This window comes from Vibrio ostreicida (assembly GCF_013074385.2).
GTDB lineage: Bacteria > Pseudomonadota > Gammaproteobacteria > Enterobacterales > Vibrionaceae > Vibrio > Vibrio ostreicida.
Map to the genome: position 1 here is coordinate 559264 of NZ_JABEYA020000002.1, position 57671 is coordinate 616934.

Here is a 57671-nt window from a genome sequence, read left to right on the forward strand (position 1 = left end):
GTATTCAACGGCGTTAAATCTAGGTAAAGCAACGTTAGGGACTTTACCTTTTGTTTATATCGGTGCGCAGTGGTTTGGTGCGTTGGGTGTTCTTTATGGGCAGGCATTGGGTTCGATTGTTTTTGGGGTGCTTGCCACTGTCGTATTGCGCAAGCATATTGGAGACTTAATCGAGGGTGAGCCAGCAGAGCATACGACTAAGGACCCGTCGATTACCAGTATTAATGCTGCGCCATTTTGTAGCCACGATGCGGTACTCATTGATGATGTGGCGAGCCAAAACGAAAAGTTGAAAGAGTAGGTGAAAAAGGGGTTGACATTGGAGTTGACTCTAAGGTTTAAGATAAAGGTGTACATTCAATGGAGATAAGATTATGTGTACCAAACATAAAGCAAACGCATGCTGTTCAAACAATGCCATGACTCAATCAGCACACACTGGATCTTGTGTCAATTCGTCTCAATCAAAGGTTAATCTCTCTAGTTCAGAGAGTTCTGACTGTTGCGCGTCAGACGGTTGCGGTGGCGCTATAGAGGCGCCCAGCGATGATAGCGACCCCAGTTCATCTGCCACTCAAAGTTGGAAAGTGGGTGGAATGGATTGCCCGTCCTGCGCACAAAAAATTGAAACGGCAGTGCGAAAAGTGGCCGGTGTTTCAGATGCTAAGGTGCTGTTTGCGACAGAAAAGCTGGTCGTGAAATTTGACGGAGTCGGGGGCGCTACTTTGGTTGAAAAGGCGATTCTAGACGCGGGCTTTAGTGTTCAAAGCGCCGATTCAGCACACCGTAAAGAGACGATGTCAGGTTGGCGGTCTGTCATCACACAAAATGCGTCCATTCTGGCGATCGCGTCGGCAATGGCCATCGCGGCAATGATCAAACCCAGTTTTCCACTCATTAGTGAATGGATGTTCATTTTGACCTGTTTGGCGGGCTTGTATCCCATTGGCAAAAAAGCCATCGCCTTGGCAAAATCGGGAACACCTTTTGCTATTGAAACCCTGATGAGTGTCGCGGCTTTGGGGGCATTATATCTCGGTGAAACCATCGAAGCGGCTATGGTCTTACTGTTATTTTTGATTGGTGAAAGACTGGAAGCCTTTGCGGCATCACGAGCACGCAGTGGTGTTCAAGCTTTGATGGAACTTGTGCCGGAAACCGCAACGAAAATCATTAATGGTGAGCGAGTCGACGTTTCTGCCAGCGAACTCGTTCCTAATGACACCATTGAAGTTTCACCCGGCGCCAGATTACCTGCGGATGGACGGCTCATCGATAATGCGGCCAGTTTCGATGAGAGTGCCCTGACGGGAGAGTCTATCCCTGTCGAGCGCTATCAGAATGAATCGGTTATGGCTGGAGCGGTGGTGGTAGACAAGGTCGTTCGTTTGACCATTACGTCTCGACAAGGCGAAAACGCAATTGACCGCATTCTCCATTTAATTGAGGAGGCAGAGTCACGCAAAGCACCATTGGAACGTTTTCTCGACAAATTTAGTCGTTGGTACACACCACTAATGATGTTGGTTTCTTTGATAGTGATTATTGTGCCGCCCGTGTTCTTTGCACAGTCATGGGACACATGGGTATATCGGGGCCTCGCTATGTTATTGATTGCGTGCCCTTGTGCTTTGGTTATTTCCACCCCTGCAGCGATCACTTCAGGTCTTGCTGCTGCTGCTCGGCGTGGTTCTTTAATAAAAGGCGGCGCGGCACTCGAACAGCTGGGTAAGGTTGAAACGGTGGCGTTTGATAAAACAGGTACCCTCACTTTAGGGAAACCAGAAGTGACGGACATTATTGCATTGGGCGATATGCAGGTATCAGATTTGATGGCTAACATTGCTGCAATTGAAACTGGATCCAGCCATCCTTTAGCAGTTTCTTTTGTTAACAAAGCCAAAGCGGCTGACGTGACGATACCAGACTGTACCGATAAACGCGCCCTGATCGGAAGTGGTGTTCAGGGGATAATCGATGGTGCGGTGTATCAAGTCGTATCGCCAAGTCGACTAAAATTGACGACGGACGCGACGATTCAAGTCCAGATTCAGCAGATGGAAGAGCAAGGAAAAACGGTGGTTGTTGCGCTGCGAGATGAAGAGACCATCATTGGACTCATTGCTTGGCAGGATACGTTACGTGAGGACGCCCAACGAGCGATTAAATCATTGAAAAAAATGGGTATTGGCTCAATGATGTTGACGGGCGATAACCCAAGAAGCGCTCAGGCGATTAGCTCAATGATTGATATCGACTTTAAGGCGAGCTTATTACCAGAAGATAAAGTCAGCACCATCGAACAGCTGTCTTCTCGTTCACAGGTTGCAATGGTGGGTGATGGAATCAACGATGCACCTGCAATGAAGGCATCGAGTATTGGTATTGCAATGGGAGGTGGGACAGACGTCGCTTTGGAAACGGCCGACGCTGCGATTACCCATAACCGCTTGGTTGAATTGCCCACGATGATCGAATTGTCACGCTCGACCATGGGCATTATTCGTCAGAATATCGCGTTGGCGCTTGGCTTAAAAGGGGTGTTCTTAGTGACCAGTTTAATGGGCTTTACGGGCCTTTGGGTCGCGGTTTTGGCGGACAGCGGTGCGACGGCTATTGTTACTTTAAATGCGCTTCGTTTGCTCAAGTTTAAACCTCAGCAGGATTGAACCTTGTTCATCGCGACGAATCACGTCTCTCTTCTTTTAGGATAGGGGCGTTTTTGTGCAAAATACGTGTTTGTTTCTTAATATTTGTGATACCAAACGTTTTTATGTGCAATAAAGATATCTATTGCGGCATTTGTTGTGATGATAATCACTCTTTAAATCGGGCGAGTCAGCTAGAGTATGCCGATACTAAATCAAAGATTGACGACAAAGTATTCATTCGGTGAATGCTATTTCGTCAACATAAGGAGCCCCCTATGTCTCAAGCCGTCTTTCACCTTGGTGTAACAGAAACTGATCTCGCTGGTGCGACGTTGGCCATTATTCCGGGTGATCCAGCTCGCGTGCAGAAAATTGCTGAAGAAATGGAGAACCCAGTCTTTCTGGCCAGTCACCGCGAATATACGCTGTATCGTGCTGAGTTAAATGGCAAACCTGTTGTGGTTTGTTCTACAGGGATTGGTGGGCCTTCGACGTCAATTGCGGTTGAAGAATTGGCACAACTGGGTGTTCGCACTTTCCTTCGAGTGGGGACAACAGGGGCTATCCAGCCAAATGTGAACGTCGGAGATATGATTGTCTCGACAGGTTCGGTTCGTCTTGATGGCGCCAGTTTACACTTTGCTCCTATGGAGTTTCCTGCTGTGGCTGACTTTGATGTTGCCACTGCTATGAAAGCGGCCGTTGAAGAGTCGGGATCAAAGGTACATATGGGCGTGACTGCGTCCAGTGATACTTTCTATCCGGGACAGGAGCGTTACGACACCTTCTCTGGTCGAGTGGTAAAGCGTTTTCAAGGTTCGATGAAAGAATGGCAGGACATGGGTGTTCTCAATTTTGAGATGGAATCAGCAACCTTGCTGACTATGTGCGCAAGCTCAGGCCTTCGAGCTGGCTGTGTAGCTGGGGTTATCATCAATCGTACCCAAAAAGAAACGCCAGACCATGCCACGCTAAAAGAAACAGAAGCACGCTCGATCAAAGTAGTGGTAGAAGCGGCACGCAAGATGGTTTAACACCAAATATCAGCGTAGATAGCATTATCATCCCCTCCAGCGATTGCTGGAGGGGATTTTTTATATTTGGTTGGCGGTGACTTGGGGTAGAGGAAGATAGAGGCTTTCCGTGACATCAGATAATATCTGGTCATAAACCTGAGCAATGATTAACGATATATCTGTGGTCAGTTGGTAAAGCTGTTCCAGAGTCAGTTCTAGTTCTTTGCATGAATTGATTTCGGTAAGAGTTAGCATAGCACCGGAGCATAATGGTGAAGCAATCGACATCGGACAAATAAGGGATAATTGATTGAGTTTTCGCCGAGTTTTATCACAGTAATATTTCACCATAAGCATCCCTTCCGGGTAATGTGAATCTTGGATGGACACTCTCAACTGCGTCAATGTTTCCATACAATCCAGTACTTGCTGCCAATGGGTATGATAGTTGTCGCTGAGATCTTCTCGACCAGAGTCAATCAGCCAAGCAATCGCTACTTCGTCCATCAAGAACAAACAATGGCGTATTGTTTGCCCGTGTATCACTTGGCTTCTGGCGATAGAACGCTGTCGCCATTCAGTGTGAAGTCCCTTTAATTTGAGCAGCATGATCCGATACATGGGCTTGTTTTCAAATGGGGACAAAGCAATGAGCTCGTTGGACTTTTCAACCATCAAATGGTAAATGGCGTTGAGCTCGTTGGGTTCGGGTTCATGAGTACCGGAGAGGGCGTAGTGCGTGATTGCCCTGTGTTGTCGGCTGAGCAGTAACACTTGCCGGAGCAAGATCAGAGTTTGATACTTTCTTTGTAGTGAAGAGGTTCGCTGCCTTGAAACCTTATAGAGTATCGCCAATACGCCCGTGGATAGGGCAACTGAAATAAGAACAAGCATAACACGCTCCTGGTTGTTGAGCTTTTGTTATGGTCTAAAGCAGAATGAATGCCGAAAATTAAATTGTTAAAATACAATTAGTTATGATTTATGCGTACTTGATTTTGTCTTCTGATAGTGCAATAACGCCCTAAAATAGATCAAAAGCTTTGGAGGCCACGTCGTTTAACGTGAGGCCTCCTTATCCTCTTAAGCGCTAGGAAATTAAGGCACGCTTTTTAATGAGTACTATCGTGGCGAGTGCTGCGATGGCGGATAATCCCATGATAAGTGTGGTTTCATTGGGCTGGATTTGCGAGCTGAGTAAGCTGAGTAGGCTCCAGAAACCAATACAGATGCAGCCCTGTAACGCGGCAGCGTAACCCGAGTAATAGTCGGCGAATATCCTTAAAGAGCTGGCCATGGCGTTGATAAAAAACAACCCACAGAAAATCGCCATAAGGCAGAGATAAACACCAATATCCCATACTGACTGAGGGAGTATCCATTGTTTGATGACAAAACTCACGGCTAAAATGGCATTGGCCCACACGGAAAAAGAGATAATACTGGCTTCAGAATAGAACTTTAATAAGACCAAATTGCTGATGGCGGCGACAGCATAAAAACCGCCCATGGCCAAGGCAAATAAGCCATATTCATAGGTAGAATAGTTGAAATCATTTTGAAAAATGTAAGGGGAGAGAAGATGCGCGATGACCATTTCCCCCCAAAACAAGGCCATTAGAACAGTCAATACTGTGAACTTTTTATTCTTTATCATACGCCTGAATATCACTAATCGGCGTTTTTTGTTTATCCGCTTTTTGTCTGCCGTGTGTTTGTTGAGCTTGAGTGTCAACAATAAAATGACCACCTGATAGACAAACAAAATTTGGAATATATGTTGCCACGAGTATTGAGAGCTAATCGTGGCACCAATGTAAGGTGCAATGATGGGGGTGACCGAATAGAAAAACTCGAAACATAAAAAACCGTACGTCAGCTGTTTCCCTTTGTAATTATCCATCAAAACAGGAGTCGCTAATATGGAAGCACTTAAACCTACGCCTTGGAGTGTACGGCCAATTAAGAAAGCCGTTGAGTGTTCTATATAAAGTATAATAGCGGTGCCAATCAAACTAATACATAAGCCTGCAATGATGATATTTTTGCGACCCAGTTGTTCAGATAAAATACCGGCGACCAGTAAAAATGCTGCATTAGCCCCAAGGTACAAGATCAACGATGAATTAGCGGCGAGATAACTCATGTTCAAAGCCTTTTGAATATCAGGGAGGGCGACTAAATAAATGTCAACGAAGACCTGATATGCAATACCTATCAAAACCGCAACAAGTAGGGGCATCATGCGTGTCATAGTAATTACTTTACCTTGAGTTCTTTATAGCGTTCTTGCAGAAAGCTATCGGCTGTATACTGATCAGAAAGTTTGCATTCATCGTTAGGGTGAACGCAGAACGCCAAAGAAATACGCTCTTCATTAAAGTTAGAAGGCTGTATAACTCGGTGATAGAAAGAAGGATAAAAATCCTTAGTACGCATCGCCAGCATATCACCAGAGTTAATGACGATACTATTTGGAACATAAGGCACTGGCGTCCACTGCCCATCTCTAGTCTTGGCTTGCAATCCCGAACTAGAGACATTGGGGAGCAAGGTTATCAGGTTAATGTCCGCGTGTGATTCTGCTCGCTGAGCGCCAGATTTAGCGCTATCCGAGAAGTTATCCATCGGCGGATAATAGTTCATTCGAAACAAGGTTTTTGGAGAGCCCTTTGCCATACTATCTAAAGGCTCATCGAGCTCTTCCTTTATTTCAGGGGGGAGATAGTCATTCAACCAACCGAGTAATTTGGCGGATAAATCAAGTAGACGCTGTCTGATTTCATCACTTCTCTGCTGTTGCTCAGGAGGGCACGGCTTCCCTTCGTAATAATGAAAAATTTCTTTGAGGTCTTTTTTAGTAAAACCTTTCGCTGTTTCTGACACCGTTCGAGGAATAAACCCAGCAACCGTTTCTTTGTCATACAAAAACGCTTGCTTGGATTCTTCTGTCTGATAAAAAAAGTTTAACCAGTTTGAATATAAGCCTTCGATCTCTTCTTGTTCAATACCAGTGTTGGTCAATACAACGAAACCTGATTGGTGAAGTGCTTGGGTAAACTCTTCGGCTGTTCCGTCCTGTTCTTTTCCTATATCTATGATTTTCATAGCATTCCGTCCTCCTTAAATTAAAATTAGGAGGCGAATGCTATCATATAGTTGCATATAAATTACAGCACTTAATGCAACTTGGCTCATATTTTTTAATAATCTCGATATTATCATGGACAAAAACAAATAAGGTGAATGAGCCACTGTGGGTCCACCACTCTCTTAATCCGGAAAAGCGAGGATACAATATATCTAGAAACGGGTTAAAAGCGTCAATTTCATTTCCTTGAACGTGTTGTGCTTTAATTTTCAGGCTGCAATAGGATTAAAACAATATAAATTTTCTATTAGTGGATGGTGTTCTATATTTCTTGTGTAATAAGAGAATTACGGTAATAGAATGCATACTTCCCCGAATAGAGGTGCGTGTCTGTATTTTTTCAATCTGCCTGACGTGGCCATCAAAACAGGCATCAATATCTGCGGACGTTTTCCAGCGATGGGATTGGGCCTGCAGGTTTTGGGTGGGCTGAACTTGGAAAACGAGGTTCACTTTTCTATCAATCCATCTTGGTGTCGATGTCTAATGAGTGAAATTATCGGTGAGGTCGATGCAATACTGTGCTTGATCAATCTTAAAGCTAACAGAGCTTCGACGAGAATAGATTTTACTTGGTATCAATACGTTAAAACGGTCTTTAATTGATGAGTTAGGCGCCATGCTCTCCATAAATAAAGCGCGATACACTTTTCGCTCGACCAATAAAAAGCCCTACTTTAGTGAGTAGGGCAATGTTCGATATGACCAATAGAGTTACATGACACGCATGCCAGGCTGAGCGCCTTCGTGCGGTTCAAGGATCCAAAGATCGCTACCACCTGGGCCAGCGGCTAGAATCATGCCTTCTGACATACCAAACTTCATCTTACGGGGTTTTAGGTTAGCGACCATGACGGTCAACTTCCCTTCTAACTCTTCAGGTTTGTACGCAGACTTTATCCCAGAGAAAACTTGTCGAATTTCACCTCCGATATCGAGTTGAAATTTGAGGAGCTTATTGGCTTTTGGTACGGATTCACAAGAAATAATGCGAGCGATACGCATATCAACCTGAGCAAAAGTATCGAACTCTATCTCTTCAGATATGGGATCCTTGCTTAGCTCAGTGTCATGTGACTCGGTTTCTTGGGTTTGTTTGGCGGCTGCTTCCAACGCTGCGTCTTGTTTTGATGCTTCAACCATCGCCTCGACTTTTTTCGGGTCGATGCGGTTAAATAACGCTTTAAACTTGGTGATCTCGTGATTAGTGAGCGGCTCAGCGATACTTTCCCAGGTGAGCTCCTCATTTAAGAAGGCTTCAGTGCGCGAAGCCAGAGCGGGCATGACCGGTTTTAAGTAGGTCATTAGAACGCGGAACAGGTTGATCCCCACAGAGCAAATGTTCTGAAGTTCAAGATCTTGGTTTTCTTCTTTTGCCACAACCCAAGGTGCTTTTTCATCGACATACTGATTTGCTTTATCAGCCAAAGCGGTGATTTCTCGGATAGCACGGCTAAATTCACGAGCTTCATACAGCTCAGCGATTCGTTGTGAAGCGGAAATAAACTCGTTGTAAAGCTCTGGTTCAGCAAATTGTTCTGAGAGTTTCCCATTAAAACGCTTGGTAATGAAGCCCGCATTTCGAGAAGCCAGATTGACAATTTTATTGACGACATCCGCATTGACGCGTTGGGTTAAATCGTCAAGATTTAGGTCGAGATCGTCAATTCGGCTATTGAGCTTTGCAGCGTAATAATAACGCAGACACTCTGGGTCCAAATGTTCAAGGTAAGTGCTCGCTTTCACGAAAGTACCTTTAGATTTAGACATCTTAGCTCCGTTAACCGTGACATAACCGTGAACAAAGACATTGTTAGGTTTACGGAATCCGGAACCTTCAAGCATGGCTGGCCAGAAAAGACTGTGGAAATAAACGATGTCTTTGCCGATAAAGTGATAAAGCTCTGCGGTACTGTCTTTTTTCCAGTACTCATTGAAGTCTAAATCGTCACGGTTATCACATAGATTTTTGAACGACCCCATATAACCAATAGGGGCGTCTAACCAAACATAAAAGAACTTGTCTTTCTCACCCGGTATTTCGAAACCAAAGTAGGGTGCATCGCGGGAAATGTCCCATTGCTGAAGACCGGACTCGAACCATTCTTGCATCTTGTTCGCCGTTTCTGTTTGTAGCGATCCGGAACGCGTCCAAGCCTGAAGCATGCTTTCAAATTGTGGGAGATCAAAGAAGAAATGTTCAGAATCTTTCATCACAGGGGTGGCCCCTGAAACAGCGGATTTAGGCTCAATTAATTCGGTTGGGCTGTACGTTTCGCCACAATTGTCGCAGTTGTCACCATATTGGTCCTCCGATTTGCACTTGGGGCATGTCCCTTTAACAAAACGGTCCGGAAGGAACATTTCTTTTTCAGGGTCAAACAACTGAGAAATCGTGCGGCTGGAGATAAAACCATTTTTCTTTAGTTCAAGATAAATATGTGATGCCAGTTCACGGTTTTCTTGAGAATGCGTGCTGTGGTAGTTGTCAAAGCTAATATCAAAGCCAGCAAAATCTTTCTGGTGCTCTTCATTGACGGCGGCAATCATTTCTTCTGGCGTTATACCCATCTGTTGCGCTTTAAGCATGATCGGCGTGCCGTGAGCATCGTCAGCACAAATGAAGTTTACAGTGTTGCCGCGCAAGCGTTGGTAACGAACCCAAATATCGGCTTGGATATGCTCAAGCATATGGCCTAAATGGATCGAACCGTTAGCGTACGGAAGGGCACAAGTTACCAGCAGTTTTCTTGGGTCAAGGTTTCTTGGATCGTTTGCCATACTTAAATATTCGCTTATGTTGATAGGTATAGAAAATAGACGCTAATACTACCTTATCCCTCAAGCGACTCCAAGATCTCGCCGAGGGAATAACTTAGTTTTTTCAGGGTTTAGTCTGATGCCACTCGTGTTAGGATTGGTACAAAAAGGAGGGTCTATGCGTCAATTGACTTCAAAGAAAGATTTTTGTTCATGGCTAAACCAGTTTCAACATCCCAGCCTGATCTCGGATTGGGCTTCTGTGGCCAACATTGTCTCGGTCAACTCGAAGCAGCTGAGTATTTCGATTCCGTTTGCTTCTCAGTCTCTTGCCAGTGAATTGTCAAATTGGATCACAGTCCGTCAAGGTGAGTCAGTGGCGTCATTTGACTTTAATATTGAAGTCGCCCCTAAGGCGTTGCAAACTCACTTAGGCCATGAAGTGAAAGGGGTTAAAAATATTATCGCCATCACTTCGGCAAAAGGTGGAGTGGGTAAATCGACCACCTCGGTCAATCTGGCTCTAGCACTGTCCCAGTCTGATGCTAAGGTTGGCTTACTTGATGCCGATATTTATGGCCCTTCGGTGCCTATGATGCTCAGTCAAGAAGACGCCAAACCAGAGGTTCGTGATGATAAATGGATGACGCCGATATCTGCTTATGGTATTTACACTCATTCGATCGGTTATTTGGTATCGAAAGAGGAGGCGGCCATATGGCGTGGGCCGATGGCCTCAAAGGCACTGGCGCAGCTACTCAACGAAACCGAGTGGCCCGATTTAGATTACTTGGTGATTGATATGCCGCCAGGAACGGGCGATATTCAATTGACATTGGCTCAACAAATCCCAGTCACCGGAGCCGTTATTGTTACCACGCCTCAAGATCTCGCCTTATCTGATGCGCGCAAAGGTGCCGCGATGTTTGAAAAGGTGCAGGTTCCCGTCGTCGGCCTAGTAGAGAATATGAGTTACCACATTTGTAGCCATTGTGGAGAAAGAGAAGACCTATTTGGTTCAGGAGGTGCTGAACAAATGTCACGGGATTGTGGTCTTGACTTGTTGGCACAAATCCCCTTGCATATATCAATGCGTCAAGATATTGATAATGGCTGTCCTACTGTGGCCGCCCGGCCAACATCAGAGCATGCCGCTTACTACCATCGGTTGGCGGAATCAGTATGCTCTCGAATGTATTGGCATGGGATCGAAAAGCCCCAATCCATTCAGTTTAAAATGGTTGAATAGCGCGATAGTGGCAAGAAGAGTGTGCGCTTTTTGAGTGCTTGTTCATTGTGCCGCTTTTGTTAATCGTTTGCGCTACTGTTATTTATTCCAATTATCTGTTTGTCCCTATTCCTGACTAGTAAGTCTGTCCTGAAGCCCTTATAATCAGGCGGTTTATCTAATACATACTGATACTAGCGAGGCGTTGTATGGCGCAATGCTAGTATTGGAATATGACACCAATTCAAATCATCGGGTGCAAGAATAATGTCTGATATTAATCAATGCGTCATCGTCGGTATTGCTGGCGCGTCGGCTTCTGGAAAAAGTTTAATCGCCAGCACTATCTACAATGAGCTTCGTGAGAAAGTGGGCGATCATCAAATTGGTGTGATTACGGAAGATTGCTACTACAACGACCAAAGCCAGCTGAGTATGGAAGAGCGCGTAAAAACCAACTACGATCACCCGAACGCGCTGGACCATGATCTCCTATGCGAGCATCTACAATCATTAACTCGTGGTGAAGCGGTAGAAGTCCCTGAATATAGCTATACAGAGCATACTCGAACCGATAACACGACGACTATGACCCCTAAAAAAGTGATTATTCTTGAAGGTATTTTACTTTTGACTGATCCTCGTCTGCGTGATTTGATGCATGCGACGGTCTTTATGGATACACCATTAGATATCTGTCTTTTACGCCGAGTGAAGCGCGACGTAGAAGAGCGCCAACGTACGATGGAATCTGTGCTTAAACAGTATCAGGAAACGGTCCGTCCAATGTTCATGCAATTTATTGAACCGTCAAAGCAATACGCCGATATTATTGTGCCACGCGGGGGTAAAAACCGTATCGCGATCGATGTATTGAAAGCGCACATTGCAAAACTTTTGAAAGCTTAAGCATTTGTTGCGCTCCGGCGCTTTATTTTTTATGTGAGAAGTGGCACTTTATGTGCCACTTTGTTTATGTACCTGACGCCATGTGTTGTTTCATCGGTTGTTTGAGTACTTGTCTGTCACCATCTGGCCATTCCATAACAAGGACGACGCTGATGAAGAAATTGTTCCTATTTATTGCCATTCCCATCGTGATCATTATTGGTGCACTGCTCGCACTGGTATTCTTGGTCAACCCAAACCAGTTTAAACCTTTGATTGTCGAGCAAGCGCAAAAACAGACCGGGCTTGATTTGGTTATTGAAGGAGACATTGCTTGGCAATTTTTCCCGTCGGTTGGTTTTGAACTTGGTAAAACGGAGCTGCGCAATCCTGAGGGGTTCAGTCAATCAACCATGTTCAAGGTAGAGAGCGTCGGTATCGATGTTTCGGTTATGCCTTTGCTGAGTCAGCGACTTGAGATTGGCAATATTACTTTAGATGGGGCCGCGTTTTACCTCGAAACGTTACCAGACGGTCGTAAGAATATTGATGCCTTGACCCAAGCGAACAGCACAACCCCTGTGTCAGAAGAGACTTCAACTCGCCCTTCAGCCACGACCGTTTCAGGAGATAACTCAGCAAACGCTGCCTCTGAGTGGGGCATCAACTTAGCCGGAATTACGATCTCCAATTCTGCGGTGGAAATTCAGGACAAGCAAGCAGGCTCTTACACCAAGTTGTATGATGTGTCGCTGAATTTGTCTGAATTTGCGGTGGAGACATGGACCAAGGTTGATTTTTCTGCGAAGGGAGAAAATAACCAACAGACATTTGCAGTAGAGGGTGAGGCAGAATTTACACTATCGACGGGCTTTACATCGTACTCACTGCGTAACATTGACCTTGATACGCGCTTTAACGATCCAGCGAATACCATTGATAGCGCAAAAATCGCTCTAGATACGTTTGATTTTGACAAAGAAAATGCACTGCGCTTTTCCGTTAACGGTAATGCGGCAGGTTTGGCCATCGATATGAAAGGCTCGGCGTTGCTTCAGGTCGATAAGGCCATCAGTAAGATAGCAATGAATCAGCTCTCCCTCGATGCAACATTCAAAGGCCCATCACTTCCTCAGTCGCCGATGAAAGTGGATATGACGTCTGATTTGTCTTTTGATTTAACCAAGAATCATCTGAGTTTCCTCTTAGAAAAACTCACCGCGAACGCCTTGGTCTTTGATGGTCGGGCTGACGTGACGCTCAAAGATGTCCCTCAGATTCGTTTTTCACTGCATAGTCCAGAGATTGATTTGGATGAATTTTTAGGGTTAAGTCAACCAGCCGCTGAGCCGTCATCGACGAAGTCTGTATCGAGTCAACCTCAAGCAAGCTCAGCTAGCAAGTCAGAGCAACAAGGTGCTGCGGAAGCGGAGCCTGATTTGTCAGCATTGAAAACCTTGGATGTGAAAGGTGATATCAAAATAGATAAATTCAAAGCCAGTAACGCTAAGATGCAGAACGTTGAGGCTCAGTTCTCCATCAACCGTGGATTGGCAAAATTAACGTCGTTCACCTCAAATTTGTACCAAGGGTCAATCAAGGCAACAGCGGTTTTGGACGCACGTAGGTCACCGGCCACTTATACAGCAAAGAAGCAGATCAAAGGGGTGAAGGTTCAGCCTCTTCTCATTGATGTCGCGAATAACGATAAGCTGGAAGGCACGGGTAATATTGATGTGGATATCAAGGGGCGCAGCCTGACGCCGTCTGGGATGAAGCGTAACCTTGTGGGTACGATCGCGATTAGTTTTGAAGATGGGGCTGTTAATGGGATCAATATCGCTCAACTGATACGTGAGAATTACGCCAAATTTAAGGGCCAGAAGGCAGAGAGCACGTCAGAGGCTGAAAAAACAGACTTTAGTGCCATGAAAGCTACGCTTAAACTGAATAAGGGGCGAGTGTCGACCGATGATCTCACGTTGCAATCGCCTTTACTTCGCATTCGAGGAAATGGTGGCGCCAATTACCTAACAGAGACGGTTGATTTTACGGTCAGCACTTCCATTGTGGGTTCACTCAAAGGCCAAGGTGGAAAAGATATTGATGAACTGAAAGATGTCACGATTCCGGTGAATATCTCTGGTTCATGGACGGACCCTAAGTTCAAGCTTGTCTTTGACGATGTTCTTAAGCAAAAAGCCCAGAAAGAAATCGATCGCGGGTTGAAGAAATTGGACGAAAAACTCGGTGAGAAGATTAAGGACGAAAAAACCAGAGACGCAGTAAACAGTTTGCTGAAAGGGCTATTCAATTAATTGAGACACCTTATAAAAGGACGGAAGCGCACCCAGAGTGCGCTTTTTTTATTTTTTACTTAACGTTGACGATTGTTGATAAAAAAAAATTAATAATTTTTGTGAATTTTCCGCCCAGTCATATTGGGTTATTAAATGTCTACTGTCTTAAATAAAATTATAAAGGTATATCAATGAAAAAAAGCACACGCTTGTTTAAGTGGCTTACTGGCTCAATGTTACTCTCGTTGTCCAGTGTTGTGACTGCCCAAGTCATGCCAGCGTCAATTGTTTCAAGTATTGACGCTGTCTCAACCTCACTTGATGGTGCGCGAGTTGGCGTTTTTGTGAACAACACCAATACAAATCAGCAATGGGGTTACAATGGTGATCAACGTTTTCCTACGGCCAGTACATTTAAAGTTCTTGCTTGTGCGGCGGCCTTAGACAAAGGTGCGTTGTCCAAAACGGTCATGATCACTGAAAAGGATTTGGTTGAATATTCTCCCGTCACTGGGAAACACCTAAATAAGGCGCTAACTTACGAGCAGTTATGTCATGCAACCATTACCACAAGTGATAACACGGCAGGTAACCTTGTTCTGAAGTATGTCGGAGGACCTGAGGGATTGACTCAGTTTCTTCGAGGTACGGGAGACAGCGAGACCTTGATGTCCCGTTGGGAGCCTGAACTTAATCAAGGGACGCCCGGAGATAAGCGTGATACCACAACACCAGCGGCTATCAACCGTACGCTCGATGCATTGCTCTTTGGGGATGTCTTGTCTAAGCCAAAACAACAACAGCTTCTACAGTGGATGAAACAGGATCAGGTTGCCGATGATCTCTTGCGTTCAGTATTGCCAAAAACGTGGCAAATTGGGGACAAAACAGGGGCTGGTGGGCATGGTTCACGAGGGATCATTGCCGTGCTCATTCCGCCAAAATCTAAGCCTGTGCTTGTATCAATTTATATTACTGAAAGTCAAACAACGATCAAGCAGTTGAACAAAGCGATTGCCACGATTGGATCTGCGATTATCAAGGAACTTGAAGCGACGTTGGATTAAGAGAAAAAATAGGGGCAGCGTGCCCCTATGTTCGTGAAGCTATCATGCCCCTGAGCTCGGCTGTTTGTGTGCTGGGCGCAGGGCTTAGTGAGTGCTTCCTATAAAACATGGCGTGTGATTTAATTACCAGTCAACGCCTTTAAGCGCTTTTACGCCAGCATCGAAGGCATGTTTGATGTTTTTGACCTCAGAGACTGTATCGGCCATCTCTATTAAGGTTCGGTGTGCTCCTCGGCCAGTAATCACAACCGATTGCATTTTGGGGCGACCATTGAGGGCACTGACGACTTCATCAAGATCAATATATCCGTAGCTGATCATATAAGTCAGTTCATCAAATAGAACCACATCAATGGTGTCGTCCAACAGCATGCGTTTGCATTCACTCCAGACACTTTGGGCTGCTTCTTGATCAGTGGCCTTATTTTGAGTTTCCCATGTAAAGCCTGTTGCCATCACTTTAAACTCGACACCCAATTTTTCTAATAAATTCCGTTCACCATTGTCCCAGGTCCCTTTAATAAATTGAGCCACTGCGCAGTTAAAACCATGCCCGACGGCTCGAGCAATGGTGCCAAAACCTGACGTGGATTTACCTTTGCCGTTGCCTGTGATCACAAGAAGCAGTCCTTTTTCTTGTTGCGCGGCATCAATTTTAGCGTCAATTTGTTGTTTTACCTTTTGTTGCCGAGCTTTATGTCGTTGTTGTTTATCTGTCTCTGAATTCATGGTCAACCCATTTTAATATTGCTAAAACCGTCTCTATAATAGCGTAACTGTGTCATGGTAAAAAACCATGAGTTCAAAAAGATAGGACTGAAAGCAATGACGAATAATATTTTGATCATATGTATGGGCAATCTCTGTCGTTCACCCACTGCTGAAGCGGTATTACGCGCGAAAGCCACGGCATTAGGTATTGAGGTGAACATTGATTCTGCTGGTTTGCTTGAATTTCATCAGGGCGCTTTACCCGATCCCCGTTCTCAAGCCGCAGGTGAAAAAAGGGGATATTCGTTCCAAGGAATAAAAGCGCGACAGGTGGTTGAAAAGGACTTTGAATCTTTTGACCTGATACTCTCAACAGACCAAGAAAATCTATCGGGCCTGTTTAAGCTGTGTCCCAAACCTCATCAACACAAGCTTCGACTATTTTTAAGTTTTGGATCGAGTGGCTATGACGACATCCCAGATCCCTATTATGGTGGCCATGACGTATTTGAGTTAGTCCTTGATCTTATTGAAGACGCCTCGGAAAGCCTCCTTCGATCACTTTAGTGGTCGTTAGGCTGCCATTACTCGGCCACTAAAGTAGTCATTGGAGACGATATATTCAGTGTTGCGAATCATCTCATCATGAATTTCTGCCCAATGAATTTCTTCTTGTTCGTAGCAAGGGACAACCCCGCCGACACGAATATTAAAGGGAGTGAGAGCTTTTGCCCAACTTTGAGTAAAACCCGCGACCATGGAACTGGCGTTTTCGAAACCAGACAAGTCATGGTAATTGGCATGAGCGATGACATTGACAATGACGCCATTTTTTTTATCGGCGCGCATTTTTTCTGCGGTGACTTGACCAAAGCTGAACAGTGTCGCTGCCATTAGGGACAAATGCTGGGTAAAGACATCCCCTGCATGCTTGTCGAAAAAATTCGGCATTGTTTGGCTGGTGAGTGTATTGATAAGAACGTCAGGGGATTGGTGAACGGATTGATCAATAAACTGAAACAAGGCATTAATGGCCTCCATCGAATTGTCTGGTAAGGCAAACTGATGGATGTCTGGAGAAATGGACTTGCACCTTAAATAGGATTCATTCAATTGCGCTGCACTTTTGTCGCATAACACGACGGTTGCCCCCAAAGACGCAAAGTGAGCCGCTAAAGTGCTACCGAGCTGAGATCCTGCTGAAGTGACTAATACTACGGCGCTTTTTATATCCATATAATGGGCCTCCGCCTTGGTCAAAAATACTGTCCACATAGCATGGTAGACTAGCTGTGACTTAGGTGTGAATAAGCTCAAATAACTTGTGCATATCTTTGGGTTAAGATGATTTTTTTGCGGTCATACACATTAATTCATTCAGGATGAGTATGTATGGAAACAGTAGTATTGATAATGTGATCTAGGCAGGCTTTTAAATTTGAGTGTGAATTTGAAAGGTTCTCTGAGCTTCAATCAGTTGGTTGTAAAGATCGATGGGGATCAGTTTTTTCTCTTGGTGTTCGCCCAGTTGCCGACGTTGGTGGCCAGACAAATTGTGATACACCTCTTCAGGCAAGTCGTAAGTCTCTTCAGGAATATAAGCCAAGACTTCTGGTGTCAGGTAGTGGCTGAGTTTAGCGCTAGATAAACCGGAGCGTTGAAACAAATCAGATTGCACGGCGGAGACGCTGTAGGCACTTTGATCTGAGCGTATGGGTTGTGGCGGAGGCAGTTCAAAGCGACGTCTGAGCGCTTTTTCTGTGGTGTCCAGCTCTGTCACCTTTTCAATCGGCGTATTGTCACGCACATCATCTGAGAACAAAGAGAGGATCAAGGCAAAGTCAGCGCGTCTCCCTTCATAGACAGCCTGGTTTATCCCCTTGCCGAACTGAAGTTCGTTGATGATGCTGGCTTTATCTAAAGTATGAATTTGAGTGTGCATGATACCTCGCTTGATGTCTATATAGCGGCATCATAGAGGTTAACTTTAGTGAAATGGCTGATAGGAAAAGAAAAAACCAGCTAAGTGCTGGTTTTTTAAACGTAGTGAAGTTCGCCTTTAAGAAGGTGAGCTTATTTCGCTAGGTTCTTGGCAACAAAGTCCCAGTTAACCAATGCCCAGAAGCCATTCATGTAGTCTGGACGAACATTGCGGTAATCGATGTAGTAAGCATGTTCCCACAGGTCAACAGTAAGAAGTGGTGTGATCCCTTCTTCTGTTAAAGGCGTGGCTGCATTAGATGTGTTTACGATATCTAGAGAGCCGTCGGCTTTCTTAACCAACCAAGTCCATGAAGAACCGAAGTTATTGATAGCAGAATCGGTAAACTTCGCTTTGAAGGCATCAAAAGAACCAAACGCTGCGTTGATTGCATCAGCAACAACACCCGTTGGTTCGCCACCTGCGTTAGGGGCTAGACAGTGCCAGTAGAAGGTGTGATTCCAGATCTGCGCTGCGTTGTTGAACACACCACCTGTTGACGTCTTGATGATGTCTTCCAGTGATTTACCTTCGAATTCAGTACCAGGAATAAGGCCGTTTAGCTTTACAACGTAAGTGTTGTGGTGCTTACCGTGGTGGAAATCTAGAGTCTCTGCTGAAATATGTGGTTCTAGTGCGTCTTTCGCATAAGGAAGAGCGGGTAGTTCAAATGCCATTGCTCGGTTCTCCGTTGAATAAGAAAGAGAGAAACTCTCTCGATTGCTTCCAATGTTATTTATTATTAATGGATCGCTAAAGGGCCGACCATTATGTGGGCTATAGTTTAACAAGTTTTTACTTTAATAAAAGCGTCAGCGTCAAATTCTATATGAAATTTCATTGTCATAAAAAACCCTCAAACATTATAGGCTTTTTATTCTCCAGTAATCGTTTAAAATGTCATGATAACTAGTAGTACAGCCTTAAAGAGGAAGTAATGGAAACCATCGACAAAATCAAACAGCAACTCGAAGAGAACTCGATCCTTCTTTATATGAAAGGTTCTCCTAAACTGCCTAGCTGCGGTTTTTCTTCTCAGGCGTCACAAGCTTTGATGTCATGTGGGGAGAAATTTGCCTATGTAGACATCCTACAGAACCCAGACATCCGTGCGGAATTGCCTATTTACGCACAATGGCCAACCTTCCCACAGCTCTGGATCGAAGGTGAGCTCATCGGTGGTTGTGACATCATCATTGAAATGTTCCAAAAAGGTGAGCTTCAATCATTGGTGAAAGAAGCGGCTGAGCGCACGGCAACGGACGAAGAGTCATAATAAGAATACTGTGTAAATTTACAGTTTTTCTTGATTTTTATAAGGGCCACATTCGATAATGTGGCCCTTATTGTATAAAGCTGTTTATGGCTTCGGATTGAATCGGTATGTCTCGACTTTTTATCGCTGAAAAGCCCAGTCTAGGGCGGGCTATTGCTGCAGCCTTGCCTAACCCGCAGAAAAAAGAACAAGGTTTTATTCGTTGTGCGAATGGGGACATCGTCACTTGGTGTATCGGCCATCTACTTGAGCAGGTCGAACCCGATGCCTACGATGACAGATATAAAAAGTGGGACTTAGCAGATTTACCTATAGTTCCTGAACGATGGCAATTAAGACCGAGAAAATCCGCCAGTAAGCAACTGACTGTGGTCAAAAAGCTGCTGAAAAACGTGTCCGAGATTATTCATGCGGGTGATCCGGACAGAGAAGGGCAGTTATTGGTGGATGAGGTCCTCGATTATTGTAAAGTCAGTAAAACCCAAAAAGCCTCAACTCAGCGGCTCCTCATCAGTGATTTAAACCTGCCTGCAGTCAAACGAGCCTTGAATCAGATGCGAAGCAATCGCGATTTTATTCCTTTGTCGATCTCCGCGCTTGCTCGTTCGAGAGCTGACTGGTTGTATGGAATGAATATGTCTCGGGCATACACATTGCTTGGGCAGAAAGCGGGCTATCAGGGGGTGCTATCCGTTGGCCGAGTGCAGACTCCTGTGTTGGGGTTAGTCGTGAGACGCGACGAAGAAATAGAGCACTTTGTTGCCAAAGATTATTTTACACTTCATGCGCTCATTCCCTATCGGGATAGCAAGGTAAGTTTCGATATTCGTGCCAAGTGGAAACCTAGTGAGGCTTGCAAACCATGGCAAGATGAAGAGGGCCGGGTGCTAAATCGAAAATTGGTTGAGAACGTTGCCAACCGAATTATGGGTCAGCCCGCGAGAGTGGTTGAGTCAGAGCAAAAGCAGTCAACACAGTCTGCACCACTTCCGTATTCGCTGTCAGCCTTACAGATAGACGCCGCCAAACGGTTTGGAATGAGTGCTCAGCAAGTATTGGATACATGCCAGTCATTGTACGAGAAGCATAAATTGATTACTTACCCACGTTCAGACTGCCGTTACTTGCCGATGGAGCATTATGCTCAAGCAAACAGTGTGTGTAAATCCATTGCACATAATGCCAGTGAACTTGGTCCCGCCGTTCAAGAGGCCAATCTGGCACTGAAATCTAAGGTGTGGAATGACAAAAAAGTGGATGCTCACCATGCCATTATTCCCACACCTAAAAGTCTCGCCAGCAAGGTACTCTCTGGGAATGAAATGAAGATTTACCAGCAGATTGCACGCCAGTATCTGATGCAGTTTTATCCTGCGGCTGTGTATGCTGAGGCGAAATTGGTTTTTGATATCGCAGGCGGGAGTTTCATTGCTAAGGGCAGACAATTAGTCTCGGTGGGTTGGAAAGTCTTGATGGGGAAAGTCGAAGAGACTGACACGAGTATCGACACGGTTCCGCCTCTTGAAAAAAATGTTGTCCTGAACTGTCGAGAAGGTGAAATTAATGATCGAAAAACAGAACCTCCCAAGCCTTTCACCGAAGCAACGCTTCTCCAAGCAATGACGGGCATCGCCCGATTTGTTGAGGACAAAGAACTAAAAAAAGTCCTTAGAGATACCGATGGACTCGGCACCGAAGCCACCCGAGCGGGTATCTTGGATACCCTCTTTAAACGCCAGCTTTTAGTGCGTAACGGTAAAACGATCTTAAGTTCGCCCGCAGGACGAGGATTGATTGGTGCGCTACCTTCTGACGCTACGTATCCCGATATGACGGCGCATTGGGAGCACCAATTGCAAGATATGGCGGAGAAAAATCAACCCTATCAGCCGTTTATGCAAGCCTTGCACGATAAAATCGATGGACTAATGCATCAAGTTAAAACCGGTCCCGTCCCTGCTTCTTTAAGGGAATTACCCAAAGTGGAACGACCTAGCTTTAAGCGAAAACGAAAAAGCAGAGCGCAGTACGACTCAAAGAAGCGCAGTCGATAGAACACGCCTTAAAAGTCTAAGTTAGCTCAGGCGCTCGCTTCTAGGGATCGAGCTGTCACCACGGTAGGCTTGTACCGTCGTAATTGAGAAACGCCCCTGATTGATGGTCTTTGGCCCCATCGATCACTTGAATTAATCCGGCAGCGGAGACTTGTGCCTCAATCAGTGCATTTGGCCCGCCCATATCGGTTAGTACCCATCCGGGGTGAAGGGCGAGAACGGTAAAACCCTGTGGAGAAAGATCGTTGCTCAGACTTTTGACCACCGAGTTGAGTGCGGCCTTAGAAGAGCGGTAGATGTATCCACCTCCGGATGTATTTTCGGTGATACTGCCAACTTTTGAGGAGAGACACGCAATTTTCTTTATGCTTCCTTGCTGAAGCTTGGTATATAAAGCTTCCACTAGCTTTAATGGAGCAATGGTATTTACTTCAAGCACCTTTCTCCACTGTTCCACATCGGTGGTACCAAATGATTTGCCCTTTGGCCCATAGTAGCCTGCATTATTAATTAACACATCGAGGGGAGGGAGGGTCTTTGCAAGACAGTCCATAGCTGGGTAGTCGGTTACGTCCAATTGGTGGCAGGTCAGTGATTTTCCGGATATAGACAGTAAGTCAGCCGCCTCTAATTCAGAACGATATGTAGCGTGAACGTGCCAACCAGTCTTAAGATATTGTTTCACCAAACTAAGGCCAATGCCTCGGTTTGCCCCTGTAATGAGAACCGTCTTCATCACCACCCTTCCATATTTGACGTTATTTAAGTATCGACGCTCAACCTTACCAAGCTAGGTTCAACAACGAAAGTTTTCTCTTTGCGATTGAACCGGCTTGCTTTGACACTGTGTATTTGTCGTCAAAGCAACACGGGCATAAAAGCCAATCCCTGTTTCTCAGATTGTGAAACGGACAGAGATCTTGTTACTCTATCAAAAATTGACTGAATGACAGACCCCATGATCCCACTGATTTATCATGCTATTTACTCGCAATTTCCTTTGCCTCAAGGGCATAGATACCCGATTGATAAGTATCGCCTTCTGTTTAACGAAATTGAGAAACAACGCAATATTGATAAAAAGTGGCATCAAGTATTCCACTACCTACAACCGGAGCCGCTTGGCCGGTCTGAAGTAATAGAAACTCATTGTAACGAGTACATTACTGAGCTGTTTGACGGCCATTTACCTGCGGTTAAAATGAGACGTATTGGTTTTCCGTGGAGTGAACGCTTGATTGAACGAACCCTTACATCGGCAGGGGGCACGTGTTTAACGGCAGAGCAGGCGCTCGACCATCAGATAGCCATTCATCTAAGTGGTGGGTATCATCATGCCCACTACGACTTCGGTAGTGGGTTCTGCCTACTCAATGATCTCGTCCTAGCCGCTAAGCGTGCTTTGACCAAAGAGGGAGTTGAGAAAGTTCTGATCGTTGATAGTGATGTCCATCATGGGGATGGGACAGCAACGTTATGCGCCGAGCAAAATGACATCGTTACCTTATCCTTTCATTGCGCGAAGAATTTCCCCGCCAGAAAGCCTGACTCGGACATGGATGTTGCTTTGCCACGAGAAACAACGGATGCTGAGTTTCTCGATGCTTTCTTTTCTGTGGTTGAGATGGCGATTAACCTCCATCAACCGGATCTCATTATTTATGATGCGGGTGTTGATATCCACATAGATGACGAACTCGGCTATTTTAATGTGTCGACAGAGGCCATTTATCAGAGGGATTTGTTTATGTTTGAGCTGGCGAAAATAAGACGCTTACCGATTGCTTGTGTTGTTGGGGGTGGATACCGTAGTGAGCACAGTCAGCTTATCCCTGTCCATTTACAGTTGTTTAAAGCGGCATACAAGGTATACGCTCAGTAGGTTAAGGAAAAATATGCAACATAGAATAAGAGCCGCAGGAATACTCCTCAAAGGTGACCAAATCCTGTTACTTAACGTCAGAGATTTTTCCGGTCAATACTGGATACCTCCCGGTGGTGGAATGGAAGACAGTGACCAAAGCTCTAAACATTGTGTCGTCAGGGAGTTTAAAGAAGAAGCGGGTCTCGATGTTGAAGTGGGTGAACTGATTTGCGTCAGAGAGTTTCTCGAAACACAAAGTAACCGTTACCACTCAGAGTTTTTTTATCTTGTGTCTCGGTATCAGGGTGAGCCGCATATCGATAATCTTACGGGCTTAAATGATGAGAATTACATCCAGTCGGTTGCTTGGGTGCCTGTGAGTGAGCTGACAGAAAAACGAATCTATCCGGCGGAACTCAAAGACAAGGTACTTGAAATGATCAAACATAAGTGCTTTTCAACGCATCTGGGCAGCTATAGGCAAGGAGAGCAAGAAGACGAGAATTACCTTTGATGCCCAAAAAGGCAACGCGCTTTTGTCAACCTATGTCGTCGGTGACGTTTTTATTTTGAACGTGACGCAGAATTCTGAACGCCCTCAACCTTTCGCTGACTCTCACTTAATGTGGTCCAAGAATGACTGATGTAATCAGGTTAGCGGTTCACTGCAGCTAGTGATTGGCTTGCTTCTTAAATTCTTCGTATGCTTGCATGGTATCGAAGTTGATTGAGAATACGCTCAACTTGGCTAGCCGGTCAGCATTTTCTAGAAACTCGGAGTCTATAAACTGTTTTTGACTCTTTAATAGATCATTTTCTCGCAATGAAAGCTATATGTCTAGTGACTCTCTATTTCCTGTATTGCTATAAACAAGGAAAGATTGATACAAATACTCCTTGTCAGCTTCTGCTATACAGTGCTGAAAAGCTCGATGTTATTAAAGAGCTAGAGAAGGAAAAAAATAGGCCACTTCCTCTGTCATTTGGAGGGGGGAGATAAAAGAAGGTATAAGCGAGTGCCTTAAAGACATTTAAGCGTATGCCTCCGCTACCCTATCTATAAGGGAGCGGAGGCTTGAAAGCTAGTCGTCTTAACTCGATTTGAGAGTTTTTAGTGAGGAACATATAGAGTCAGGTCTTGCCTTTTGCCTTTCATTACTTTTTGTATATCAAAGTTACCTGAGCAACTTTGTTCGAGCTTCGAGGGGTAACCCATTTTGGGGCACAGGTGCGTTTGTGGTGATCGGCTCTAGCACACCTCTGGACAAAAGCTTCTTAGAGGTTCAGTTCTTCTATTTTGGCTTCGGATAAACTCTGGTATTTCAAATAACTAGAGATCCTTCTTCGTTCACTACAAACAATGAGACCAAACTCAACGTATCACTATGCACCTACCCACGGCCAAATGAGTATGAGTGGCATTTGTTCTGGCCAAGAAAATGAATAAAACAAGATTGTGAAGAATTTTATACTCTCTATAACATTGAAATTATTGACTACACTTTGTTCAGGGTTTAGGTCGGCAGGTTACTGAGTTATCTGTCCGTTTATACTGAATAAAAAATGCAGCGTCTCAATATTCAAACTTAGCTGACATATACCCGTAACTAGCAACAGGGAATGTGTGTGGATAGTGAGAATTCAAACCCAAAGAGACTAGCTCAACCTGAAATACTGACCTTAGTACTCGCAATTGCGCTCTTGATTGGGGTTGTTGAGTTTATCGTCATACAAATCCTTCCATTTGCTGAAAAATGGTTTCCCAACATTCCCGAAGCCGTTCTAGATGGTGTGCTCCTCGCCATAGTTTCGGTACCAATCGCTTACCTGTTGCTCTCTAAAACAACCTTCTCAGAGTTGCGGAGCAGCTCAACAATTAGGGCTAAGATACTATTTTCGATCGGTCTACCACTGACTATATCCATCGTATTGTTCACTAACGATATTCTTATTAAAAATAGCAATATTGAATCAGTGAATCAGCAGAACCTTGCCTTTGACCGGATTGAACCAATCAGTAACCTTATCCACACGATGCAACAGGAGCGAGGACTCAGTATTGGCTATCTAACAAGTGGAGAGGACCGTTTTAAATTGCTTATGTTAGAAAAATCAAATGAAACGGATAAACAAGTCACATCGTTATTGGACATTGCTGCGAGTGAGAGCCTAGAAAGAATTAGACAAGCATCTTCACAAGGCCAAAAAGGCTGGGAACAGACTTTAAATATCTACTCTGCAATTATTGATTTACTTATCAATGATATCCAGATAATTAGCAAAAATGTCGATAAGCAATTTTCAGATCGTTTACTCACTTATGTCACAGTGCTTAAACTCAAAGAACTCATTGGTATTGAAAGAGCACTTCTCTCAGGGCTGATCGCAACGGAAAAGGCTAACTCCGACAAAACGGACGCTATTCGAATCAAGAAACGCCTTAGGAGCGTTATTGCGCAGCAAGAAGTGTATATTAAATTATTAAACTACTACTTTACCAGTAGAGAGCTAGCCCATTTCAACGAGCTTATGGAGACAGAGGCAACGTATCAAGCTAGCGACTTTAGAGCCCAGATCCTCAATGATGAAGCTGATTATTATCATTTCGAGTTGACGTCATTGCTTGGCTATAACGGAATCATTCATCGATATAAGAATTATTTAATAAGGGGATCAGATCACTATGAGCAAGCGGTTTTACAACAGTTTGAGCAACTCTCTGTGACCATCAGCAACCTAAGAGATGTCTATAAAAATGACCCTAAAGCAATCAAGCATATCGATGCCTTAGCCTCCACAATGGCGAAGTACCAAAGTAATATGCTCATCATTAAACGGATGAAAAGTAGTGGAGAGGATATTTCAATCATTGATCGTGTTGTTGCCATAGACGACAGTATCACCGACGACGCGATACAGTATCTAAATGGAAGCTACAGAGATCGAGACCCCCTTGAAATATTTCAAGTTATAACTTTAAAAATAAATCAAGTTGATGAGATGACCGATTACCTATTCTCTGATCTTAAGAACAATGCCGAAAACTATCTCGGCGAAACCAAAAAAAACCTCTATCTTATTTCAACCCTTTCATTAGTGCTTTTTACTATCGTCCTTTCACTTTTGATCATCATCATAAAACAGGTTACTGCTGCTTTCGATGAGCGCAGTATTGCCCTAGAGAAAGCCGAGCAAGCGACCAAGATGAAGTCAGAGTTTCTTGCCAGTATGAGTCATGAGATCCGTACACCAATGAATGGAATATTAGGCATGTTAGGTCTATTGCTTCATAGTGATTTAAGCCAGTCTCAGAGACATAAAACTAAGGTCGCCCAATCCAGTGCCAAGGGCTTACTAGCACTCATTAACGACATACTCGATTTTTCTAAAGTGGATGCAGGAAAGCTTGAAATCGAAGACGTTGATTTCAATTTATTAAGACAGTTGGGGGAGTTCACAGAATCGTTAGCGTTCAAAGCCCATGAAAAAGATCTCGAATTGATTCTAAACTTTAGCAAGATTGAAAATACGTGGGTGAGAGGTGACTCTGGTCGTATTCGGCAGATATTGAATAATCTAGTTAGTAATGCCATTAAATTTACCGACTCCGGTGAGATAGTCATTACCGCGGAGCTTGACTCAATTAGCGATACCCAATATCAGTTTTCTTGCTCCGTATCGGATACAGGGATAGGTATTCCAGCCAACAAGATCAACACATTATTTGACGAATTCTCTCAAGTAGACGCATCGACGACTCGTAAGTATGGAGGTACAGGGCTTGGCCTGTCGATAGCCAAAAGACTGTCTCTGCTTATGGGCGGTGATATTACCGTAGAGAGTAAGCTTGGGGAGGGAAGTGTATTTCGTTTCAATATCACTTTAGGTCATTCAACAGTGCCTCAAAACAGACTTAAGCCCATTGATATTAGCCAATTGAGGCTGCTAATAGTCGATGACAATAAAACAAATTTAGAAGTTCTATACGAGCAACTCGCGTTATGGGGAGCAAAGGTGGATCAAGCAGGTAGCGGGTTGGAAGCACTAGAGCAGTTAAAAGAGCATAAAACTAACGGACAAGTCTACGATGCCGTGCTACTCGATATGCAGATGCCTGAAATGGATGGTGAAGCGCTTGCTCGCTCTATTCGATCAAATTCAGACTACGACAATATAAAACTAATACTGATGACCTCCATCCATCATGAACATGGACCAGAGCACTTTAAACGCATCGGTTTTAACGCTTATTTTGCCAAGCCCGCTACGGAGTACGACCTAAAAACAGCATTGAGTTTAATTAAAGATAAACAGTGTAATGATCAGCTTGTCACCCATGAGTTTATCTCGAACCTTGTGTCCGATAGTGACAACGACACAATTGAGCGAAGCTGTCCGGGCTATTATAGTGCCATCACAAATGCGCGGATTCTTATCGTTGACGATAACGTCGTTAATCAGGAAGTGGCTAAACTCATGCTTGAAAATATCGGTGCAAGCTGCGACCTCATCAATATCGCGGCAAATGGCCAAGAAGCGATAGAGACTTTGAAAGACAGCGTCACCACGATGCCCTTCGACATTGTGCTCATGGACTGCCAAATGCCTATACTTGACGGTTACGCGGCAACAAAGGCGATTCGTGACGGACAAGCTGGTAACGTGTTTAGACATATCCCTATTATAGCTATGACCGCAAACGCGTTTAAAGGCGATAAAGTGAAGTGCCTAGATGCAGGAATGAATGACTACCTTAGCAAACCCATTGAACCTGATAAGCTTTTAGAAGTGCTACAACGATATATATCAGAAACTTCAATCAGTAACAGCCGAGCGATGCCTATTGCAAAAGAGAATCCCGTCGAACACCATGATACAAGTTCTTCGGCTACTCAATCTAGCAAAGATTATTTAGGCTTTTCTCCCTGGGAAAAAGAGAAGTTGATTGAACGATTAGGCGGGAACCAAGAGTTTGTAGATACTGTATTCGACGAAGTAAAAGCGGTTACACCTAAGCTAATATCACAACTTTCCTCAGCTATCGACGAGGCTGATTTTGATGCAATAACATTGCATGCTCACACTTTAAAAGGAATGGCAGGCAATATATGCGCAACCAAGATAGAACAAATTGCGTTTGATATAGAGCTATTTGCAAAGAACAGCGACATTAATTCGATACAGTCAACATACTCCCAACTGCCTCCTAGCTATGATGAATTAATAAGTTCACTTGATTAGAATGATAGATTATCCGACACGGAACCTCCCCAGTTTTTTTGGATGCCGAATTAAGTGAGTAAAATGGCGTCATTGATATTCAAGCTAATTTGATCATTAACAACGCCATGGTGGACTGTCGCCAAATTCTCAGGAAAGGCATAATTTTCAGAAGCTTGCAAGTGTGTGTAATTCTGGCGTCTTATTAGGCTGATATGATAAATAATATAATTTATTCATGGTTTGACTTGATTTTATTATTCTATTTGTGAATTATTTATTTTGCCCTCAGGGCTTAAATATATTTTCAAAAATTCATTAAGGATTATTAATATGCTTAAAAAATTCAACACTAAAAAAATGGTTACTCTAAAGAACAACTCCGCTTGTTTAACTATTATGACGATCGGGACTAAGTAATATAAACACATAGGAAACAAGCAGAATTAAACGTTTGCTTGTTTCCTAGAGGTAGGGTCTATGAAATTTTCTCACCAGCCAATTGTTGCTCAGGCGGAGTGTTTAAAAAGCCTTAATCGCGAGTGTATCTACAGTTCTCTTCGGCATGTCTTAGATGTGTGTAGAGATGTACTCGATGAAGGTACCTTAAGTAGTGTTGATTCATTTATTAAAGATTCAAATCAAAAAAAATATTCTAGCGGTTTTTTATTCTATATTATAAATGAAATAGGAATAAATATAAATTCGGAGAATATTGATAATATTAATCTATATTTTAATCTGCTGGGTAGAAATATAATGCCCAATAGTAAAATAATCATTGGAAACCAAGATAATATAGATGTTGATCTGTTCGTTTTATACGAGAATATAAATGATGATGTCTATAATTTCACTTGTATCCCTGTAAGTGAAGATAAAAGCCATACGTTGAGTGAAAAGATAGTCAATTCATTGGAGTATATTAACGTCATCGACTCTGATTTATATGGTGAAATAATCACTATAGTAGATGAATTTTTATATTTAAGGCTTCAAATTTATTCGGTAATGAAGTCGTCTACTCAGGAAGTGATTTCCATAAATTGGGTACAGTATTCATAAATGAAGAAACGTGTGATGAAGATAAATATTTCATAGTAGAAAAAATTATACATGAGTCAGCTCACCAGATGTTACTTTCAATCATGATTCATGACGAAATCGTTCTAAACCCGGATTACGAAAAGTACCCTTCACCATTAAGGACAGGATTAAGGACAATGAATGGTATTTATCACGCAGCGTTTGTGTTATATAGAATCTCTGCTTTTTTCTATAAAATTTATCATTCAGACAAATCCGATTCGAAAGCCTTATCTTATTTAAAGAAAAATATTAATCAGTTTGATGATTGCCATTCTGTGATCAAAACTCATGGCGACCTAACTGTTCTTGGTAAGGAAATAATAGCCAATTGTAAAAATGAGATAGAGGGGTTTAAGAATGAGCTTCATTGAATCTCTAGATAAAAACACCATAGAACTAATGAAATCATTTAACGGTGATGCTCTGAATCGGCTTGAGAATGTTCTATACCCAATAGCACCAGATCTGGTAGAGCGATTAATCAACAGTCTTTACAGTGACGCTTACCAGAGAGGTGTTCTTACTACTAAGGAAAGGCATATTGCAACACTCTCAGCCTTGATTGCATTGGGTGGTGCTGAGAGACAACTTTCTTTCCAAGGTTTTGCCGCCTTTAAGCTTGGATTCACAAGAGAAGAGATCCAAGAAATCCTCATTCAAAATTCTATCTTTTCCGGTTTTACAAGAGCCATGAATGCAGCAGTTGTATTTGATGAAGCGTGGAAAAATTTCGAGCAAGGAAAAGAACGTGAAGCATAAAGCGTTTTATATCTATCAAGTAGCTGACATCATTTTTACATCATCATGTCGCTCAGTCGGCATGTTATTAGCTTGGGTTATGATAAACCATCATGGCCTTAAAGTTGAGCTTGGTTGGTTCATTACTTTGTCTTGGGCGCTACAAGTCATCACGTTAATTACATTCAGTTCTTTGTCTGAAAGACTTAACAAGAAAAGCATTCTCCTCATATGTTCAGCACTTTCCGTAGCATCCCTGCTTATACTTGGTTTTGATCAATCTGTGGACCCTTTTAAACTTGGATCAATATATGTTTTAACATCAATACTATGTATAGTGATACAACCTATAGGTTCAAGTATTGTCCCTACGCTATATAAAGGTAATCATATAGAAAGAGCGTTCAGAGTAAGAGGTTTTGTAAATTCAATTAATACGGTTCTCGGCGCTGTTTTCTCAGGATTTGTAATTAAAGCATTGGATGCTAACGATATTATTATATTAATCGTAGCTTTGATGTCCATCTCATTCATTATATTCCTTTCAATAAAAATAGAAGGTGACAAAACCAATAAATCAATTGGTTGCACCCAGATTCTAGCGCATGTTTTTTTAAATAACAAAATTGAACGACTTCTTGTATCTATTTCTGCTTTATCTAATTTTGTGCTCACTCCTACCATCATGTACATTGCACCAATACTGGTTGTTGATAAATATAATCTTTCTTCTCTTGAGCTAGGATTTTCAGAAGCAACATTCGGTTCAGGTATGATTTTTGGCAGCATGTTTTTTTGCAAGAAAGTGAACAAACTGCTTGGGGTAAGGCACTCAACCGTTCTCGGAATCGTGTTAGTTTCACTGGGGCTGTTAATTGTTTTAACGATAAGTAGTATATATTCTCTTTACATTGGTTTTTTCGTTTCTGGCCTTGGTATGGTTATATATAACATCAATACAACTAAAATCCGATGCACTGCAACGCCAGTTAATATTAGAAACTCTTTTGAATCTATATTTATAGCAATATGTATACTCCCCATTCCTGCTGGTGTTGCATTTTCAACATATTTGATCGACTTTTATAGAGTATAAGTGTTATTAGCTTTTTTTTCTATCAGTATCTTCGTATCTTCTATCACCGTTTTGAGGTCAAAAGACTTTGCGGTTATCTCATCAATTTCAGAAGATAAACTTGATGGCTATTACTCCAAAATGTATCCCCATGCATATTTAAAGAGCTTCGATATAGCAGAAAATAAGCCCCCTCGTGCAGGATAGTTGTCACTGTTAAAATTTAACCAGTTCGGGTGTTAATGAGTGAACCTTATTTTGTATTCCAGCAGAACGAAAAGAAGCCACTGCCACCATATTCAATGTCAGTAAGACAGTTATCAAAAGAAGAGGGCTTAGCACCGCGACTCTGTATCATTGGCGGCAGCAACTCAGACGTTCAGGAGCGGCAGTGTCAAACAGCAACACTTCATCAGAGCAGTGGTCTGTTCAAACTCAACTCGTCATTGTTGCCGAGACGTCCTCGATGACCGGGAGCGAACTCAGCAAAACTTAATGCCGGAGCTTTGGTTTTTTCGAAAAGTCCATGAAGTAGTCGAACCTGTCCGATATTTCTCTGGTAAGCGGCTTTTCGTTCTAGCGCCAGAAGGGAGAATTTTAACGCATTAGCCTAGCCTCTTTTACGTCGGGGAAGAGGCGTTACGATACGAGTGCAGTAAATGCTATTTGGACGTCTCAATAAGTTCATCTGTACCACCTATTTGTGCAAGATGATTTCGAGGTCCTAGATAAGAAAAAACCGCTGTAAAAACAGCGGTTTTTTCTTTTAATGTGGCGGAGAGATAGGGATTTGAACCCTAGAACCGCTATTAACGGTTGCCGGTTTTCAAGACCGGTGCTTTCGACCACTCAGCCATCTCTCCTGACGAAGCGAATAATATAGAGGTTCGAAATTTTTGTAAACCCTTATTAGGACTGTTTGCTTTATTTATGAACACTTGATGTTAAAAAAGAGGCCTGATGTGTGTTTTTACGTCAAACTGACGGCGTTTTTAGGTTGAATACAGGCAGTAAACATTAATTTTAAGGCTTCTGCTTAGAGGGTGTAGAGCCATTGCATTGTCAGAACAATGGCGTATAAAAGGCAGGTTGTAAAAAGCACAACATTATCAGAATACGTTAGTTTTAATGTTTTCGGGCCTTAAAGCCAAAAGCTAATTAGCCTTATAGGTAATGAGTGCCAAACCAAGTTGGTGTTGAGCGGTTAATGTGACCTGTTGCCCCTCAATAAGCTGGCCCTCGTGAACGTTCTCATCATTGGCCGTGGCGCTTCCTCTTGTAATGAGCGCCACAAACGGCTCCTCTATTTCGATGACGGTTTCGTCATCAATAAAGCCAATTTGGCAGGTCATTGTGTTGTCAAAGGTGCCATCTTTTTGCCCGCCGAGTACGGTCGTCAATTCACCTTCCTTGAGTTGAAAGTTTTGGTATTCGGGAACCAACCCGCTTTGTGGGGGGCGAAACCATAGTTGGATGATGCCGGCTTTGTGATGGTTGGTACTGAACTCAGCGTGCATCATACCGGTTCCCGCGCGTTGGACCTGAACACCGGGTCCCTCGATCACAGAGCCATCCCCTATTGAACCTTTGTGTCCCACGCTCCCAGAGGTAATAAAACTGACAATGTCGACGTCATTGTGAGGGTGGAGGGGGGCGCCGTCATTTGGTTTGAAATAACCGCGGGCTAAATAAATAAAATCGCCTAACCCGCGGCTAATCTGCTTATTCGCTTTTGAATGTGGCCAAATTTCCGAATTCATGACCATTCGTGTTTCTACGATGCCAGCAAAGCCGCCTATCGGAAGCATTTCCGCATCAATGATACGAATTGGTGGGCTATCCATAGTTGTCTCCCAATGCATTTCGCCACAGGCCATTACTTATCTGATGGTGTGGTGGTGAGAAGTGAGTTGATGGTCAGTATAGGTCATGCTCTAATTACAAAGATAGAAGCCATAGTGCATACTGGGTATGCTTGGAGGGAATATTGAATGGATTCAATCATCGCTATGCGTTCTTTTGTCAGGGTTGTTGAGTTGGGAAGCTTCAGTGCCGTCGCGAAAGAACAAAACACCAATCAAGCGACGATCAGTAAACGTCTTGCTGCGTTAGAGAATATGCTAGGCGCTCAGTTGCTTATTAGAGGCAGCCGGAAGCACACACTGACAGAAGTGGGCCAGCGATATTTTGACCGAGTGTCGAGTGTCTTGTTAGAAATAGACGAAGCTGAGGCGGAAGCGCGCTCATTAACGGAGGCCCCTCAAGGCACATTAAAGGTGACGGTGCCAACGATGTTTGGGGGGCTTTACGTGGCACCGATAATTGCGGAGTTTCTTGCCACGTATCCTGAGATTGAACTGGAGATCAAGTTTGACGAAAATATGATCGACTTGGTCAACGGCGGAATTGATGTGGCGATAAGGCTAGGAAATTTAGTCGATTCCTCTATGTTAGCCAAAACGTTAGGCTACGATCAGTTAGTGATTGTAGCGTCACCGAACTATTTGGAAAGACACTGTGCTCCTAAGCACCCCAATGAGTTGCAAGCCCACAATTGTCTTATTTATAGCCTCTCACCTAAGAAAGGGGGAGTATGGAAGCTCAGCAACCATAATGAAACGTTAGCAGTGGCCGTGCAAGGGAATTTTCGATGTGATAATGGTATGGGATTAAAGGAAATGCTGTTAGCAAATGCAGGCCTTGCTTTGATGCCAAGATGGCTAGTGTGGCAAGAGTTAGAATCTGGTCAACTGGTGCATGTTTTACAGGACTACGCGACATGTTACCCAATAAGTGCGGTCTTTCCGCAACATCGATACCTGCCTCTCAAAGTAAGGTGTTTCATCGAATTTGTAGAACAAAAAATAAAAGCAGACTCTGCGTTTTGTAAACTTAAAACATTGAAGTTAAATGTTTAGAGCTATTTTTTGCGACTAAAAACAAAAAAGAGAGCCGAAGCTCTCTTTTTCTAGGTGTAATGGTCGGACTGAGAGGATTTGAACCTCCGACCCCCGACACCCCATGACGGTGCGCTACCAAGCTGCGCTACAGTCCGATGGGCTTAATCTACCGACAAAATGGTCTTTGGTCAACAAATAATGCAATTATTTAATTACTTTTTACGTAAAAACGTTGCAGTTCAGTCAAACCTTGCATCAAGACAGGTAAAGTAGGGTTCTCGTCTTGCAAGCGCTTGTAATTACTATCGTATAATTTGTAGTTACCAAACTTATCGATAACCGTGGTGTCCTTGTTGGTGATCAAGGCGAGCTCGCGAGTATCACCCGCTAGGATCCACTTTCTTGCCCCTTCATCAAACAAGCTTCGGCCACTGCTGAAATCTGATGGGTTGGACGAAACGCCAAGCAGCTCTTGCAGCAATGTGACGGAAAGATCGAGGTGGCTAGTGCGGTGATCGTATTTTACTGCCACCTTACCTGGCCAGTGAATAATCATCGGCACTTGCAATTGATATCGGCTGTAATTGCTGTTCGAACCCCAACTGTTGGTTCGAGTTTCATTAAATTCAGTGCCATGGTTTGATGTCACGACGATGATGGTTGATTCACTGATGCCAAGTTGGTTAACTTTTTCCAGTAAAACACCCAGTTCTTCATCGGCATTACTGACCGATTTATTGTATCCATTCTTTAATGTTTCTATCGTCGATTTATTGGTGCCTGATGGGTTATAGGCACTGAAAGTATCAACGGTTGTCAGTTCTATATAGCTGAACCATGGGCTCTTTTTCTGCTGAGATATCCATGTCGCCCAAGAGTTGATAGCTTGTGTATCTGGAGAGGTCTTATCGTTGAACGAAATACCGGTGAAATTCAAACCGCGAAACACGGTTTCCCCATAGAGTTTATCAGCGAAGTTGTCGCCGCTGAATAATCCGACACGGTAGTCTTTTTCGAGCATGGTATCCAATAGAATGGGCCTAGAGCCTTGCGTTTTTATACTGCTAACGTAGCTGCTTGGAAGGCCGTAAAACAAGCCAAACACGCCAAATGCATCGTTGCTTGAGCTGTAGTGATTGGAAAAATTTAGATTCGTGGTGGCAAATTGTGTTGCGTTAGGCATTAGATTAGGCGTTAACGCATCGCCACGAAGATTATTAATGCTGACGACGAGGACGTTTAGTGGATTAGCTCGGCGATTAAATTCGAGGACATCAATTGGATAGCGGACCAGCTCAGCGCTCAGTTCGTTTTCTTTTAGGCGCTTAAGGTAATCTTGCCTATCCAATAAGCCATGTCGTTCCATAAAGGATTTGGCCGTCATCGGATAAGACAATGGAAAGTTCGCTTTTTGTGCGGTGATTGGACTGTAAAAGTAAGCGTCAGCCCAAACGTAAATCAAGTGGCTACTAATGAAGCTCACGAAAAACAGCGCCGCAATCGGACGGCCAACGTGTTTATGAGAAAGGCGTCGCTGTTTGCGCCATACCCATTCAGATAGGGCTAATTGCAGCAAAAAGATCAGTGGTAAAACAATGAACAAATGTTGTAAGTCGCTGCTGAATGAGTTGCCTTCTTCATTAAACAAGACCTCCCACACTAGGGGGGTCAGGTGGAGGTTTATTTTCTGGTAGGCTTGAGTATCAATCAGAAGAACAGTCAGGCCTGCGGTGGCAAAACATACCGCCAGCAAACGAAAGAGTTTGCGTGACGGCATGACGAAGGTCAGTGGAAATAGAACCAATAGATAGAGAGCAAACACCAGAAAACCAAAATGGCCCACCCAAGAGAAGGTGAGGTACAGTTGACCTAGTAGGGACTCTGGCCAAGGGGATTGCGTGATATAACGGGTGCCAATGAGCATGGCTGCAATGATGTTGAAAAAGGCAAACCAATGCCCCCAACCCACTAAACGCGACACGCGTTCACCGTATGTATTTCCGTTATCTACCATGTACTGTTCTATTATCCGTTATTATTCTAGTGAGTGTCTTCTTCGACTGAAGATAGCAGTGCTTGAGCAAATTTTTCAGCAAGCGCTTTACGTTGTGAAGCACTAACGTTTTGATTTAAGACATTGGTAGCGATATTACCTGCAATCATCAAAGATAAATCGGGGCCTGCGCTATGTTTGTCAAGAACGGCAGCCACTTCCGCGAGAATGACTTCAATTTTATCGTCGCTGTATTTAGATGTAATCGGCATAAAGACTCTAATGGTGATAGTAAAGCGACTTATGATAACCTACAATGCGCTGTAACTGAAACCTACACAACCATAAAATTCATCATGAGTCTTCATCTTTCTAACGTTATCTTGCACCAACTTCAAAAAAACGATTCTGACGAGCTTATTGTTAACTTTCGCTCTCATTCGCTTGACAACGACGCGTCGACCGAAAATCTCGTGGCAGAAATGCATCGAGTGTTTAACTCGAAAGCGGGTAAAGGCTTTGGTTCTTTCAAAGAAGACAGCGAGTTTCAGCGTTGGTTGCAAGAATTGAGTCAAGGTGAGAGAGACTTCTATGATTTTTCACAACAAAGTGCAAACCGTCTTAAGGATGAGCTGAGTAAATACCCATTCGCTGATGAGGGCATCTTGGTTATTGCAGAATATCAATCCTTGGCAACGGATTACCTTTTTGTCGCGCTTATTCCCTCCAATCAAAGTTTGAAAGTAACGGAAGGCCTTGATATCAGTGCGACCGACTACCTTGATTTAAGTAAAATGGACATTGCGGCCCGCCTTGATGTGACGCGATATGAAACGGATAAAGAATCGAATCGTTACCTTGCATATATCAAAGGTCGCGTGGGCCGAAAAGTAGCGGACTTCTTCTTGGACTTTCTTCAAGCGGAAGTGGGGCTGGATACTAAGCAGCAAAATTTGGTGTTGATGCAAGCGGTAGATGATTTTTGTTCAGATTCGAAGTTAGAGAAAGAGGAAGTGATTGGTTACAAAAAGCAGGTGTCTGCTTATTGTAATGAACAAATAAAATCGGGTGATGAAGTTTATGTTCAAGAACTTTCGGGGGAGTTACCTCCTTCGAGTGATGGCACCAGCTTTCTCGATTATACACAACAGCAAGGGTATCAATTGGAAGACAGCTTCCCAGGCGATCGCAGTGCTGTGCGTAAGCTAACCAAATATGTTGGCGCCGGTGGTGGTTTGAGTATTAACTTCGACAGTCTCTTACTCGGAGAACGTGTGTTTTATGATCCTGAAACTGACACCCTGACGATCAAAGGAACCCCTCCAAACTTAAGGGATCAACTGACCCGTAAGGTGAATTGACCGTATAGGCTGTAAGGTCAGAAGTTTGTTCTTGTCGAGTCTATGGACGCAGCGGTGATGAGAGTTCACCGCTTGAACGGAGTTAACGGTACGCCATGACTCACCGTAAGAAACCGTCTAATTTGTCTAAGATCCTGAATCGTATATTTATAGTGTACCATGTTGTTAATTGGCTGTATTCCAATGAAGAAAACGAGCCGCTCTATTTTTCTAGATTAATAACCGACCAAGTAATGCTCACCTCGATCGCAAGTAATTAAGAAAATAACCAAGGTAAGGTGCTATTTTCTCCTTAAATACGTTGCCTTCACGCCATATTAAAAATGCGTTTAAATAATGGGTTTCTGAGCCCATTTAAAACCAAAATAACGTAATTATGTTGTCTTTAATATAGACTTGGTGTATGTTCCACGCGTATTTATATATCAATATACTTTGGCTTATTACATTAATTTTCTGAACATTGAGTTATGAATTCACGCATGGAAATTATGGAAACCGCCTAAAAGTCAGTGTATGACCGTTATTCGTGGCGTACGATGATCATTGGATTCTTTGTCAGAGTGCTGAATATAGATGGGAATGAGGCGAGGTAGTGACACGATTAAGGTTAGCGTTCTTTTTCCGGTGACTCCCGTGTTTGTATTACGTTGAATGTCTGGTTCGTGTTTGAATTACCCACTGCGCATTCGCTCGCTAAAGGACATTGCCAGTCTCTCACCAATATATCAATTAAATAATAGGATTATATTTTGCTCGAAACATTTCTACCGTTTTTTCTCATCTTGTTGTCATGCTACTTGCTCAAGTACGCTTGTGATACCTTCGAACAGGCTGCAGGCTATCTAGGGCGTAACTTTCCTGCTGGAGTGAAAGGAGCAACGGTCAATGCCATTGGGTCGAGTATGCCTGAAATGTTTGTGGTTATTGCCTGTCTATTTTGGTTCAACGATCCACAGCTTGTGATGGTCGCATTAGGTGTTACCGCAGGTTCCGCCATTTTTAACGGTTGTGTCATTCCTGCATTATCTATCATTATGGCGAAAGATGAAGGCGGTCGCTCGGTTAAAAAAATTGAGCTAGATAAGCGCTCTTTGCTTAGAGACGTATTTTGGGTGCTAGCGGCTGAGGTTGCACTTATTCTCTGTTTGGGCTTTTCAGAATTTTCGATTTGGATGGCCGTTGGTCTGAACGTCATTTATTTGGGATACGCGATACATCTTTATTTTGATGCGAAGAAATTTGGTGGTGATGACGAAGCGTATCAATACGAAGAAATAGAAGATAAAGGAATCATCCGCAACTTTGTTACCTTTAACTTCAATGCTATTTTTTTCTCAAATCGGTCGTTTAACGCGGTGAGTGCGACGGTCGTTCTCATTCTTGCGATCCTGATCATTTCAGGTTCATCTCATCTTCTTGTTGAAGGTGTTTTGGGAAGCGCGACGATTTTAGGTGTGCCGCAGTTTTTCGCTGGGCTCGTTTTTGGCGCGGCAGCGTCGTCAATACCTGACCTCATTTTGTCGATTAAAGATGCCCGAAAAGGTGACTATGAGGATGCTGTAGCAAATCCGTTAGCGTCCAATACATTTGATACTACCGTCGCTTTTGCGCTGCCTCTTTTAGTATGGTTTGTGCTTAATGGTGTCGATTCTCTGGCAATGGCTCAAGACGATAACTTGACCATTCTTCGTTGGTCTATTGTAGGTATTACGGCTGCGGTTGCTTGTAGTTTATTGTTCAACTGCAAAAAAGTGACCAAATCAGTTGCTTATTTTCTGCTGCTGATGTTTTTTGCCTGGGCCGGGTCTATGTATTTTTATATCCAATAATCCAGCTTCTATTACCCAAGCCCCCACTAATTTGAAAAAGTGGGGGCTTGCTGCTTTAGAGTCGTCCACATCATTGCAATATCTCCCCTGAAATAATAAATATGTTCATCTCTGACCACAGTTAGAATACACTCACAATGTCGGTCTTTTCTGTAGAATAACCATTAATTACCTGAATGCCTTTGCTTTTATCATTCGTGGATAGTCAATTAGTCGCGATTGGAGCAAGGTATTATTTGCAATGGAATTTAGTCAATACGTCGTTTTCATGGTAAGACAATCATTTTTTAGGCTTGCCCTCCATACACTGCGAAGGTAATACGTATAGAGAGTAGCGTAACAGAGGCCCAAGTATCAGACAGTACTGTGCTTGGTTACCGTACATAAACTCAGGACATGGTAAGAATGTGAAAAGTATTGCAATCTTCGATTTTGATGAAACACTCATCATGCATAATTCTCTGCCCAAGCTATTCGGGCGTTTTGTTGCTCGCTCAAGATTCCCACTGTATATAGCCTCTGCTCTCTTTGATAGACGAATTATGTCGGGTCAATATAGAAAGCTAATAAAAGAAAAGCTCTACCGTAAAGCGTTAAAAGGGAAATCTAGAAAGGTGGTTTTTGAGGCCGGCTATCAAGTGTGTGCAAGCCTCCGTCCTATTCCTGAGGTTGTCGCCGAGATGTTTCGTCAACATCATGCTGGTGTTGAAATTTGGATTGTTACGGCTTCACCACAAGAGTTTGTTCAAGGGGTTGTCGAGGGTTTAGATTGGCCCGTGAAAAAAGTGATAGGTACGTCCTTAAATCACAGAAATGATATTTTGGATGGAACATACAATATCGAATGTGAATATGATGAGAAAGTGGCGAGGTTCCACACGGAAAACGCGAAACATGGAGACAATATTGTTGTTGTTGCATCTTATGGAAACCCTCCGCAAGATGAAGCTGTGGTTCATCTTGGTTTGGACCGGTATTTTGTTGAAAGCGGTCAGCTGAGGCAACTTAGCCATTGAGTTGCCCTATCAGATATGGGCCACGTTATCGGCAACATTATTGTCTCCTAACTGAGATCTTTGTTTTGCTACAAGTGCAAGAAAAACGCGCCTGAGCTTACTATTCTTTTTCATTGCGTATATGCTTGGTACTATGGAATTTATCGAAGCAAGAATATGACATGCGACGCAACACGCTCACTACAGGCTGGTTAGTGGTGGTAGGTTGGGCGCTAGGAATAGTGCTTTTAACGCTGAGCTACCGCTCAAATATGTTGATGATGGTTCAGGTCGATGAGCTGGGGAACAGTATTGAAGAGTTGCGTGACTCCTTGTTTGATGAGCCTTCCTATCGAGCTCAAGTCACTAATGAACAGGGATTGAACCTTCAAATTATTTATGCGCTTAGGTTGCAATTAGAAAGCTCTAGCCAGCAAACTTGGGTCTCTCCCGATGTTAACCAACTCCTTTACACCACAGACCGCTTTATCGATCAGGCCAATGCCTTTTTGGAAAATGAATTAGGTTTGGTTGCGCTTGTTGATCAGATTCAGTTTGTCAAATTGAAATACCAAGACAGTGATCTCATGTTTGCATATATCAATCAGTTGAATGCAAATATTTTGGAAGCGTTGTTTAGTACTAGGAACAATAGCCCCGAGGTATTTAGGCAGCTCGACCTGTTATACACTCACTCTGATCGTCTACCTGCGTTAGAAAAAAGGGATATGCAGCAACTGTTAGCGCAGGCGTCTCTGGTACTCGGAAGTTATGCCCAAGGCAGCTATATGCTCGAACAATTGATGACACATTCTATCCGTTCGCAAACGAAGTTAGTTGAAGAGCAATATCAGTCGCAACAAACCAATTTTGTCATCGCTGGTGCAGTCTACAGCGGTATGTGTTTGCTGGTGTTGTGTCTTTATGTTTCTAGGCTTGCAACGAGCCAGAATAAAGCAATCATTTCGGTAAAACCGATACCTGACGAGCTGCAAGATAGCTCGAATAGCGATGCTGAATCCGAAGAAAACGTCGTGATGACCACCACACCCATCATTCAAGAGAAGGCTGAAGCTGAAATTGACATTGAAGGCATGCTAGAGTCACTCGGCAATGACTATGAATCTGTCTGTATGCTTTTACAGGTGTTTGTCGATGATCATGCTCACGATGTAGAGAGTATTCGAAAGCTACTCCATATCGATTCAGATGAAGCATTACGTAAGGCCCATAGTTTAAAAGGAGTCGGCGGGAATCTGGGAGCACTCAATCTAAGAGAGTCGGCGAGTAAAGTGGAACTGGCGATAAAAGATGGGGCTGACTCGATACCTGATTTACTTTCTGAGCTCACTCTACGTCTCGATAAAGCGATATTAGAGGCCCAGCAGTTCCTTAGCCAGCAACAAAACTGAAACCCTAGTTTTGTGTGATAAAAAGACGTTCATTTATCCAAGACAATGGTGAAATCTGATTTCGAATAGTCATCAATCACACGAACGTGAGCACTGATGGTTTTGCAAAATCGGTAGACCGCACGTTTATTGTAGGGCTGAAGTGTTTTTTGCTGAGGAAAGGTATCGGAGTTGAGCAAGTTGAAGATGACCGTTTCATTGGCTGCATTGTGCATGCGAGTGATCATTTGTGAGAGATAATTCTTGTTGGTTGAACGGTAACTGAGAGAGCCGCTCGCGACAATGATGTCGGCCACAGGTAACGTTAGCTTACTAATGTCACCGTATTTGAATCGGCAATGGGCTGATCCCACTCGTTGTCTCGCCTGCTGAAGAAAAGGCCAATGTTGATCGATACCAAGGTAAGACGCTAAACACTGATCCTGTGTCAAGTAATCATAAAGCTCACCCATACCACAGCCGAGATCAATGACGCTTTTGGCCCGAAACTCAGCGGCATCACCGATGGTCGAGAATCGCATTTGTTGCTCTTGGTAGCTCGACCAACCGAGAATCTTATGGTTGAGGCCGGGCCAAAGGCGATTCTTTTGCCAATGGAACCAGTAAATTTTGAGTCGATCAAGGCAATGCATAAGCACGATTCCTGCTAATTACTGCTTCAAAGATGACGTATTATCTCGTTTCTATCAAGCTCAGATGAAACGCCCATCCAAAGGAAGGGCGCTTAATCATCCTCGTCAGCTGGTGGACTGCGTCATCGGTTGGCGAGTCTCTGATGTCTCAGGATCTTTGGTCCAGCGATCAATAACAACAGAGGCAACCAGATCACCTTGTACATTGACGGCGGTGCGAAAAGTATCCAGTGGTCTCTCGATGATCAAGAGAATCGCAATGGCTTCTAAAGGAATGCCCACCGCAAGCAGCACCAGTTGCATACCAGACATCGAACCAGATGGCATGCCCGGAGCCCCAACCGATGAAATCATCGCCATCAAAAAGATCATCACTATGGCACTGTTGGATAAGTCGATACCAAATAATTGAGCGAGGAAGACGGCCGCCACACCTTCGAACAACGCAGTACCATCCATATTCATCACGGCTCCTAATGGTAGGACGATACTGCTAGTAGAGTCAGAAACCCCAAGTTTTTCCCTTGCTGTTTTCAGTGTCAGTGGCAGCGTGGCGGAGCTGGAAGAGGTTGCAAATGCCATCGTCAGTGGTGCAGAAATGGCCCTGAATAGGTCGCGAACGCCTAACCCAGCTGCAAACTTTGCGATTAAAGGCAGAACAATCAGCCCGTGAATCATGGTTAGCGAGAAAACCAGTAAAGCGAATTCAAACAATTGGCTGAATAGAGCGTCATTGGGCGTAATGGTAAACTCAAACACAATCGCAAATACCGCAAGGGGGGCTAATTTGACGATACCGCTCACTAAGGTAGCGACACCTTTGTTAAGGCCTCGTACCACATCAAAAACAGGATGTGCCTGAGGCAAGGCCGCAATGAGTGCGACAGAAAGCAACAGAGCAAATAGGACAATGGCAAGAAGGTTGCCAGTGGCCAGAGCTTCAAAGGGATTAACAAGAGCCATTGTTAACAGCTTGCTCGCGATAGCGATTCCCTGAGCGGAATCCTCATCGATCAACGTGAGGCTACTTGAAGAGGGAAGTGCAGAAGAAAGAGGTGTCCACTCAGGCATTAACAAAGCCGCACCGAGACCAAGAATGATCGCGATGGTGGTCGTGCCCATGTAAAAGGTAAAGGTCGTGAGTCCAATACGTTTGAGCCGAACTATATTGCCTATATTGCTCACCCCTTCAATAAGGCTGAGTAGCACCATTATCCCAACGATGGACTTTAACAAACCAATGTAGGTTAGTTTGATGAGAGAGAGCAGTTCATTGGCCGCGAGCAAGGTTTCTTTGCTGTTAGAAAAAAGGCTCGTCATTGCCCATGCAGCGAGTGCTGCGAGGATGATCTGCGTTGATAAGGATGGCCGAATCAATTTGCCCATCGTAGTGTTTCCTTTGTATAAATTCTAATGGACGTTTGTCCAGATAAAATGGCCAACCGCAAGCGTGGTATAGGGTAGTGAGTATGAAGCTCTTCAGATGACGATTGGCGTACGAAGCGGGTAGGGTAAAGTAATCACGCGCGTTTACAAATAGACTTTTATTACATATCCAAAGATAAAGTTATAAGAAATGGCTAGCTAAAAGCCAATTTATTACTGAGTAAACGGCTTGTTACGACAAGCGGCGTTTTTCTGGCCAAATGACGTTTTAAAGCATTGACCTTATTGTTGTTTTTAAAGGGTAGTTCGTCAGTATGGCAGCCACAAAGTCGGTGGGATAAAAATAAAACATCCTCCAACATAAGGCATGTTGGAGGATGTAATCAGCCGCGCTCTATCTGTGAGCAGATCAAAGCGGTTTGTTTCAGCGCAGTGCCTTAACGTTAAGCGGTTTGGTTTTTGTAGTCAGCCTGTTGTTCATCCGTTGTGGCCACTGTGGGCTCACACTTATCAACAAACCAACCCAAGTAAGAGGTAATGATCGTGACTAGGATACAGACAAAGCTTAGCCACATAAACGGGGCATAAGAAAGCGTTGCGACACCCAAAATGCTGGCCATGTAGATACCGTTATCGCTCCAAGGCACCATACCAGATGTCAATGTCCCGCCAAACTCTGCATTTCGTGATAGATTTTTACGTTTGTAACCGAGGCGGTCGTAGTTTTTAGCACATATTTTTGGCGTTAGAATCAGTGATACATACATCGCTGAGCCAAAGACGTTGCCCAAAAATGCGGTACCAATTGTGCTGGTCGCCAGTGAGCCTGCGCTCTGTACGCGGCGTTCGAATAGTTTTGCAATGGTTTCAAGCACGCCAACTTTGTCAAGAAGCCCACCAAAGCCAAGACCAAATACTATGACCGCAACCGATCCAAGCATTGATGACATCCCACCACGGTTAAGGATTGAATCAATAAAATCGACCCCCGACTCAATGTTGAACGGCGCCCATGCAGTATGAAATGCTTGAAGGAAATCGACATCTTGAATCATTACTGCCCAAATAATACCTAACAATGAGCCAAAGCTGATCACTGGGAAAGAAGGCATACGCATGGCCAACAAACCAAGCACAATGAGGACAGGTACAAAAGAGTAAGGAGTGATGTAAAATTGTGCGTCCATGGCATCAATAACAGACTGTACTTGAGACATGTCAATGTTGCCAGCATAGTGGAAACCAAAGGCGGTAAACATGATGCCAGTAATCACATAGCTGATTAAAGCAATAGGCAACATCCCCTTAATGTGTTCCATGACTTCAACATTTGACATTGATGAAGCAAGAATAACGGAGTCCGATAGCGGTGACATTTTGTCACCAAAATAACAGCCGGACAAGATCGCACCAGCGGTAATGGGTGCGGGTACTCCTAGGCCTTGGCCTATTCCCATCATCGCGATGCCCGCGGTACCTGCCGCGCCCCACGATGTTCCGGTAGCAAGCGCTGTCAGTGAACAGATGATCATTGTTGCCAATAAAAAGATCGACGGATGAATTGCATTGAGGCCGTAGTAAATGATGGTCGGGACGATACCGCCGGAGATCCATGTGCCAACCAGTGCGCCAACAGCAAGGAGTATCAAAACGGCGCCTAGACCGTTTGAAATACCATTAAGGGCTGCTTTTTCAAGATCTTTATACTTATGCCCAAGGCGGACACCGAGCGCCATAATTACAAACCAGCCGATGTAAAGTGCCAGCTGGATAGGTAAGTCTAATTGGGCTGTGAACGAGAAAGCCATTAGCAAAAATAAACCAAGAGCGACAATAACTTGCAGCAAGCTTGGTAAACGTGGAGTGAGTTGCGTCATGCAGTGCCTCTTATATGTGTTATAAGCGATATGCTCTCTTGTCTCAGGCGTGGGAGCATATTGTGAGTGTTAGCTCATTTTGGGTACGCGCAGCACTTTACATGAGTCAGAATAATATATCGAACAAATACAACTCCGATGTGATTTGAGTCTACTGATGATGTTATTATTAGTTGTAAATATTAAAAATGAGCAAAATAGGTGTTTTTAAATGGGATTAAATGTTACTCAAATGTAGCTTTAATATTTAATTTTTGTTTCATTATTTACTTAAGATTTCAGCGAAAGATATAAATAAAGCAGCGTTAGAGAATAGCATCTGAAAATATCGGTCAAAATTCATAAAATAGATGCATTTTTTTCTTGAGATTTTGCTGTGAAAATTCAAGTATTGAGGTATCCCTTTATAAATATTTACATGGAGAGTTGAGAATGAGAGTTGGTTTAGTCGGTTGGCGTGGCATGGTCGGTTCTGTGCTGATGAAACGCATGGTTGAAGAAAAAGACTTCGACCATATTGAGCCTGTTTTTTACAGCACTTCTCAAATTGGTATACCCGCCCCTAACTTTGGTAAAGACGCTGGGTTATTGCAAGATGCCTTCGATATCGAAAGCCTAAAACAATTAGATGCCATTGTGACCTGTCAGGGTGGCAGTTACACTGAAAAAGTCTACCCTGCCCTTCGTCAATCTGGCTGGAAAGGTTACTGGATTGATGCGGCGTCGACTTTACGTATGGCTCAAGACGCTATTATCACACTTGACCCGGTCAATCTTAGCCAAATTCAGCAAGGTATCCACGCAGGGACCAACACTTTTGTTGGTGGCAACTGTACGGTCAGTTTGATGCTAATGGGATTAGGTGGCCTGTTTGAAAAAGGGTTGGTGGAATGGACCAGTGCGATGACCTATCAGGCTGCTTCGGGCGCTGGAGCACAAAATATGCGTGAGTTGATCTCGCAGATGGGTGTGATCAATGACTCGGTCAGTTCGGAGTTGGCTAACCCCTCAAGTTCTATTCTCGATATTGACCGAAAAGTGGCTGATACTATGCGCTGCTCGTCTTTCCCATCGGATAAGTTTGGCGTACCTTTAGCGGGCTCCCTGATCCCTTGGATTGATGTAAAGCGTGACAACGGCCAGAGTAAAGAAGAATGGAAAGCTGGGGTTGAAGCGAATAAGATTCTTGGCTTTGAGCAGGCTCCGGTTCCTATCGATGGAACGTGTGTTCGGATTGGTGCAATGCGATGTCATTCTCAGGCATTGACCATTAAGCTGAAGCAAAATGTGCCGATGGACGAAATCAAAGAAATGATCGCTACTCATAATGATTGGGTGAAGATGATTCCAAATGAACGTGACATCACCGCTCAGGAGTTGACCCCTGCGACAGTGACGGGCACTCTCTCTGTACCGGTCGGTCGCTTGCGGAAAATGGCGATGGGGGATGAATTTCTCAACGCCTTTACCGTCGGTGATCAGCTGTTATGGGGAGCGGCAGAGCCCCTCCGTCGTACCTTAAGGATCATTCTGGCTGAAAAACACTAATCCTGTCACGACGCTTGGAATCGGGACACATACCAGCAGTGGTGTGTGTCCTTTTTTGTGACCGTTGAAATAAGATGTAAAGCGGAGCGTCTTACTCCTTACTCTACTGCAATACGCTGATCGGGATCAGCCAGTTGACTACCGCAGTGTTTGCAATGAAGCGCATCGGCTTCATGGCCTGACTTTGAGCAGTTTGGACACTTGACGAGTGTTTTGTGGCTGAGCATCTCCTGACTTAATTCGGCCGTAATAATACCGGTAGGGACCGCCAAAATAGAGTACCCAAGCAACATGGTTAGAGACGCCAGAGCTTTACCGAGATCGGTTTGCGGTACCATGTCTCCGTACCCCACCGTTGTTATGGTCACAATGGCCCAGTAGATACTTTTGGGCATACTGGTAAATCCATTTTGTGGCCCTTCAATCACAAAAATCAGCGCACCAAAAATGGTGACCAGAATGGCAACAGAAGTGAAAAAAATAAATATCTTTCTTCGAGCCATCAGCAAGGATCTTAGCAGGATATTAGAGTCTTGAAGGTATCGAACGAGCTTAAGTATGCGAAATATCCGCATCACGCGCAGCAGTCTGATCACGCCCATAAAAGCAACGGAAGGAAACAGTAGGGCGATATAGGTTGGCAGAATAGCCAGCAGATCAACCACGCCATAAAAGCTTCGGGCGTAAGCCGTTGGTTTGGGAGAGCAGTATAATCGCAGGGCATATTCCAACGTAAATAAGGCCGTGAACATATATTCAAGGAAACGAAGTTCGTTTTTCCAGTGAGAGGCCACGGTTGGGATCGACTCGAGCACCAAAACCAATAGCGAAGACAAGATCGCGACGATTAACGCGATATCAAATATACGTCCAGACCGAGTGTGCGTTCCAAAAATAATGATGTAAAGATGGTGTTTAATAGAGTGGTGCGACATAAATGGAAGTAATTTATAAAACTGGATTCGTATTATACCTTTACTTGTCGCTTAGGCCAATCCAGGGAAAAGATTACGCATACCGTTGGTGATAAACTCAATACCTAACGCTCCCAGAATTAACCCCATAATACGAGTAATGACGTTGATCCCTGTTTGGCCAAGCGCGCGTACAATGAATGGCGCTGAGCGAAACAAAAGCCACGAACACAAGCAAAACAACGCAATAGTAACACTAATGCCTACGGCATCGGTCATGGTCGGATAACGCGCCCCATAAACAATGGTAGAGCTAATCGCCCCCGGGCCCGCCATTAATGGCATGGCCAGTGGCACGACGCCAATTTGTTCACGGCTTACGTACTCGGATTTCTCCTGTTTGTTCTGTTTGTCTTCCCCGAGTTTACCGCTCATCATTGAGAACGCGATGCTCAAAAGCAACAAGCCCCCCGCGACTCGAAAGGAGTCGAGAGAAATACTGAACATGTCCAGTAGTCGCTGCCCCGCAAACAAAGAGACAATAAGAATAATACCCACGGCCATATTGGCGGTCGTGGCGGTTTTATGTTTTTCTTCTATCGTCATATGGCCTGTCAAAGAGACAAAGACTGGCATGATGCCAACCGGGTTAACCGCGGCAACCAGACCGAGAAAAAACTGCAAAAAGATAGCGATGTCAAATGTTTGCATGATAAGTCTTATCCAAAATAAAGCCGCACGTGAGAACGAGGAGTGACATGGGGAATATAGTCTAAAATTGACTCATTCACGATTTTAAACGTTAGGGTGTTGATCAACAAGGGGGAAGGAAGCGCTGTGCCAACATCGAGTAATGGTCGCGACATCGAACCGGTTTATCGTGTTAGGACCGGCGGCTGAGACGTGATACGCACACCACGGTTTGACCTCTTATCCCAATGTTTTAGCGTATCAAGAGATGTTGATAAGCCAAGTTGTAAGTTTTTGCTGATGTCATGAAATTTTTTTACATATCTTGGGTGTTTTTTCGTGCTAGAAGAAGGTAATGAAAAAAAACAACTGAGAATGTTTATTATTAAGTTGTTGAAAAATATTGCTATTATTTTATTTTTAGGATTGTTTTTCTCCGAATTAAAGAAAGAGCGTATGAGAAATGATCTGGGTCAATATTTGTCATATCTTGAAATAATATACTCAGTCTTGAAAGCAATTTACTAAGAAGTGCTTCGGTGGCGGTGATGAAAATGCCCAGTTCCCTTAATAAATAGCTTTTTATATTTTTCATTTTAGGAGATTGACTATGCCTGTTACTAATATGGCTGAACTGGATGCAATGGTTGCTCGCGTTAAAAAAGCGCAAGAAACGTTCGCGACATACTCTCAGGAGCAAGTAGATAGAATCTTCCGAGCGGCCTCTTTGGCGGCGAATCAGGCCCGTATCCCTCTAGCTCAGCAAGCTGTTGAAGAATCCGGGATGGGCATTGTCGAAGACAAAGTGATCAAGAACCATTTTGCGTCAGAGTTTATTTATAACAAATATAAAGACGAGAAAACTTGCGGTATTCTTGAAGAAGATGACAACCTTGGTACGATGACGATAGCAGAACCGGTAGGTATCATTTGCGGTATAGTGCCGACAACTAACCCTACCTCGACCGCGATTTTTAAATCTCTGATCTCACTCAAGACGCGCAACGGCATTATCTTTTCGCCACATCCACGTGCCAAACATTCCACGAATGACGCAGCGAAATTAGTCTTAGAAGCGGCCGTCGCTGCCGGCGCGCCGAAAGATATTATTGGTTGGATTGACGCACCCTCTGTCGAATTGTCCAATGCTTTAATGAAGCACGATGGTATTGCTCTGATTTTGGCCACGGGGGGGCCGGGTATGGTTAAAGCGGCATACTCTTCGGGCAAACCAGCGATTGGTGTCGGGGCTGGTAATGTTCCGGTCGTCATTGATGAAACAGCCGACATCAAACGTGCTGTTGCGTCAATTTTAATGTCAAAGACATTTGATAACGGTGTCGTGTGTGCGTCTGAACAGGCCGCCATTGTTGTGAATGAAGTCTACGATGAAGTGAAAGCACGCTTTGCGTCTCACAAGGCCCACGTTCTTTCTAAATCGGATGCTGAAAAAGTACGTAAGGTTCTATTAATCGACGGTAATCTCAATGCCAATATTGTTGGGCAACCAGCATCAGCAATTGCAGATATGGCTGGAGTACACGTACCCGCGGACACCAAAGTGCTCGTTGGTGAGGGTTTGGGGAAAGTCGCGATAGAGGATGAATTTGCCCATGAAAAGTTATCCCCAACGTTGGGCTTGTTTCGAGCGGACAACTTTGAAGATGCTGTCGCACAGGCGGTGACCATGGTTGAAATTGGTGGTATTGGACACACCTCCGGTTTGTACACCAATCAAGATGTGAATACTGACCGCATACGTTACTTCGGAGACAAGTTAAAAACGGCGCGTATTTTGGTTAATATCCCGACCACTCATGGGGGGATTGGTGACTTGTATAACTTCAATGTTGCACCGTCACTGACGTTGGGATGCGGCTCTTGGGGGGGGAATTCAATTTCAGAAAATGTTGGACCTAAGCACCTTATCAACAAGAAAACCGTGGCAAAGCGAGCTGAAAATATGTTGTGGCATAAACTCCCTAAATCGATTTATTTTCGTCGCGGGTGTCTTCCCATTGCCTTAGGGGATTTGGAAGGTAAGAAGCGCGCTTTTCTGGTCACAGACCGTTTCCTATTCAACAATGGTTACGCAGATGACGTTGTCACCCTTTTGAAAGCGCAAGGGATGGAAGTACAGACGTTCTTTGATGTGGAAGCCGATCCTACTCTCTCAGTGGTTGAAAAGGGCGCAGAAGCGATGAAAAGCTTTATGCCCGATACGATCATTGCTTTGGGTGGTGGTTCACCAATGGATGCAGCCAAAATAATGTGGGTGTTATACGAGCACCCAGACACCCACTTTGAAGAGCTCGCGATGCGCTTTATGGATATCCGTAAACGCATTTACAAATTCCCTAAAATGGGGAAAAAAGCAGAACTGGTTTGCATCACGACAACCTCAGGGACAGGGTCTGAAGTCACGCCTTTTGCTGTTGTGACCGATGATAAAACTGGCGCGAAGTACCCTCTCGCGGATTACGAGATTACGCCGAATATCGCGATTGTTGATGCCAACCTTGTCATGAACATGCCTAAATCATTGACAGCTTTTGGTGGGTATGATGCGGTAACCCATGCTTTAGAAGCCCACGTCTCAGTATTGGCCAACGAATATTCTGATGGCCAAGCGCTACAAGCGTTAAAAATGCTGAAAGAGTACTTACCGTCGAGTTATACCAATGGCGCAAACGATCCGGTCGCTCGTGAAAAAGTGCATAATGCAGCGACCATTGCAGGGATTGCATTTGCCAATGCATTTCTCGGAGTTTGTCATTCAATGGCTCACAAAATTGGTGCTGAATTTCACCTACCACATGGCTTGGCCAACGCTTTGTTGATTGCTAATGTGGTCCGCTACAATGCGAACGACAACCCCACTAAGCAAACGGCATTCTCACAGTACGATCGGCCTCAAGCTCGACGTCGCTATGCTGAAGTTGCTGACCATTTAGGTCTCAGTCAGTCAGGCGATCGTACCGCTCAGAAAATTGAGCGTCTTTTGTCTTGGTTAGATGAACTCAAGGTGGACTTGGATATTCCTAAATCCATCAAGGAAGCGGGCGTACCTGAAGCGGATTTTCTCGCTAAGCTCGATCAACTCGCGGTAGAAGCGTTCGACGATCAGTGTACGGGGGCGAATCCACGTTACCCATTGATCAAGGAGTTGAAAGAAGTGCTTCTCGCCTCTTACTACGGAAAAGCCTTTGTCGAGGGAGAGACATTTGAGGGGACAACGGTGATCAAGAAGAAAGCGGATCAGGTGCTGCCTAAGAAATCCACTAAAGGCAAAAAATCTGCCGTCGGTGCGTAATCGGTAAGGTTGATAAAATCTGGTCGTCGTTCAAAAACGAAAGCCCCAGTGCCTAAACACTGGGGCTTTTGCCATTATTTGCTATTGGTTTTGAACACACAACAGAAAGGGTGTGTTATTGGACCGCTGCAAGTAAATCGGGGTTAGTTACAAGGTTGCGTACACCATGTGCATGATTTTCCTTGAAGTCATTCTTTTTTAACCATTTTGCTACTGTTGCGATGTCGACCTTTGCCACTTTTGGTCGGACGCTCCAGCTAACTTGCAAAGGAGAGGCGGTTTCATTGTAGCCAGGGCCTGTCGTTGAGCCCGGGTATTGGATAGGTTTTCCAGTATTATCAGGAATGTTGAGTGCCTGATACACCCCATTTTTCTGCCCATATTCTGTTAATTTCACAAAATCAGAAGCATTGCGATCATTGACTAAAACATAGACTTGGGTTTCGACGCGCAATTGAGGGTTGTTGATCGATTCACTTAAACAGGCCCCCAATGTTGGCCCAGGTTTCACCTGCGCGGTTGAATAGACGTAGTGAACCTCAATGGTATCGCCTGAGAGCAGTTGACCGTGAGCGTTTTTTCCAACAGCCGTGGCGAATGGTTTCAGTTCTGCGTCGCTGAGCTTACCGGTATAAACGTAACCCGTATTGTAGCCTTTTCCGTCGCCATTTCCTGCGTATCGACTGAATTCGCCCCCTTTATGCTCGGCATTCTTGTGGAAGTGAATATTACAGAGGTTCATCTCGTTTGCGTCTGGTGCGCGACCAAACGCGCGATGATTCATCCCCGTCAAATTGTCAATGTCACGTGGAGCCTGAGGACCGAAACCCTTACCTTTTGTATTTTCTGCAAGAGTAGCACGTTGTTGTGCGATCACACTGTCATCGACGACGACATCAACGGTTGCTTGTGAGATCAATGGAATCAGCGCGATACTTGCGCATGCAATGAGACGTTTTTTCATAAATTAATATTAAACCTTTATATTGTGATTCGGATACTTAGTCGCCCATTTACAGGGTAGCAACGCTTAACAAAAGTCTGTATTTTATTCTTCAATTCGGTGACTTCAGCAGCATGAAAAATTGAAATTGAATCACTTCCTTACACGCTATACTGAGGTTACTTGATTACGCCACAAACAATTCTAGCACCACCTCCGCCGAGTTTCGCAGGATGGTCCGAATGGTTGTCGCCGCCTGCATGTATCATTAAGGCCCTGCCAGTAACAGACGATAGTGAGACTCGCGGTGCCACTACTGGGTTGTTGGCCACACCATGACTGTCGACATAGAGAGCAGGTAAGTCCCCCAAATGGTTATTATTGGTCCAAGGGAAACCATGTTTGCCGGTTTCTTGTGGGTCATAGTGACCGCCAGCCGCACCACCGAGCACGGTTTTTCCCTGTTTAGTACTACTTCCACAAGAGCCATTGGTGTGAATATGAAAACCGTGTACTCCAGCGGGTAATCCTTTTAACTCGGGTGTAAAAACCGTTCCATACTGACTGTCAGATAGGGTAACCACACCTGCTGGTTGGCCAGAGGCTAAGTCGACCATTTCGACAGAAAGGTCGTCGGCTAAAACTGAAGTCGAAAGCAGCGCAATTGAAGCGAGTAAAGTATGTTTTTTCATCGGGTCAAGTCCTATTGATTTGTTGTGATTTGTTATCAGTTATTGTGAATCTTGATGATTTGTTTGCCTTTAAATGGTGCTGGTTGGCTGAAGATTTCTGTGATCAAGGGGCATCAAGGCCTGAATACGCCCACAAGAACAGGGTATTTCGTCAATTGTAGTCACGCTGTCGTGTTTCACACCCCATAAAACGAAAAGGGCCTGACGTTGGTGTCAATTTACCTGCTCTTTTATGAGACGAATATTTGTTGTTTTCTATTGATTTGATTGGTGATCCCGATGAACCACTCAGTGAAAAAGGGAATCGGTTTATGGAGAGGGGTTTTAGATTGGGTCGAAGGTCAGTGCCAATAAAAAAGGCCGATAGCAGAATATCGACCTAAATCATTAAGGCTTGTCGGACGATATTATTTATCGTCTTCAGGTAATTTCACATTCAGTTCCAATACGGAAATGTCATCATCTTTGTGCTCAAACGAAAGGTCGACCATTGAGGGGTCAATCTCAACATACTTACCGATCACTTTCAGAATATCTTCCTTTAATTGCGGCAGGTAAGAAGGCGCAGGATCATTCTGGCTGCGTCGCTCAGCGACAATGATTTGCAGTCGCTCTTTGGCTAAATTTGCGGACGTCTTTTTCTGTGGTCGAAAAAATTCAAGTAATGACATCTAGCCTCCGAATAATCGTTTGAAAATTCCTTTTTTCTGCTCGGTCAGGAAGCGGAAATCCACTTGTGAACCTAACAGGCGGTCAACGGTGTCGTTATAGGCCATTCCAGCGTCGGTTTCGTTATCGAAAATAACAGGCACACCCTTGTTTGAAGCGTTTAATACCGCTTGGCTTTCAGGAATCACACCCAGAAGAGAAATGTGGAGGATTTCCTCGACATCTTCGACACTCAGCATCTCGCCTTGAGTGACCCGTGTCGGGTTGTAGCGAGTCAGCAGCAAATGCTGTTTGACTGGTTCTAAACCTTCTTCAGCGCGGCGTGATTTCGAATCAAGAATGCCCAAAATACGGTCTGAGTCGCGAACCGATGAGACTTCAGGATTAGTGGTGACGATCGCTTCATCTGCAAAGTATAGCGCCATCAACGCACCTTGTTCGATTCCTGCAGGTGAGTCACACAGGATAAAATCAAAGCCCATCTCATCAAGTTCATCAAAGACACGGCGAACGCCGTCTATGGTCAGCGCATCTTTATCACGGGTTTGAGAAGCCGGCAGTATAAATAGGTTGTCAGTACGCTTATCTTTGATCAGCGCCTGATTAAGGGTCGCTTCACCGTTAATCACATTGACAAAGTCATAAACGACTCGGCGTTCACAGCCCATGATTAAATCCAGATTGCGCAGGCCGATATCAAAATCGATGACTGCAGTTTTTTTTCCTTTGAGGGCCAGTCCCGACGCAATCGCCGCACTGGAGGTGGTTTTACCCACACCCCCTTTACCTGATGTGACAACAATAATGCGTGCCATTATTTGTTCCTTATGATCTTAAATAGTTAACAACTCGAACCGAAGTGAGTCATCAGTCAAACTAAACATGACTTTTTTCTGCCAGTACTCGGCGTCGAACTGTTCGGTTAGCCAATAGTGACCAGCAATCGACATTAATTCGGCGTGGAGCTTATTGCAGATGATTACGGCACCAGTATTGCCATTGGCGCCAGCAATGGCTCGCCCTCGCAGTGTGCCATGGATATGAATTGAACCATCTGCAATAACCTCTGCACCCTCACTGACATGGCTTAATACAATCAAATCGCTGTCTTTGGCATACACTTGCTGACCAGAGCGAACGGGTGTGCGAACCACTTTAGTTGGCGCCATCTTTGCTGGGGCCTGTGTGGGGGATTTGCTCGCGGACATTATCGCAAAGCCAGTCTCAGTAGCGAGATTTTGTGTCCGTTTATCTCGGTATCCAGTGACGCCGACGGGGATCATTCCCGCTTGTGAAATGCCTTGCTTGAGCCGAGAAAAATCGAGTTCCCCAACCACTTTAGAAATATTGATGACAACAGGAGCTTGTGCGAAAAAGCGAGGCGCTTGTTCAACCTTGTCGATAAGAAATTGAATGGTGTGTTCAACATCATTGTTTGAAAGGTGTAAAACGGACAAAGTAAAACTACTCCCTTTCAAGTCCGGTGCATTTGACATCTTTTTCTGGGAACCTCGTATTGGCATTGCCTGAGACTAGGGGGGTTATGTTATATTCCCTACCTAGGCACAGCAAGTTATCTTGCGATCAATTGAGTGTTTCGGCCTAAAAAATAGCGAAACATTGACGTTCTCTGAACCTAAACAGTTAAAAGGCTCTCCATGCTTTGTGCAATTTACAAAAGTTCTAAAAAAGAAGGCGCATACTTGTATATTCCGAAGAAAGACGATTTTTCACAAGTCCCTGACACATTAATGCAAATGTTTGGCAAACCTTTTATGGTAATGGTGGTCAAACTCGAAGGGCGTACATTAGCTCAGGTTGATGTTGAGAAAGTTAAGCAATCTCTTAAAACGGATGGTTTTTTCCTTCAGTTGCCACCGCCGCCACAAAATTTACTCGATGAATATAAAGAGCAAAAACAAGCTCGTCAGCAGTCTAAGGAATAAACAACTAGGATTTGGACTGCAGGATTGATTCAATTGCTCAAGGAGGGCAAGGTGAAAAAAGTATTGTCAGTGTTGCTAGGTGTTGCTGTCACAAGTTCTGTCTGGGCCAATGAACTGAACTTTGAGCAATATGTCGAAAAGTTAAAGCAAGAAGCGCGAACTCAGGGGATATCGGAGCCGATTATTACGGCAGCATTTGATGGGGTGAGTTATAAACCGCGTGCGGTAAAGGCGGATCGAAACCAGCCAGAAAAAAAACTCACTCTGGATGAGTATATACCCAGGGCGGTGCCTGATTGGAAGGTAAAACAAGCCAAGCGTTTGTACGTCGAACATAAAGATGAGCTTACCCGTATCGGGGAACAATATGGCGTGCAACCGCGTTTTATTGTTGCGTTGTGGGGGGTTGAAAGCAATTTCGGCACATTTACGGGTAACTACAGCGTCATTGATGCGCTGTCAACTATGGCCTTTGACGGACGACGTGAGGCCTTTTTCCGCAAAGAGGCGATGGCCGCCCTAACCATTCTTGAGCAGGGGCACATCCAGCCTAACGATATGAAAGGCTCCTGGGCTGGCGCCATGGGTCAGTGTCAGTTTATGCCGAGTTCTTTTCTCTCTTTTGCTGCAGACGGCAATGGTGATGGTAAGAAGGACATTTGGGGGACTGAAGCGGATGTGTTTGCCTCCACGGCGAATTACTTGAGTCAGTCTGGCTGGAAAGACGAGTCTACATGGGGCCGTCAGGTAAAACTCCCTCGTGGTTTTGACACCCGTATTCAGGGGCGTAGCGAGGCAAAAGCTAAGTATCTCAAACAGTGGACACAGCTTGGTATCACTCGCTATGACGGTCGTCCGCTACCGAATCTCGACGTAGACGTGAAAGCGTGGCTCATTGCTCCTGATGATGCCGATGGCAGAGTGTACCTTGTCTATAACAACTACAATGTTCTGATGAAGTGGAATCGTTCTTACTACTTTGCACTGGCGGTCAGCCATTTAGCTGATAGAATCGTACTATAGTCATAACGACAGGAGCTCTTTGGAGCTCCTTTTTGTTTCTGGAGTGTTTGTGTTATCAGATCGCGCTGCTCAGATGGTGGTGTTTGCTACCTTGCTGACTCATAAAAACTTTACGCTGGCCGCTAAGCACCTCGGTGTTTCGGTGTCTCACGTGAGTAAACAATTGGCCCAACTGGAAGAATCGTTAGGCGTTAAGCTGGTCCAGCGCACCACCCGAACGTTTATTGCAACGGAAGCAGGAGAGCAGTTCTTTCATCATTGTCAGAAGGTGGTTGATATTGCTGAAGAAGCTCAGCAAGAAGTTGAAAGCCACAAACAGGATGTGCTTGGTTTGATAAAAATCGGGATATCTCATTCTTTTGGGACCTTGCATATATTGCCTGCCATTGAACAATTGCGAGCACAATATCCAGAGCTGCAAGTAGAGGTTCACCTGTTTGATTACAAGGTCGATATGCTAAAGGACGGCCTCGATC

At 44.2% G+C, this 57671-nt stretch carries 49 protein-coding genes and 2 tRNA genes (2 of these 51 only partly in view); 27 read left to right on the forward strand and 24 right to left on the reverse strand.

Going from position 1 to position 57671, the window contains the following annotated elements:
- The 3 genes from HLM86_RS06365 to udp form a co-directional block, all read left to right on the forward strand.
- Positions 1 to 301, forward strand: the 3' end of a protein-coding gene (locus HLM86_RS06365; protein WP_076587369.1) for an MATE family efflux transporter. 1151 nt of this gene lie to the left of the window's left edge; 301 of the gene's 1452 nt are visible here — the last part of the coding sequence; its start codon lies off the left edge, out of view; it ends in the stop codon at positions 299 to 301.
- Positions 302 to 374: 73 nt separating this feature from the next.
- Complete coding sequence (locus HLM86_RS06370) at positions 375 to 2669, forward strand: zinc/cadmium/mercury/lead-transporting ATPase (protein WP_170882417.1); 2295 nt, start codon at positions 375 to 377, stop codon at positions 2667 to 2669.
- 257 nt (positions 2670 to 2926) lie between these two features.
- Positions 2927 to 3685 (forward strand): uridine phosphorylase, encoded by a 759-nt coding sequence (udp, locus tag HLM86_RS06375; RefSeq protein WP_170882418.1) that lies wholly within the window; start codon positions 2927 to 2929, stop codon positions 3683 to 3685.
- A 60-nt stretch (positions 3686 to 3745) separates the two neighbouring features.
- Here udp and HLM86_RS06380 read toward each other — a convergent pair whose 3' ends face one another.
- The 4 genes from HLM86_RS06380 to metG form a co-directional block, all read right to left on the reverse strand.
- Positions 3746 to 4561 (reverse strand): hypothetical protein, encoded by an 816-nt coding sequence (locus HLM86_RS06380; RefSeq protein ID WP_170882419.1) that lies wholly within the window; start codon positions 4559 to 4561, stop codon positions 3746 to 3748.
- 196 nt (positions 4562 to 4757) lie between these two features.
- Positions 4758 to 5921 (reverse strand): MFS transporter, encoded by a 1164-nt coding sequence (locus tag HLM86_RS06385; RefSeq protein WP_170882420.1) that lies wholly within the window; start codon positions 5919 to 5921, stop codon positions 4758 to 4760.
- A 5-nt stretch (positions 5922 to 5926) separates the two neighbouring features.
- Positions 5927 to 6775: a 2OG-Fe(II) oxygenase family protein gene (locus tag HLM86_RS06390; RefSeq protein WP_076587358.1), complete on the reverse strand. Its 849-nt coding sequence runs from the start codon at positions 6773 to 6775 to the stop codon at positions 5927 to 5929.
- Between the two features lie 757 nt (positions 6776 to 7532).
- A complete protein-coding gene (metG, locus tag HLM86_RS06395; protein WP_170882421.1) occupies positions 7533 to 9599 on the reverse strand; it encodes a methionine--tRNA ligase in 2067 nt (688 codons plus the stop codon).
- 157 nt (positions 9600 to 9756) lie between these two features.
- On the opposite strand from metG, the gene apbC reads away from it, so the two are divergent.
- The 4 genes from apbC (at position 9757) to bla (ending at position 15061) form a co-directional block, all read left to right on the forward strand.
- On the forward strand, positions 9757 to 10827 hold the full coding sequence (gene apbC, locus HLM86_RS06400) for an iron-sulfur cluster carrier protein ApbC (protein ID WP_076587352.1): 1071 nt from the start codon (positions 9757 to 9759) through the stop codon (positions 10825 to 10827).
- A gap of 246 nt (positions 10828 to 11073) precedes the next feature.
- Complete coding sequence (gene udk / locus HLM86_RS06405) at positions 11074 to 11715, forward strand: uridine kinase (RefSeq protein ID WP_076587350.1); 642 nt, start codon at positions 11074 to 11076, stop codon at positions 11713 to 11715.
- Between the two features lie 152 nt (positions 11716 to 11867).
- The gene (locus HLM86_RS06410; RefSeq protein ID WP_170882422.1) at positions 11868 to 14012 is read left to right on the forward strand and encodes an AsmA family protein; all 2145 of its coding nucleotides are present in this window, start codon (positions 11868 to 11870) and stop codon (positions 14010 to 14012) included.
- Positions 14013 to 14185: 173 nt separating this feature from the next.
- A complete protein-coding gene (bla, locus tag HLM86_RS06415) occupies positions 14186 to 15061 on the forward strand; it encodes a class A beta-lactamase (protein WP_170882423.1) in 876 nt (291 codons plus the stop codon).
- A gap of 123 nt (positions 15062 to 15184) precedes the next feature.
- Here the strand turns inward: bla and cobO are convergent, their stop codons facing one another.
- A complete protein-coding gene (cobO, locus tag HLM86_RS06420; RefSeq protein WP_076587344.1) occupies positions 15185 to 15790 on the reverse strand; it encodes a cob(I)yrinic acid a,c-diamide adenosyltransferase in 606 nt (201 codons plus the stop codon).
- Between the two features lie 96 nt (positions 15791 to 15886).
- On the opposite strand from cobO, the gene HLM86_RS06425 reads away from it, so the two are divergent.
- Positions 15887 to 16339: a low molecular weight protein-tyrosine-phosphatase gene (locus tag HLM86_RS06425; RefSeq protein WP_076587342.1), complete on the forward strand. Its 453-nt coding sequence runs from the start codon at positions 15887 to 15889 to the stop codon at positions 16337 to 16339.
- A gap of 6 nt (positions 16340 to 16345) precedes the next feature.
- Here HLM86_RS06425 and HLM86_RS06430 read toward each other — a convergent pair whose 3' ends face one another.
- The 3 genes from HLM86_RS06430 to sodB form a co-directional block, all read right to left on the reverse strand.
- Positions 16346 to 17008, reverse strand: coding sequence for an SDR family oxidoreductase (locus tag HLM86_RS06430; RefSeq protein WP_170882424.1), 663 nt, complete (start codon positions 17006 to 17008; stop codon positions 16346 to 16348).
- 196 nt (positions 17009 to 17204) lie between these two features.
- A complete protein-coding gene (locus HLM86_RS06435) occupies positions 17205 to 17714 on the reverse strand; it encodes a VC2046/SO_2500 family protein (protein ID WP_076587337.1) in 510 nt (169 codons plus the stop codon).
- 131 nt (positions 17715 to 17845) lie between these two features.
- Positions 17846 to 18430 (reverse strand): superoxide dismutase [Fe], encoded by a 585-nt coding sequence (gene sodB, locus HLM86_RS06440; RefSeq protein WP_076587335.1) that lies wholly within the window; start codon positions 18428 to 18430, stop codon positions 17846 to 17848.
- Positions 18431 to 18690: 260 nt separating this feature from the next.
- Here sodB and HLM86_RS06445 point away from each other — a divergent pair, with 260 nt between their 5' ends.
- Together HLM86_RS06445 and HLM86_RS06450 are read left to right on the forward strand one after the other, a co-directional pair.
- Positions 18691 to 19029: a Grx4 family monothiol glutaredoxin gene (locus HLM86_RS06445; protein WP_076587333.1), complete on the forward strand. Its 339-nt coding sequence runs from the start codon at positions 18691 to 18693 to the stop codon at positions 19027 to 19029.
- A 107-nt stretch (positions 19030 to 19136) separates the two neighbouring features.
- Entirely contained in the window at positions 19137 to 21083 is a 1947-nt protein-coding gene (locus HLM86_RS06450; protein WP_076587331.1) for a DNA topoisomerase III, read from the forward strand.
- Between the two features lie 55 nt (positions 21084 to 21138).
- On the opposite strand, the gene HLM86_RS06455 is transcribed toward HLM86_RS06450, so the two are convergent.
- Positions 21139 to 21819 carry an SDR family oxidoreductase gene (locus HLM86_RS06455; protein ID WP_170882425.1) on the reverse strand — a complete coding sequence of 227 codons (681 nt, stop codon included), beginning with the start codon at positions 21817 to 21819 and terminating at the stop codon, positions 21139 to 21141.
- Positions 21820 to 22041: 222 nt separating this feature from the next.
- On the opposite strand from HLM86_RS06455, the gene HLM86_RS06460 reads away from it, so the two are divergent.
- The 7 genes from HLM86_RS06460 to HLM86_RS06490 all read left to right on the forward strand — a co-directional run bounded on the left by HLM86_RS06460 (position 22042) and on the right by HLM86_RS06490 (position 31090).
- Positions 22042 to 22965 (forward strand): histone deacetylase family protein, encoded by a 924-nt coding sequence (locus HLM86_RS06460; RefSeq protein ID WP_170882476.1) that lies wholly within the window; start codon positions 22042 to 22044, stop codon positions 22963 to 22965.
- Between the two features lie 13 nt (positions 22966 to 22978).
- Positions 22979 to 23461, forward strand: coding sequence for an NUDIX domain-containing protein (locus HLM86_RS06465; protein ID WP_170882426.1), 483 nt, complete (start codon positions 22979 to 22981; stop codon positions 23459 to 23461).
- A 1112-nt stretch (positions 23462 to 24573) separates the two neighbouring features.
- Positions 24574 to 28188, forward strand: coding sequence for a response regulator (locus HLM86_RS06470; protein ID WP_170882427.1), 3615 nt, complete (start codon positions 24574 to 24576; stop codon positions 28186 to 28188).
- A 459-nt stretch (positions 28189 to 28647) separates the two neighbouring features.
- Entirely contained in the window at positions 28648 to 29232 is a 585-nt protein-coding gene (locus HLM86_RS06475; protein ID WP_170882428.1) for a hypothetical protein, read from the forward strand.
- Positions 29214 to 29627 (forward strand): aKG-HExxH-type peptide beta-hydroxylase, encoded by a 414-nt coding sequence (locus tag HLM86_RS20410; protein WP_170882429.1) that lies wholly within the window; start codon positions 29214 to 29216, stop codon positions 29625 to 29627. The genes HLM86_RS06475 and HLM86_RS20410 overlap by 19 nt, the downstream gene beginning before the upstream one ends.
- Complete coding sequence (locus HLM86_RS06485) at positions 29614 to 30015, forward strand: carboxymuconolactone decarboxylase family protein (RefSeq protein ID WP_076587315.1); 402 nt, start codon at positions 29614 to 29616, stop codon at positions 30013 to 30015. Before HLM86_RS20410 ends, HLM86_RS06485 begins: the two co-directional genes overlap by 14 nt.
- Positions 30005 to 31090 (forward strand): MFS transporter, encoded by a 1086-nt coding sequence (locus HLM86_RS06490; RefSeq protein WP_170882430.1) that lies wholly within the window; start codon positions 30005 to 30007, stop codon positions 31088 to 31090. Before HLM86_RS06485 ends, HLM86_RS06490 begins: the two co-directional genes overlap by 11 nt.
- A 751-nt stretch (positions 31091 to 31841) precedes the next feature.
- On the opposite strand, the gene HLM86_RS06495 is transcribed toward HLM86_RS06490, so the two are convergent.
- Together HLM86_RS06495 and HLM86_RS06500 are read right to left on the reverse strand one after the other, a co-directional pair.
- Positions 31842 to 31932: transfer RNA gene (locus tag HLM86_RS06495), tRNA-Ser, on the reverse strand.
- A gap of 291 nt (positions 31933 to 32223) precedes the next feature.
- Complete coding sequence (locus HLM86_RS06500) at positions 32224 to 32913, reverse strand: pirin family protein (RefSeq protein ID WP_170882431.1); 690 nt, start codon at positions 32911 to 32913, stop codon at positions 32224 to 32226.
- 147 nt (positions 32914 to 33060) lie between these two features.
- Here HLM86_RS06500 and HLM86_RS06505 point away from each other — a divergent pair, with 147 nt between their 5' ends.
- A complete protein-coding gene (locus HLM86_RS06505) occupies positions 33061 to 33987 on the forward strand; it encodes a LysR family transcriptional regulator (protein WP_170882432.1) in 927 nt (308 codons plus the stop codon).
- Between the two features lie 60 nt (positions 33988 to 34047).
- Here HLM86_RS06505 and HLM86_RS06510 read toward each other — a convergent pair.
- From HLM86_RS06510 to HLM86_RS06520, 3 genes are all read right to left on the reverse strand, one after another.
- Positions 34048 to 34124 (reverse strand) — tRNA-Pro (locus HLM86_RS06510).
- Between the two features lie 53 nt (positions 34125 to 34177).
- Positions 34178 to 35983, reverse strand: coding sequence for a DUF3413 domain-containing protein (locus HLM86_RS06515; RefSeq protein ID WP_076587305.1), 1806 nt, complete (start codon positions 35981 to 35983; stop codon positions 34178 to 34180).
- 26 nt (positions 35984 to 36009) lie between these two features.
- Entirely contained in the window at positions 36010 to 36234 is a 225-nt protein-coding gene (locus HLM86_RS06520; RefSeq protein ID WP_076587303.1) for a YejL family protein, read from the reverse strand.
- 84 nt (positions 36235 to 36318) lie between these two features.
- Between HLM86_RS06520 and yejK the strand changes: the two genes are divergently transcribed.
- The 4 genes from yejK (at position 36319) to HLM86_RS06540 (ending at position 41562) form a co-directional block, all read left to right on the forward strand.
- Positions 36319 to 37323, forward strand: a complete 1005-nt coding sequence (yejK, locus tag HLM86_RS06525) for a nucleoid-associated protein YejK (protein ID WP_170882433.1) — start codon at positions 36319 to 36321, stop codon at positions 37321 to 37323.
- 752 nt (positions 37324 to 38075) lie between these two features.
- Positions 38076 to 39155, forward strand: coding sequence for a sodium:calcium antiporter (locus HLM86_RS06530; protein WP_217702104.1), 1080 nt, complete (start codon positions 38076 to 38078; stop codon positions 39153 to 39155).
- Between the two features lie 407 nt (positions 39156 to 39562).
- The gene (locus tag HLM86_RS06535) at positions 39563 to 40171 is read left to right on the forward strand and encodes a haloacid dehalogenase-like hydrolase (RefSeq protein WP_170882434.1); all 609 of its coding nucleotides are present in this window, start codon (positions 39563 to 39565) and stop codon (positions 40169 to 40171) included.
- A gap of 161 nt (positions 40172 to 40332) precedes the next feature.
- Entirely contained in the window at positions 40333 to 41562 is a 1230-nt protein-coding gene (locus HLM86_RS06540) for an Hpt domain-containing protein (RefSeq protein WP_076587294.1), read from the forward strand.
- 29 nt (positions 41563 to 41591) lie between these two features.
- On the opposite strand, the gene HLM86_RS06545 is transcribed toward HLM86_RS06540, so the two are convergent.
- The 3 genes from HLM86_RS06545 to nhaC all read right to left on the reverse strand — a co-directional run bounded on the left by HLM86_RS06545 (position 41592) and on the right by nhaC (position 45457).
- Positions 41592 to 42194, reverse strand: coding sequence for a class I SAM-dependent methyltransferase (locus HLM86_RS06545; protein ID WP_076587292.1), 603 nt, complete (start codon positions 42192 to 42194; stop codon positions 41592 to 41594).
- 105 nt (positions 42195 to 42299) lie between these two features.
- Positions 42300 to 43580, reverse strand: a complete 1281-nt coding sequence (locus tag HLM86_RS06550; protein ID WP_076587290.1) for a dicarboxylate/amino acid:cation symporter — start codon at positions 43578 to 43580, stop codon at positions 42300 to 42302.
- A gap of 443 nt (positions 43581 to 44023) precedes the next feature.
- A complete protein-coding gene (gene nhaC, locus HLM86_RS06555) occupies positions 44024 to 45457 on the reverse strand; it encodes a Na+/H+ antiporter NhaC (protein ID WP_170882435.1) in 1434 nt (477 codons plus the stop codon).
- Between the two features lie 432 nt (positions 45458 to 45889).
- Here nhaC and asd point away from each other — a divergent pair, with 432 nt between their 5' ends.
- The gene (gene asd / locus HLM86_RS06560) at positions 45890 to 47005 is read left to right on the forward strand and encodes an aspartate-semialdehyde dehydrogenase (protein ID WP_170882436.1); all 1116 of its coding nucleotides are present in this window, start codon (positions 45890 to 45892) and stop codon (positions 47003 to 47005) included.
- Positions 47006 to 47103: 98 nt separating this feature from the next.
- Here the strand turns inward: asd and HLM86_RS06565 are convergent, their stop codons facing one another.
- Entirely contained in the window at positions 47104 to 47940 is an 837-nt protein-coding gene (locus tag HLM86_RS06565) for an ion transporter (protein WP_076587282.1), read from the reverse strand.
- A gap of 51 nt (positions 47941 to 47991) precedes the next feature.
- Positions 47992 to 48630 carry a YchE family NAAT transporter gene (locus tag HLM86_RS06570; RefSeq protein WP_170882437.1) on the reverse strand — a complete coding sequence of 213 codons (639 nt, stop codon included), beginning with the start codon at positions 48628 to 48630 and terminating at the stop codon, positions 47992 to 47994.
- A gap of 589 nt (positions 48631 to 49219) precedes the next feature.
- On the opposite strand from HLM86_RS06570, the gene adhE reads away from it, so the two are divergent.
- Entirely contained in the window at positions 49220 to 51922 is a 2703-nt protein-coding gene (adhE, locus tag HLM86_RS06575) for a bifunctional acetaldehyde-CoA/alcohol dehydrogenase (RefSeq protein WP_076587274.1), read from the forward strand.
- Between the two features lie 115 nt (positions 51923 to 52037).
- Here the strand turns inward: adhE and HLM86_RS06580 are convergent, their stop codons facing one another.
- The 5 genes from HLM86_RS06580 to minC all read right to left on the reverse strand — a co-directional run bounded on the left by HLM86_RS06580 (position 52038) and on the right by minC (position 55722).
- The gene (locus HLM86_RS06580; RefSeq protein ID WP_170882438.1) at positions 52038 to 52886 is read right to left on the reverse strand and encodes a delta-class carbonic anhydrase; all 849 of its coding nucleotides are present in this window, start codon (positions 52884 to 52886) and stop codon (positions 52038 to 52040) included.
- 158 nt (positions 52887 to 53044) lie between these two features.
- Complete coding sequence (gene sodC, locus HLM86_RS06585; protein ID WP_076587269.1) at positions 53045 to 53557, reverse strand: superoxide dismutase family protein; 513 nt, start codon at positions 53555 to 53557, stop codon at positions 53045 to 53047.
- Between the two features lie 407 nt (positions 53558 to 53964).
- On the reverse strand, positions 53965 to 54228 hold the full coding sequence (gene minE / locus HLM86_RS06590; RefSeq protein WP_076587267.1) for a cell division topological specificity factor MinE: 264 nt from the start codon (positions 54226 to 54228) through the stop codon (positions 53965 to 53967).
- Complete coding sequence (gene minD / locus HLM86_RS06595; protein ID WP_076587265.1) at positions 54229 to 55041, reverse strand: septum site-determining protein MinD; 813 nt, start codon at positions 55039 to 55041, stop codon at positions 54229 to 54231.
- 18 nt (positions 55042 to 55059) lie between these two features.
- Complete coding sequence (minC, locus tag HLM86_RS06600; RefSeq protein ID WP_076587586.1) at positions 55060 to 55722, reverse strand: septum site-determining protein MinC; 663 nt, start codon at positions 55720 to 55722, stop codon at positions 55060 to 55062.
- Positions 55723 to 55884: 162 nt separating this feature from the next.
- On the opposite strand from minC, the gene HLM86_RS06605 reads away from it, so the two are divergent.
- The 3 genes in view from HLM86_RS06605 to HLM86_RS06615 are tightly spaced (at most 51 nt apart) and all read left to right on the forward strand, a layout consistent with a single transcriptional unit that may run on beyond the window.
- Positions 55885 to 56172, forward strand: coding sequence for a YcgL domain-containing protein (locus tag HLM86_RS06605; RefSeq protein WP_076587263.1), 288 nt, complete (start codon positions 55885 to 55887; stop codon positions 56170 to 56172).
- 51 nt (positions 56173 to 56223) lie between these two features.
- Positions 56224 to 57195: a lytic murein transglycosylase gene (locus tag HLM86_RS06610; RefSeq protein ID WP_076587261.1), complete on the forward strand. Its 972-nt coding sequence runs from the start codon at positions 56224 to 56226 to the stop codon at positions 57193 to 57195.
- A 49-nt stretch (positions 57196 to 57244) separates the two neighbouring features.
- A protein-coding gene (locus HLM86_RS06615; RefSeq protein WP_076587584.1) for a LysR family transcriptional regulator crosses the window boundary here: on the forward strand, positions 57245 to 57671 show its beginning. The gene runs 521 nt beyond the window's last position; only the first 427 of its 948 coding nucleotides appear in the window; it begins with the start codon at positions 57245 to 57247; its stop codon lies beyond the right edge, outside the window.

Bases quoted from the DNA above. Each gene is read 5' to 3' on its own strand.
- HLM86_RS06370 (WP_170882417.1), top strand. From the start codon at position 375: ATGTGTACCAAACATAAAGCAAACGCATGCTGTTCAAACAATGCCATG.
- udp (WP_170882418.1), top strand. From the start codon at position 2,927: ATGTCTCAAGCCGTCTTTCACCTTGGTGTAACAGAAACTGATCTCGCT.
- HLM86_RS06380 (WP_170882419.1), bottom strand. From the start codon at position 4,561: ATGCTTGTTCTTATTTCAGTTGCCCTATCCACGGGCGTATTGGCGATA.
- HLM86_RS06385 (WP_170882420.1), bottom strand. From the start codon at position 5,921: ATGACACGCATGATGCCCCTACTTGTTGCGGTTTTGATAGGTATTGCA.
- HLM86_RS06390 (WP_076587358.1), bottom strand. From the start codon at position 6,775: ATGAAAATCATAGATATAGGAAAAGAACAGGACGGAACAGCCGAAGAG.
- metG (WP_170882421.1), bottom strand. From the start codon at position 9,599: ATGGCAAACGATCCAAGAAACCTTGACCCAAGAAAACTGCTGGTAACT.
- apbC (WP_076587352.1), top strand. From the start codon at position 9,757: ATGCGTCAATTGACTTCAAAGAAAGATTTTTGTTCATGGCTAAACCAG.
- udk (WP_076587350.1), top strand. From the start codon at position 11,074: ATGTCTGATATTAATCAATGCGTCATCGTCGGTATTGCTGGCGCGTCG.
- HLM86_RS06410 (WP_170882422.1), top strand. From the start codon at position 11,868: ATGAAGAAATTGTTCCTATTTATTGCCATTCCCATCGTGATCATTATT.
- bla (WP_170882423.1), top strand. From the start codon at position 14,186: ATGAAAAAAAGCACACGCTTGTTTAAGTGGCTTACTGGCTCAATGTTA.
- cobO (WP_076587344.1), bottom strand. From the start codon at position 15,790: ATGAATTCAGAGACAGATAAACAACAACGACATAAAGCTCGGCAACAA.
- HLM86_RS06425 (WP_076587342.1), top strand. From the start codon at position 15,887: ATGACGAATAATATTTTGATCATATGTATGGGCAATCTCTGTCGTTCA.
- HLM86_RS06430 (WP_170882424.1), bottom strand. From the start codon at position 17,008: ATGGATATAAAAAGCGCCGTAGTATTAGTCACTTCAGCAGGATCTCAG.
- HLM86_RS06435 (WP_076587337.1), bottom strand. From the start codon at position 17,714: ATGCACACTCAAATTCATACTTTAGATAAAGCCAGCATCATCAACGAA.
- sodB (WP_076587335.1), bottom strand. From the start codon at position 18,430: ATGGCATTTGAACTACCCGCTCTTCCTTATGCGAAAGACGCACTAGAA.
- HLM86_RS06445 (WP_076587333.1), top strand. From the start codon at position 18,691: ATGGAAACCATCGACAAAATCAAACAGCAACTCGAAGAGAACTCGATC.
- HLM86_RS06450 (WP_076587331.1), top strand. From the start codon at position 19,137: ATGTCTCGACTTTTTATCGCTGAAAAGCCCAGTCTAGGGCGGGCTATT.
- HLM86_RS06455 (WP_170882425.1), bottom strand. From the start codon at position 21,819: ATGAAGACGGTTCTCATTACAGGGGCAAACCGAGGCATTGGCCTTAGT.
- HLM86_RS06460 (WP_170882476.1), top strand. From the start codon at position 22,042: ATGATCCCACTGATTTATCATGCTATTTACTCGCAATTTCCTTTGCCT.
- HLM86_RS06465 (WP_170882426.1), top strand. From the start codon at position 22,979: ATGCAACATAGAATAAGAGCCGCAGGAATACTCCTCAAAGGTGACCAA.
- HLM86_RS06475 (WP_170882428.1), top strand. From the start codon at position 28,648: ATGAAATTTTCTCACCAGCCAATTGTTGCTCAGGCGGAGTGTTTAAAA.
- HLM86_RS06485 (WP_076587315.1), top strand. From the start codon at position 29,614: ATGAGCTTCATTGAATCTCTAGATAAAAACACCATAGAACTAATGAAA.
- HLM86_RS06500 (WP_170882431.1), bottom strand. From the start codon at position 32,913: ATGGATAGCCCACCAATTCGTATCATTGATGCGGAAATGCTTCCGATA.
- HLM86_RS06505 (WP_170882432.1), top strand. From the start codon at position 33,061: ATGGATTCAATCATCGCTATGCGTTCTTTTGTCAGGGTTGTTGAGTTG.
- HLM86_RS06515 (WP_076587305.1), bottom strand. From the start codon at position 35,983: ATGGTAGATAACGGAAATACATACGGTGAACGCGTGTCGCGTTTAGTG.
- HLM86_RS06520 (WP_076587303.1), bottom strand. From the start codon at position 36,234: ATGCCGATTACATCTAAATACAGCGACGATAAAATTGAAGTCATTCTC.
- yejK (WP_170882433.1), top strand. From the start codon at position 36,319: ATGAGTCTTCATCTTTCTAACGTTATCTTGCACCAACTTCAAAAAAAC.
- HLM86_RS06540 (WP_076587294.1), top strand. From the start codon at position 40,333: ATGCGACGCAACACGCTCACTACAGGCTGGTTAGTGGTGGTAGGTTGG.
- HLM86_RS06545 (WP_076587292.1), bottom strand. From the start codon at position 42,194: ATGCATTGCCTTGATCGACTCAAAATTTACTGGTTCCATTGGCAAAAG.
- HLM86_RS06550 (WP_076587290.1), bottom strand. From the start codon at position 43,580: ATGGGCAAATTGATTCGGCCATCCTTATCAACGCAGATCATCCTCGCA.
- nhaC (WP_170882435.1), bottom strand. From the start codon at position 45,457: ATGACGCAACTCACTCCACGTTTACCAAGCTTGCTGCAAGTTATTGTC.
- asd (WP_170882436.1), top strand. From the start codon at position 45,890: ATGAGAGTTGGTTTAGTCGGTTGGCGTGGCATGGTCGGTTCTGTGCTG.
- HLM86_RS06565 (WP_076587282.1), bottom strand. From the start codon at position 47,940: ATGTCGCACCACTCTATTAAACACCATCTTTACATCATTATTTTTGGA.
- HLM86_RS06570 (WP_170882437.1), bottom strand. From the start codon at position 48,630: ATGCAAACATTTGACATCGCTATCTTTTTGCAGTTTTTTCTCGGTCTG.
- adhE (WP_076587274.1), top strand. From the start codon at position 49,220: ATGCCTGTTACTAATATGGCTGAACTGGATGCAATGGTTGCTCGCGTT.
- HLM86_RS06580 (WP_170882438.1), bottom strand. From the start codon at position 52,886: ATGAAAAAACGTCTCATTGCATGCGCAAGTATCGCGCTGATTCCATTG.
- sodC (WP_076587269.1), bottom strand. From the start codon at position 53,557: ATGAAAAAACATACTTTACTCGCTTCAATTGCGCTGCTTTCGACTTCA.
- minE (WP_076587267.1), bottom strand. From the start codon at position 54,228: ATGTCATTACTTGAATTTTTTCGACCACAGAAAAAGACGTCCGCAAAT.
- minD (WP_076587265.1), bottom strand. From the start codon at position 55,041: ATGGCACGCATTATTGTTGTCACATCAGGTAAAGGGGGTGTGGGTAAA.
- minC (WP_076587586.1), bottom strand. From the start codon at position 55,722: ATGTCAAATGCACCGGACTTGAAAGGGAGTAGTTTTACTTTGTCCGTT.
- HLM86_RS06605 (WP_076587263.1), top strand. From the start codon at position 55,885: ATGCTTTGTGCAATTTACAAAAGTTCTAAAAAAGAAGGCGCATACTTG.